Here is a 57671-nt window from a genome sequence, read left to right on the forward strand (position 1 = left end):
ATACCCGCGACTGCGCCATCTGTTTATCAAAGGCCTGCACGTTAGGCACAGCCTGTTCCGCTTGAGGGCTTTTATCGGCGTTTTCCGCTGACTGAACCAGAACGGGGATGGCCGAAAGCACAACAATCGATAACAAGGCAGTCAAGATTGCTTTCTTCATATTACTTCTCCTCAATTTTTAGCAACACAACACAGAGTATAGTGCAAAAATAAACGGCCCTCATATTCGGGTCTAACGCGAACCGCTATTCCGGCACAAGGTGCAGAACATCCCCAGGAATTACCTCCCTATGTTGATTTTATTACAGCTTTAATAAGGGGCTAACACTCGATATGGCCGTTTTAGCCTTTTGAATAATTAAAAGTATTATGGTAAAAAACGAAACAGGGCTGCTACCGTGACGCCAATGCCAACAGCAGACCTGCATGCTAAGATTACGCTTTCTTTACTTTTCAAAAAACATTTTTTGGACTAATTAACCTGAATTCGGGATAAAAATTAAAAGAAGTTAAACTAAATACCTGCTCCACGATCTGATCATTTAACTGGAAAAATCAGATACAAAGAAGGGGGTATACATGATTAATTTAACGAATACGTTTTATGATGCGGATGATTTTTGCAACGTTTTTATCCCTAGGAGAGACATTCGTTTAATCATCAACAATGAGATAAAAAAAGACGAGTTTCGCACATCAGAAATAATGACAGTTATCATTAGCTTTTATCAATCTCATCAGAGAGATTTCAAGCATAGTTAGATTGCGTGGAACCAATAGATCAAAAAAACACTCCTGAAAATCAGATGATTTATGCTCTAAACTGCTGCATAATGTTGAGTATACTTCTGGAACAGAGCTGATTTTTAATATACATTTTTCCCAACAAAACCTTTGAAAATTGTTAACAAAATTATTTTAAAATCGAACCAAAGTGACCAAGTTTTTATGTACTGCAAATCAAATTCAACACGTTTTTCCATTTTTTCAAGTGTGTCAGTTTCTCCTCGCCATCCATTTATTTGTGCCCACCCTGTGATCCCCGGTTTTACTTTATGCCTAAGCATATAAAACTGCACTTTACGGCGATATTCTTCATTATGTGCGACGGCGTGTGGTCTAGGCCCAACAAGAGACATATCTCCACGCAACACATTAAAAAACTGAGGGAATTCATCTAAAGATGAGCAGCGCAAAAAAGCACCTAAAGGAGTTATGCGCGGATCATTTTTGGTAGCTTGTACGACTTTTTTGTTATTTTCCATTACGTACATGGTTCTAAATTTCCAAACAAGTATTTCCTCCCCCCTTAATCCATAACGGCGCTGTTTAAATAAAACAGGACCTGGAGAGGTTCCCTTAATAGCCAAAGATATCAATAACAATGGTATGGCAATGATACAAAGAATAATAAGGCTGCCGACAATATCTTCTATACGCTTAAGCCACTTTTTAGGCCCAAGGTAGGGAGACTCGTAAACACTCAATGTATCAACAGCCCCCACATGCTCAACACGGGAATGAATCAAATTAGACACAAAAAAGTTAGGCAAATAGTGCACATCAACGGTTGTATCACCTAACAATAATAAGATATCTCCAATACGTTTTTCTGCTTGTAAAGGAAGCGCAAGAAACAAAATATCTATATGACCATCTCGCGCCTGCTTAATGGCATCTGCAACCCGCCCATTCACATCCAGATTAAAACCCTTCTTTACCCGAGCTAGGGAGCGGTCATCATAAACGCCAACTAATTCATAACCTAACTCATTATTTTGTTGGATTTCTTTAAACAAATTAACAGCAGAATCGGTCGCTCCGACAATCACTACTTTCTTAACAAAGTGCCCTGATTTCAGACATGCTTTTATACATTGACGTTGCAATACCCGCCAAAATAAACTAAAGAAAAGATTAAGCATAAACCATAAAACGATAGTGACACGTGAAAAACCTTCTGATTCTTTCAGTAAAAAAGCTAACGTAACTGCCACTAAAAAAGCGATAGAGATACAGATCCCTACTCTTAAAAACATCGCTGAAAAACGGTCTGTGCGTCTTGAGCGATAAAGTTCAAATGATTCAGCTAGATACAAAAAAAACACGGAAATAATTAACACTGCAACAAGATATTCTCGACTCAAAGAAACGCCATGTAAATAAGCAGCTACAGGAAGGCTTAAAAATAAAATTGATAAGTCAATCAATCGGTAGATAAATGAATATGAGTTTGACTTAGAGGTAAGAAATTTCTGTGATGTCACAACTTAATCCCTTTGTTGGTTAACCGATATACACGGCCATTGTTACAAAGCTTGAGCTATATTCAAGATAGTACAGTTGTATAAAATAGCCATCATGAATAAAAACAGGGTTCAACACAAAAGGGGTGATTATGGAATTGAAAAGACATGTATTGACGGCCTTAAAGGCTTCCCTAAAAGCACTTACAGAAATTTTAAATATATATAACAATCAATTACAGCTCAAGAGACATTAACCTCGTTTTCCGTAATAGCACCACATTCATTTCTTTTTACTCCCAAACTACTCACTTAAATGACAATATGTTATAAAAAAACAAGAAGACGAGGTGGGGAAAATAAAGCAACCAACACAGTTCTAGAACATAGAAAATCTGAATTAGGGATAATAATTAAAATAAGTTGAACCAAATTCCTGTTCCAAGATCTGATCTTTTAACTAGCAAAAGCTGATAAAAAAGGTTCGAAAAAAACATGATAAAGGTAGTGATAAGCAGGCAGGATAAAGCGATGCTCAGCAAGCGTTGTCGTATCGAAAAAATCAATGATCAAGTAAAAAAAGTTCATCTGTAGAGCACACGAGATACCACAGTATTACTGGCTTTGTTGCAAAGATGCTTGGTGGTTTAATTACCTATTGCCTGCAAAAAAAATCCATCAATCAATTTAACACCCAATGAAAAAAAGGTGCTAATTGGTTAAAAGATCATAATGGCTTAACTCGATCTTAGTTTGATTAGTTAGGCAACTGTTCCCAGCACTTAAAAGACGATGAATATATTAAATTGGATAGAAAAAACAACTAATAACAAAACAGCGTTATTACAACATCTGATTTGTCATTAGTTGCTCGTTATTCAATGAAAGTAGCTTTTAACTCCTACTGCATGGTTAACCCGGCAAACGCTATTTGACTATAGCTTCCAATATTGCCAACAGGTTTTATCTCAACATGCGCATCCCCTGAAAATTCAAAATCAACGCGAATATAATACCATGCACGCCCACGACTTAATTCTATTGGGTACGTTTCACCATTAAGGTTAATTTGGAGTTGTGATGAACCATCTGTCCAGGCTCCCGCTCTTAAAAACAATGAGCCAGAAACTAATTGCTCACTACTATTTTTCAAATCAATAGAGATCACATTATCCTCATTCCACCGCATTCCAGTATAACCCGTTGCCACCACCGCGCCATTATCAATAAATGAATAGGTGCTATCTCGGTACTTCACCTTTCCTTGATAATCAATCCCAATCACCTCACCATTACTCAAGTTCTCATTACCGGAAATAAGATCAGAGGTCATATATTTAACATTGCTTACATCAATATTTTCGCTATCAGAGAGGCTGATACCTGTTAATGAAGCAATGCTAGGGACGCTGATATCTGTTAATGGAGCAGAGCTAGGGATACTGGTTTCATTCAAAACAACACCCGCAACTTGTAAACCACTATAGCTGCCAAAATCACCAGTAGGTCTGATTTTTACCGCCACTGAATCCTCAAAGGCAATATCAATTTTCAGATAATGCCAAGTATACCCACTGGGTATAGAAATAAACTCACTCGTATCACCAGCTGTTATTAAAAATGTGGCAGGCTCAGAAGTCCATACACCAACTGACATATAGAGTGAAGCAACCTGAGAATCACCATTACCATTGAGTGAAAAACTCACACTATTTGATTCGTTATAACGCATTGAAACATAACCACTATCAATGTCACCACCTTGATCTTGAAACGTAAATAAAGCAGAATCTGAATAAGATAAGCTACCCTCTCCAATAGTATATTGAACATTTCCAACGTCATCTTTGCTAAAATCACCGTTATAAGTTGCATCACTCTTAAAACTATACAGCTCTCGTCCCGCTAGCTCGATAACATCCGGTTTTGTAATAAACTGTCCGATAATCATTGCACTGCCCGTCATATCTGGCAAAGTGGTATCCGCTACAATATCTGTCTCAGGAGTATCAATACAATATTCTTGGGTATAGGCAGTTCCTGCCTGATTAAACGACCCGACTCTGTAACAATAAGCAGTTCCTGCAACAAGATTAGAATCTGTATAAGAGGTCACATTTGAATTTAATCTAGCCATCACCACAAAATCGCCACCTTCATTTCGTTCAACAACAAAACCATCCTCGTTATCAGAATTATCTTGCCAGGCAATATTAGCCACGACACCACCTCCCGCACCAGTATCGATGTCAATAATCACATCTAATTTATATTCTTGCCATAATTTATTGCCAACAAAAATAGTTAATAAAATAGCAACAGCTATCAATGTACTTCTTGCAATACTTCGCTGCGTTTTATTGAACATAGCCAATTCCCCTTTTTAATAACGCCGTTAACAACGAAAGTCAGAACATGCTAAGATTATAGTAATAAAATAGATTAACCGCACAAAAAAAACCAAAAACATATCAACAAAATAGCTGGATAAATTAATCCAGACGAGATATTAGTTCTATTTTATTGATATACAGAATAATTGGCTCTTTTAGTTGGTACATATAAAAATCAACACCTGCTATGTTGCTTATATTTATCTCTATTCCTGTCAGCGAATGTTTTATTTCGGCTAATGCCACGTTGTAGTCATTCCATCCAGAGTCGATTCTTAACCATTTCCCAAACCGATCATTCTGGTCAGGTATTGATTGATTATGAATTTTATCTGTGAAGATAAGCCCAACCTTAAGAGGACTGAGTTAGGATTAAAAAATCAATCTGTTTATAACCTTGCCAATCGCCGGCAAAAAAACGTAAGACGACACGGCAGTCCATTTTCGCGGCCAAGGTTAATCTCATGATTTTTTTATCTGCAACCCCTGATTAGGGTGATTCACTTGAGTTGACCATTGCTAATGGCAGATCTGCTTTCCAACGTGTTAATTCTGAGTGACTATCAAATTTAGCAATAGTCGAAAAGTCCATGCGCAGGTCATATGCATCTTTAACAGCCTGTATTACTGGAACGTAAGGTATAAAAGTAGGGTTATATAGAAACAACGAGAAGCAATTAAAAGATTGTTTTTTTGTTGAAATTGCCAAAAAAAGTAGGCAGAAAACGCACCAAACAAGCCATAATAGAGGTCACTAAGCTGGCGCGTGCGAGAGGAGAACGGCGGCAGAAGCTCTATTCCACCGCCAGTAATAAGAGTAATTAGGAATAAAAAAAGTTAAAAACCGTTGTCGTTTACCAGTACTGTTATTTATATCGCTACTGAATGAAATTAATCCCCCCCCAAAAAAATAAAAAACAGATAATCTGCCCGAGAGGCCATAGTGTATCCATCAACCTTCCTAAAATGAAATGAAAGCAGGCACTCAAGAAAAAAGCAAAAGCATCAATATGAAAGTAACCCATAAAGCGAGTTTTTTTAACATTATTGACTACCATTCAAAGTGAAGTGAACAAAAATGCAAATATAGGCCTTACCCCATATAAGGATAGCGAGTCCGTCAACTCCGTCATAATTAAAGAATAAATATACTTCGCTAGGTATACCTATTTATGAAACTGACCTACAATAAATTTCATATCTTTTGACTGATAATTGTATATTGATATTTCAGGATGAATAAAACGCAAACATAAATCTGCTCACAATAGAGTGATTAAATTGAATAATCAACAGGGATTTGCTGGATAACTGAAGCAAAACAGAGTGAAATAAATAAAAAAAATACTCCTAAAATTGTTTTTAAAATTAGGCATTTATCAAGATTTCCACTTCCTATCTCGCCATAAAATAACAATTTTATACATGCATGGCATTATTAATGACACGGTATCTACCCCGTGGCAACCATTACGCATGCAGCATACTAAGCAGGCTTTAGCTGTTACGCTTAAAGTCTTATCTGAAAAGTACACATTTATTTCATTAACTACAGCCGTAGAAATCTTAAAGAAACAGCGCCCTCCTGTTAACAATGCTCTGGTGATAACCTTAGATGACGGCTATTTAAACAGCCTGACATCAGACGCACCATTATTCGCACATTTAAACATTTCACCGACAATATTTGTTTCCACTGAGCATCGCGAAGCTAACCAGCCATTTTGCTTTGATCGCTTGGATTATGCATTACAACAAATTACCACAGGAAATGTTCAAACCTTTGTAGGCCATGAAATATTCATTTTTAATTGCCAAGCAAGAAAGAAATTGCAACAAAGTTATGCCATTTTTGGTCAAAAAATTAAAGCACACTTTAAATCTGATATCGCAATGCGAGATTACCTTTGCAGTCTCTGTCAAGAAATAGAGCAACAAACAGGTAAAGCGTTAAGTGCCATCATTAATAACGATCCTTGCGCTGCATTAGCAGATTGGCAACAACTCAATTACGCTAAAAAAAATTTAAATTTTGAAATAGGTAGCCATACACTTAACCACGCACGATTAGGCTTAGTTGATAAGCATACGGCATCGATAGAATTAGCTGAATCAGAAACCAAACTGAATATTCATTGTGTAAGTTTTTGTTATCCTGACAATAGCTACAATGCTCACTCGGTCAAAACTGCCGCGCTGCACTACAATCGCGCCTTAACAACTAATAATGGCTTGAATAAACTTAATTGTAATTTAATGACTTTGAAACGTTTTCATTTACCAACTAACGACAACCCACTTAAAATACTGTTCGCAATATCGGCTTTGCGCAACGGCTTTAATATCAGCCAACAGAAGAGAAAAACACTTTATGAAAATATGTATCGTTGCAAATAATGCTTATGGCGCATTAACTGGTGAAGAATCAGGTCATATAGGTGGTGTTGAAAGACAAACTGCATTATTAAGTGAGTGGCTTGCCGCTAATGGACATGAAGTAATAGTGATCACTTGGAATGAAGGTGGCTCGCCTGTTGAGATTGTAAATGGTATTAAAATAATCAAGTTATGTAAAGTAACCGATGGCCTACCTATGATACGCTTTTTTACACCACGCTGGACTTCCCTAATATCAGCACTAAAAGAAGCTGATGCCGAAGTGTATTATCACAACTGCGCAGAATATGTGACAGGGCAAATTGCGATGTGGTGCAAATCACATCACACGCCTTTGATATATAGCGTTGCCAGCGATGCAGATTGTGACATTGACTTACCAAATTTAAAATCTAAAAGAGAAAAGTACTTATTTCGCCACGGGCTAACCCATGCAAACTTGGTCATCACCCAAACACAAAAACAAAAGCAACTTTTACAACAGAATTACTCAATAGATGCCCAAGTTATTAACATGCCAGCGACGCCCCCCAAACCGCTAGAAAATTTTAAACGAGCAGCCTTGTTTAACAAACAAAAAGTGATATGGGTTGGCCGATTACATAAAGTAAAAAGAGTAGAATGGCTAATTGACATTGCCAAAAAATCACCCGAAGTATCATTTGAAATAATAGGCCCAGAGGGCGATAAAGCCGATTATATGACAGATATCCTGCAGCGCCTAAAAAACAGTAAAAACATCACTTATTTAGGCAAAGTCAGTAGAGCCGATATGCCTGCTATTTACCAAAACAGCTCCATTTTATGCTGCACTTCAATCTACGAAGGGTTTCCAAATACTTACCTCGAGGCATGGAGTTACGGTGTTCCCGTTATTACAACCATTGACCCTGACGATATCATTAAAACACACAACATGGGCTATCACGTCACAAGCAAAGAGCATTTCCAAAGCCATATTAAGCTATTACTTAACGACCCTATTCACTGGGAAAAAACGTCGTTAAACTGTCAAAATTATTGTTTACAAAATCATGAGCAAGGCAGGGTGATGAAGCAATTTGAGCGTGCATTTTTATCGGTCGGTTTCAATCGTATTGGCAAACATTTTGATCAGCAAAGTGAAAGTTGGTCTGATTACTACCAAAACAGCGCTATTAGCATTGCACATCTCGATTTACAACAGCGACTCGTCTACTGCCAAAAAATGTTAGCCAATATAGCAAAACAAGAAAAAACAATGCATTTACTTGATTTAGGCTGTGGTCCAGGAGATAGTTTTCCAGCTATAAAATCAACGGGAGACTGGCTAATAGAGGGGGTAGATATTTCTATAGAGATGATAAAAATAGCACAGATACAACACCCTGATATCAATCTAAAAATAGCCAACGCGTCCTCTCTGCCTTTTGAAAAAAACAGATTCCAAACAGTCATATCACTGGGTGTCTTAGAGTATATCGAAGGCTATCCATTAGTCATCTCTGAAGTAAAACGTATACTGCAACCACAAGGACATTTTGTTGTTTCTATCCCCAATAAACAGTCAGTTTTTAGAATATTAAGAAAACTAGAAAACCTATTTGTAAAGCCATTTAAGAAAATACCCCTGTTGAAAAAAAAACAAAGAAATATTCCCTCCATTCATCATCAACAATGGTCACAAAAAACCTTTAGTGATAATTTAACCTCTCAAGGTTTTTCTATTGAAAGTATTGAATACTGTACCTATGCGTTTCTCAGCCCAAAATTAGAAAGTTCGACTTTTAATCTCCACCTATCAAAATGGTTACATAACAACTTACGCAGAAATGCCAAGCTTAAACATTTTCTAGCGAATACCATTATTATCCATGCAAGAGTAAATAAATAATGAAAACCAAAATATTAATCGTGATTAGTAATATGGAATTTGGTGGTGCGCAACGTCAAATAGTAGAGTTAGTCAACAATATAGACCAAACTCAGTTTGAGATACATGTTTGCTCCCTTTCTGAATATGTACCACTTACAGAGCAGTTTAATGAGGGAATTCCTCTACATATTATTCATAAAAAAGCCAAATTTGATTTCTCAGTTGTTTTTAAATTAGCAAGCTTAATACGAAAAAATAAATTTAACGTCATTCACAGTTATTTATTTGATGCAGAAATAGCGGCCCGATTAGCCGCAAAACTATCATGCACAGATATTAAAGTGATAGGCTCTGAGCGTAATGCAAATTACACGCTAAAGCCCATTCAAAGACGGGCATACAAACTCACCAAACATTTAGTCAATGCTATTATTGCTAACTCCCAAAGTGGGGCTGATTTTAATGCTAGCCAAACGGGCCAACCTGCCAGTAAATACCATGTAGTCTATAACGGTGTAGATACCAGCAGATTTAGACCTCAAGATAAGAAAACTATCCGTGCCGAATTAGGCATTGACCAAAACTGTAAGCTTATCGGCATGTTTGCCAGCTTTAAACAGCAAAAAAATCACCCATTTTTAATCGAAGCTCTTCAAAAAGTAAAAGCGCAAGGACATGAATTCAAGTTACTTTTAGTTGGGGATACTCTTCATGGTGGACTGCACGGTTCTGATGATTATACAGTTAAAGTAAAAAAACAAATTGAAGCATCAAATTTTTCCGATGATGTTATTTATTTAGGCAACCGCGATGATATCGAGCATATTTACCCTGCCTGTGACTTTACCGTTTTGCCCTCATTATTTGAAGGGACCCCGAACGTAGTGCTCGAATCAATGGCATGTGGCGTCCCCGTTATTGCAACTGATGTTTCGGATAATAAAAAGATAATAACGAATATTCTGAATGGTTACATTATTAGTCTCAACAATACCGAACAATTAAGTAGCAGAATCATTACGTTATATGAGAATAAAGAAAATCTTACTCTGATGGCCATAAATGCAAGAGAACAAGTAGAAAAATATTTTTCATCACAAAATTTAGCTGCAAATATGCAATTAATTTACTGTAATAAAGCACTTTAACAAGCAAATATGATCAAAGAGAGCAAAAACATGAAGAGGAAGCCCCAAATTCAGTGTCAGGGTAATTTGTTAAATATCCCGTGCGCTATCTAAACGCACTTCAAAAAAATGACTAACTAAAATAAATTAGCTGATTAAACCGTTAGCCTTACACATTCACATCACTATAAACACTTCGGGGCTTGATATCAAAAACACACGTACTTTTTTACACAATCTGCTTATTGGATATCCACTACATATAATATTTCACATATTGTCTAGAGGAGAAACATTCGCTTTACATGAAATACAAGTAAAAGATATAAAACTGGGACAAAATCCTGCGAGCTTATTTTACCCCCCAAAAACATTTATTTTTAAACGAGGAGGAGACTGGGACTCTGACACTAGAGAAATTGAAAAGCATCCACTATACATCAGTTACATGCAACGCATAATAAATAATATGGAATGGAAAGATACTCCGTATTATAAAAAAGCGCTGTCACTCACAGCGGATGGAGGCACATTTAGAGGCGGTGACTATAACAGAGATGAAATTCACATTTTCTTTGATAAATGTGATGATTTAATCGAAGAGATAAAAAAAAATGGTTATAAAAGCAATAGACGATTATTCTCAGAAGGGAAAATAAAAAAAATATGCCTTCTTTCTCAAGAGGTTAGCGTCAACATCTCTCGCGACAAAAAAATCATATTAAACGATGGTTGGAATCGCTTTATTATTGCCAAATTATTGGGTATCGAAACGATCCCAGTAAGAATTTTAATTACACATAAATCAAATATTTAGATTCACGATATTCAAACATACTACTACAGGCTTTCATATTAATGAACGATCAACAGTTGCTTTAAATAAAGCCTCATTATTTTCGATTATACGGTACTAACCTCAACAGCTATTTAACATTTTTTCTTGCAAAGACAGAATGATAACAAAGCGCAATCTACACCTTGAAAATTATTTCCCAAGGTGTTTAATTGAACGCTTACTCGTAATCCATCTGTATGTTTGAAGGAGCAAAAGGAACGGAAAAATATTGTTGACCACTCCCAAATTCAAATGCTCCTATATCAATTTTATCGCCTTGGAATCGAGCCTCCCCAGATAAGTCTTTCTTTGCATCCACTTCGTATAAAGTCGCTATTTTTTCAAATACGAAAGTAGTAGCTCCTTTGTCGATAGCTGGTGAATTATTTTGTAGTTTAAAATCTAAATTTTGATAAGCAATAAATAATGGATTGGTGTTACTGCATAGGGCACAAGCACCATAAGAGTCTTGGTACTCTTTTAGTCCAACTACTTGATTACTGCTTCGTCTTATTCGTTCACCATCGGGATGATATAAAATATTATTATCTATAGTACTAAAATCTAAGACTTTATAATCGCCAGTAATATCCGAACCGTCTGGTCGAGTTCTATATGCAATAATATTATTGCGCACAATATACCCACTACCAGTTGCTAGCTGTATTCCATTATCAAAATCATAAATAGTATTATTTACCGCACCACTATTCTTTGTACTTCTAAAATGTATCGCTGTACCCACAGAATAAAAGCTGGTCGGATCCCAAGAAGCATAATTAAGTGCATGTACATTATATATTTGATTACCAATAATCCATGCGTTATCAGCACCAGTGACTACAACCCCTAAGACTGCATCATGGATCGTATTATTAAGCACCCATACATTAGTTGGATTATTATGAATTACAATCACTTCTCCGTCAGAAGATGTGGACTGCCCGTACCCATACATAATATTACTCGATACGACAATGTTATCTGCTCCCTTTATATCAACTGCATTTTCACCATCATCATGAAAATTGTTTGCACCAATGTACACATGACTAGGTCTTCTGAGATCAGATGGATCAGCATACCCGGCCTCTCCGACTTGGATAGAATCGCCGCCGTTATTATGGATATGATTATTCAAAACCCACGTATAATCAGCATAGTGACCAATGTGAATTCCATGATAATCATTTTCAGCCGCATCAATGCTTATATCACCAAAACCATGAATATGGTTATTATAAATAATTATATTATTTACTCCGTTACCAGCAACCGATAATACCTGTGTATTTCCATCCGCTAGACCAGGACCTGAAAACTCATTATTTCTGACCACTATATGGTCTGAACAGGCACCATCAAGACAACGTAAGCTTAATGTTTTTCTTGAGGTGTCAAAAAATAAATTTTCTATATAGGCATAACTTCCCGTTATTATGGTTTCTCCTCGAATCAAAGCTTTATTTAAGCTGTCGCCTTTAATCCAAACAGGAGCTAGTTCAGTACCCAAACTATTAATCGAAATTCTTCCACCTCCGGTATATGGACCATTATGTATTTCTACATAAGCACCGGCCTGCAAATCACCTTCTGGAATTGTAGCTCGGGGAAGGTCAGGGGAACCAAATGGGTTATTACTGTCAGTCGCGTTCGCATGTGACACATCGACATAATAATAATTATCAACTACCTGATTTGGCCAGGCATCTGGTCGATTAGGTGCCTGACGCTCAATAGGATCCCCCCCCCCCCAATCAGGCATTGGTATACCGACAGAAGGTTCATATGCTAGAAGCATACTTGAGAAAAAAACAGTAATTGAAATAAGGGAAATTGCCAACTTTGTAAGTAATTTCATTTGCTAGGCTCCAAGTAAACAAACAACAAATTCATATTAAACAATATAGAATAGTAAAAATAAATTGCCATGGATCATATCGCGATAGTAGATAATATATGGGTGACCGCGTTAATGTAATGAACAAATCAATTTTGACCCGGTTTTGTAATCATTCCAATATAACTCATCAACTCTATTTGAGCTTCGTCAAGATTGAAGTAACCTATTTTCAGTATAGATGCTGTTTTTAAATTTTTAAAGAAATGATCTATTAACGCATTATCCCAGCAGTTTCTTCCTGCGACTCATACTCTGCTTTATTCTGAATCACCATAATAGTTAACGATATATTCGACTTGTACAATGAGAGCAATAACATCGTAACCAGCTATTTTAACGGGAAAATATATTTAAGATTGAAATGCGGATTCAATTTCTTGTGCTTTATAATCTACAAATAACACGAGCAATCGTATCGTGTTTAGGAATACTGGCATCAAAAGGGCTATATTGGCAAAGACAATCAAGCTTAAATGCCCCAAAAGTAGGTATCCTCCTAACCTTCAAAGTCTGATATCAAAGCACTTATTGCAAGAAAAAGAATATCTAATAGGTTGTTTTTTACAGCTTTCAATCCTAAAATCATAGTGTTTTACAAAAGCAGCGCTCATGACAAGTATCTAAAATAAAATCATGTACTGATATAATCCTCGTTTTTGAAAAAGTTTAATTTATATCTAAATTTATAATACGCTTACCACAATGCTTAGACTGATAGCGATTATTACAGTTTGATAAGATCGTAGAGAAGATGTCTACAGGAAATGTTTATAAAACGGCCACGATTCCTCACCTTACTATTAATAACCTCAGAATTTTGATTATAAAGTGTTTTTTAGGTGCAAATGTCAGCTAATCACCTAAACAACAATTAAAGTGAATAGAGCTATAAGGGAATATACACAATGGCCAAAAGCTTGAATAAGCAAATCATCTTCACTCCAACATTTAACCTGTTTGTTAATTAATTTTAAATTAAAAAAGGGTGAAATATGGAAAACCAAAAAAGCACAAATTTTATTACGGTTTTTACTCCAACTTATAACCGAGCAGAATATTTGACAAGGGTGTATGAAAGTTTAGAAAAACAAACGTATAAGAATTTTGAATGGTTAATTATTGATGATGGCTCATCTGATAACACAGAAAATATAGTTAAAAATTTGGCAGCTGAGGCAACATTTGATATTCGCTACATATATCAAGAAAATCAGGGTAAACATGTTGCTATAAATAAGGCAGTCGAAAATGCAAGAGGTAGTTTTTTAGCAACCCTAGATTCAGATGATTGGTATATTGATACAGCCCTCGATACCTTAATAACATATTGGGAGAAATTGCCTACCTCATTCCAAGAAGAATTTGTTGGGGTTGTCGGTCTTTTTGCTTATACATCTGGGAAAATTGTTGGCTGTAATTTCCCTAAAGATGTCTTTGACTCCAACAACATTGATATCTGGGCTAAATATAAAATGAACGGTGATAAAATTGGGTTTAATCGAATAGATGTTATGAAACAGTACCCTTTCCCGGTGAATCTAGGTCAATTTGTGACGGAATCACTTGTTTGGCATCGTATAGGAGCTAAATATAAGACTCGATTCGTCAATGATATTATTGGCATTAAAGAATATCAAGAAGGAGGCCTGACAGACAAAGGCCTAGTTAATCAAGTTCGCAGTTCGAAAGCATCTTTAACATACCATAGCGAGTTAATAAGCTATGGTAAAAAATTACCTTTTAAAATTTTTATCAAAAGTTGGGCAAATTACATAAGGCATAGCTTTCATGAGAAAATCCCTTTTATTGATCAGGCTATACGTTCTCCGTCACCGCTTATATGGGTTATGCATTTACCTGTAGGCTTTTTGTTATATGTTCGAGATCTCTGGTATCTGCATATTGCTCGCTAGAAACACTTTCCTTGTGTTGGCAGGTTCGCCAACACTAAAATACAACACAGTCAACAAACGCGCTATTTACCACAGCTACAGAATACCTTCATGCCTTGGCTCTCAAAGTCATGAAGGTGAATAGGGAATGGTAAAAAGGTAGCTTAACAAACTTAAATAGGGTGTCCAAATTCAGTTGACCAAGTTATTAGCCCCCCCTGAGCAGGTTACATTCATCGACCTTGGACAATTGAAAATAGCCAGTACTGGGTACTTGATTTCAGATAAGATGAATGCAAAATGTATGCAGAGGATGAACCTCGAAACTTAGCACAATCAGATGTTCTTTATTGAATCTAATAAAAAAGCCATTCAAAGATAGTATGGCAGAGCGACCTAGTCTGATGATCTTTCTAAAAACATAATCCAACTCTGAATGTTCCACTTAATATACTATGTTAGTAGAATGAAGATAGCTTAGCTTTTATTGAGTAATGAACCTTATTACCAATCCTCAACAAAAACACCGAATAAATTGAAGATATCATCAAGAACAATAAACACAATGCAATGGTTATTAATTCATTGTTAATTTCATGAGCCATACTTTCCCAAGGTTTTCTTAAAAAACCATTGACCAAAAATAATGGCATTGAGATTGTGCCAAAAAACATACAAATCTTGTAACTCAAACCTCCCTCTTTAATTTTTTTTGTTAAAAAACTGAAAATACACAGCAGAAGAACACAAAAAAAGAAATGGCTCAATAAGAAGGCATATTCATTAAAATTACCAATGACAAATGCAACAATTGAAACAATAAACAACCAATTTGATAGTTTCACTGGTTTATCTTGAGCTAAATAAATACCTAAACATAATACCGGCATGTGCCCAATAGGGGTAAAAAACACACTAACATCACTATATAAGTAACCTTTAGTAAGTAAAGATATGATTAAACAGCTTAAGCTAATATAGATTAAAAATACATTTCCAAATCGTTTGAACATAGCCAATATGAATGGAAACACTAAGTAAAATTGGAAAATAAACGATAAAAACCACCATGGTCCCACTAACGAAAAACCAGTTCCTGGGTAAAAATTATACAGCAAAGAGAACTTGAAAAAAAATGATTTAGAAATAGGAATAAACCATTCAGCAAACCCCATTCCATTATAAATAACATTAATGCTAAACATAAAACCAAAGTATGACACTATCGCGAGCAAAAACATCGGGTAAATTTTTTCTAAGCGATCGAATATAAATTTTACATATAAAAAATCACTTTCATTTTTAGCGTATTTCTTCATCAAGCCATAAGCACTTAAAAAGATAAATACTTGAACACCAAAATGCCCAAAATAGCTAAATAGTGCACGAATAATACCAGCAGGTTCAGTTAACAAAATATCAAACAAGTTGTAAACATTTTCCGGCATAAATTTCATTTCATTTTCTTTAGGGGTAGGAAAACGATGCATAAAATTATGAATAGCTATCATTAATATAGCTAAACCTTTAAAAATATTAGTTTCTACTTTAGTGATGCCATTCCAAATCATATTTTTATTCTTTGTTTATTGTGCCTAATTTAACTTTCACTTTATTCTTACATTAATTAATGCAATCTACAGTCGAAAACGATAAACATAAGTAATATTTCATTCAGGCTAAGTTGCAACTCCACAAGAAAATAATGATGTAATCTTAACGTGCAAAAATCGAGATTAAAAAGTGACAATTTTTAAAATATGAAGTATTCCGTCAATTATTTTTCTACAAAATCATAAAATTTACATTTTTCCATCATTTCTTTACTGCTAAAAGTAATAGTTTCATTCGATGATGTCATCGAGTAATCATTACAAGTTCCTTCCCTATATTCATCGTTAATAACCGAAAGAGAATTATCAAGTATATCTGATTTAATACCAACCCAATTAGCAAGAGTGTGAATGAAATTGCGTGCATAATACGTTCTTTGAATTTTTACTGATTTTTTTATAGATTGACTATCCCAAAAAATAAGTGGCACCTCGAATGCACCTCTGCTTACAAGGTCATCAAGCCCATAAAAAAAATAAGGCGTACGATTTAATCGCGTTAACCCATGGTCAGAAATATATATCAGCTTTGAGTTTGTTTTTTCAAGTCGAAGCATGATTTCATTTAATATGAAATCAGTGTATCGAATGCTGTCGTCGTAGCAGTTTTTAATATTTCCCAACTCTTCTAATTCAGGCACTTTGAAGAATTGGGTAGGACTTCTTTTACAGAAATTAGGATGGGAACCAATTAAGTGAATTACGATGAACTCCCCATCAGGATTTGATTTTTCAGAAATTATTTTTTCAAGAGGTTTCAATACTACATTATCAAAACCCGATTCAGTAAAATCCCCTTTATTAAGAAAATATTGGTCATTGGAGGGTTTAGCTAACAAAGTCACGCGTGTATCATAGAATCCAATGTAACCTTGATTTGAAATCCAATGAGTAGTCAAGCCCATTGAGTTCATTAAATCAATGGCATTATAACTATAATCAACAGTGCTTTTATCATTCAGTGTTAACATCCTGGAAATAGATGCACTTGTTTGAGGTGCAGGCGCGTAAACGCCATCAATAATAGTCATCCCTCTTCTTTTTGCTAGTAATGGAGATGTTTCTTTTGGATAGCCATATATTGAATGATTACTTTTTCTTGCTCCTTCACCGAAGACTAGAACGTAGAAATCTTTTTTTCTACCATATCTAGAAATATTTTCCCACTGGCGACTCTTGGGCATATCTCTAAACTTCTCTAACTCTTTAAAATATTTGTGAAAATTATAAAGATCTGCGGTAATAAAGCCTTTTTTTACAGCTGTTCTTGTTGCATCGAGCCAAGTATGTGCACTTCGTTCTTCATATCTATTTATCACTTCTGCACAAAACAAAAGAGGAAAGAGGGCGATTAACACAAGTAATCTATTATTGCAGGCCACAGAGAGGAAATGGAAAATTATTGTACATACCAATGTAAAAACAGCCATCAATATACCAGGTATTATATTTACAGTTTCATAAAATTCTTTAGTCTCATTTATGTTTGTTTCCAAAATAACAGACACTGCCGCCAATCTTGGAAATCCTCCGTACGAAACACTATAGGTCACTACATAAAGTATGTAAGATGTGATAAATAAGCAAGTAACATAAAAAATGAATTTATGGATTCGACTAGAAATAAACAATATTGATAATATGAGTAGTTGGTTGTAAATGGTGTAAAATAAGAATCTTTCTTCATGCCCTGCAAAACCGGTTAACACTAAACTGTGTAAGAAAAAAATACAAAACAAACTTACTATGGGGTACTTTGAAAGCATAGCGAATATTGAGTGATGTAGTTTCATGAAAAATTCCTCTCTGGTTTAACTGATACATGTAATCGTAACTAAAAGTAAAACCAAAGGGATACCATAACAATTTGATTCTAGTAGTATAGTTTGCATTTTTTTGATAATGCAACGGTACAACTTAACTAAAAATTTTATTAAAAGATTACTAAATACAACTAATAACGAGATTTACAACACAAAATTAACACCAAATAATTATCAAAATCATAGGTAAAAATCATTCCTCAGAAAGTTTCATTAACTCACTTTCCTTTCTTTGCTCTGTTTTCATACGTTCAACATGTACCCGTAACATTAAACCTATAGCTACCCACATTCCGACAGCCCCCTCCCGAGGATAGAAGTTTTGACTACCAATACCTGCAATTAAAAAAGCAGAAACCAGCGCAAGAGATATTCCCCCTGTTACAACATAAATACTATATTTTCCATCTCTAAATAAACCCCAAGAATATTTGATAATTAAGAAATAAAAAATAAAAACAGGAATTCCACCTACAAAACCATTATCTTGCAACCATTGTAAATAAGAGTTGTGGGGATGAGTAAACCCTTCACTTCCACCACTCTCTGTAAATATTTTCTGTGTTAAACCTATGTTTTTCATTGCTTCACGTCCATAACCAAAGAATGGTGCTTTAATTATCGACTCCCATACGAGTGGCCACGCAATAACACGACCAGAAGTCACAGAATCGAGATCAATCTCATTTGATGCGAATTCAATGTCTTGGTTTTTTATTTCTTGTCTTCCAATTGAGTCTTCAGGTGATATTCCCTGAGTAAAACGATCTACTGCTGAGGGGGCAAATGTAAATATACCCATAAGTAAAAATGGAATTAATAATAAATACTTTCGCCATTTAAAAACACAAAAAACAAAGCCTAATATAGCCCATGTTGCATAGCCAGTTCGGCCTCCTGTTAATGCCATTGCAAGAAAAGTAAACATACATGCTGGTACAATGAAAAACCAATAAAGCTTAGTACTTACAAGCTCTTTTAAACAAAAGATAGCCCAAAAAGCACCACTCATCATCATTGATAAGTTAACACGGTGAAAGCCTACATTTCCAGACAAGACTTTAAGTGCTTTATGTTGTAATTCATCTCCACCCATGGTTAACGCACCTAATTTCATAGCTTTTATAACCTGCAATGCCAAGAGTACGAACATTAAAGCTAGCATTACAATTGCATAATTATATTGCTTACGATTACGGCAACCATCAAAAATAATCATTGCAGGAATCACCCATTTAAAACAATTTATAAGATACTCATTAATTGCACTTATCTCTGAAGTGGCTGAACCACCAAAGGTTTGAATTAACTCGTCCACACCGCTATGGTCGAATAGATAACGGATAACACTGGTTAAAATAATGAAACCATATAAAAACAACAATAAATTGAGGTGCTTTGGCATATCCCAAGTTAACTTTTCTTTTTTCCGATTAACTAACCATGAGCAAAAAACGTTAACAAACAAAAAATTCCAATGATTCAACCCTGGCACGTCCGCAATAGATTTAGGCATATCGGGGTGTTCAAAAACAGCCATCAGCAAAACCAGCCAGCAAGCTGCACGAAACCAATCTTTCCAAGCATAGACAGATAGATAGGCGATTAACAATGTTAGTATAGTAAGACGAATCAATGTGAGCTCTTTGATTTTTTTAAATTAAAGGAATAATTAATACTCTGCCACTGCTCCGTTACTGAAGGCACTGTAAATGCGTTTGTTGCACTTAATGCATTCGCTGTAAACGTGGAATACTGCAGAGGTGCAGCAAACATTGCGACAAAAGCGCGGGCAAATTCCTCTTGAGTGAGTTCTTCGATTAAATAACCATTAATATCATTTTTTAGAATATCCCCTAAATCGCCTACATCTGAAGTTATTGCAGGCAACCCTGACATCATCGCCTGAATTAATGCTTGCGATAGCCCTTCTGAGTCTGAGGTTAAAACAAAGCAACGCGATTGCTTTATCCAGAAATCTACATTGCTTTGCCACCCGGTAAAGACAACCTGCTCTGATAATCCTAACTCTTGAGCTAACTTTTCTAATTGTAGTTTATTTGGTCCATCACCAATGATTACGGCACTAATATCTGGCTTAGATACTTTAGCTAACTTAATTGCATGTAAAAAACGATCAACACGTTTCACTTCAGATAAACGACCAATCAATATTAAATCATATTTTTTTTCAACATTAACATCTGGACAAAAAATATCGTTATCAAATCCGCCAGGTACTATCTCACATGGCGCAGTGATGCCTTTTGCTTTAAAATATTCAACAGCAGATGTACCCATAGTCACCACCACACTCATAACGTCAACCGATTTTAATAGCAGCTTTTCAATAAATAAGTCTGTTTGGCCAATACGATTAAAAATGCGACTTTCCGTTTTAATACCACCACCTTGGACTTCTCTAGGCCCACCGCCACAAATATATACGGATTTAGCGCCAATCAAACGCGCCAGCAAAACCACGATAAGACCATTAACCAACAGATGAAAACCAACAAGTACATCTGGTCTTTCTTTTACGACTAACCATGAAAAAAACAGTAACCGCGCACCGACTTGCCCTGCTATTTTTTGCAACCACCACGGAGCATAAGCCCCTTGAACATTATTCATTGCCGGCACTGGCGTAGCGGAAACCATGATAAGCTTAGCGCAATTATTTGCATTCGCCATTGGTTTTAAGTGAGTGATTAACCAATGATCGGAATAAAATGTACCAGTGACCAAAACTCTTACCTGTGCAGGCACTTTCTTTTGAGGCATTACTTTAGATAGTGTCAACAAGCAGTAATAAATAGTTAATACGCTTCGCAGTATCCAGCGGTAAATGTGCTGAACTGGTGTAGCGGTGTTATTTTTATTTTTCATAGGTTTATCACAATTGGTCAGGATAATTTAACGGTAACCAAGCAATTGACACACTGCTACGGTTTGTTTGATCAGGTTGATTAATTTGTAGGTTTAGGTACTTTTCACCATTAACATACAAACTGGTTTTCTCTGGTTTGTCTACATACCAAGTAAGCCCATGAAGATCTTCACCACAGTAAGCAGTTGTGAAATGAATCTGTGTTTCACCTCCTTGCAATTTCACCACAAAACCAAGTTCCTCTACGGTGCGGTTATACCCTAACAAACGGCGCGTTGTGGTTACTAAAATTTGCTTTTTTTGTTGATAGCTGGCTAATAATTCAAACGCTTGCCTGGTTTGCTCTGAAAAAGGTTCCCGCTCTGAAAATACTTTACCAAGATGACTATAAAATATACTGCAACCTTGATTTTTCACTAATGTATTTAATACTGCAGGGGTTAACACATTATGGATACCTCGGGCAGAATCGAAAATTGATACACCACCCCAGGAGGGGTTGCAACGCATAAACTCTAAAACAGGTGAGCCATCTGTCAGCATCGTTTTTCTTAATACTTTATTCGCGCTATGCATAGCATATTTTTGATTACCTAACCGCGCTAGCCATCCTTTAATAAATTCCAACAGTATAGTTTTGCTCGATGCTTTAAACTGTTTTCGGTTAAAAATACTAGCATAACTACGTTTGGCATTCTGAGCCACACAACTGCTTACACGCCCTTTCCATATAAAAGGCAATCCACCTGACTGTACCGTTAAATCAGTATGATAAGCTGCTGCACCAATTTCTGCACCTTGGCCCTGCATAATATCATTATCTAAATTAGTGGCAGCTTGGCCGTGATCGACCCACACCTCTATTTTTCTTTCGCCTTGGCGTATCACAGACCAATATTTTTCAATTTTTTCTCGGCTAATGACAAAATCACCAAAGGAATGCAAGCAATCGATATGTCCAGATTGAATTAATTTATGTATCTTTTCACGACCGTCATTATCGGTATTGGTATAGGAGAAGTTATGTGCAGGCATATCAAAAAAGATCGTATTGCCAACTTCTAGGCCAACACCTTTTCCAAGCAAGGTCTCTTTCGTGGTATTTAAATAGCGTGCTGTTTCAAAATAAATATCTTTATTCGGCGTTTCATCTAAATCGCTACAGATAGTAAGCATAGCTTGATAGGGGTAAGGGTATTTTCTTATTTTAACTCGCATAACGTCTCGTTAAATCCGTAGTGGACTAATCGCATATAAAACATCATTACTTTTTTCTTGTATCGGAATACTAAAACGCCTCAGTTTCATCATGTCATCTCCTGGGGAGTTCAGCCCTTTCTTCGTTGTCACAGCCAACTCATAGCCAGCATCTGCAACCATCTTTGAGACAACATCATCAACATTACCGTTGGGGTAACAAAAATATTTACATGCTTTATCTAAGTGTAACTCGATTTTTTCTTTTGAAGCCACCAACTGCTCGCGAGCTGTAATATGATCTGTTAATGCAATCCTAATGTGATCAACTGTATGGCTCCCTACATCAAATTTATCACTATTTGATACCTCAATTAACTCCGACCAACTTGCAAGCCGAGTCCAATCATCTACCTTTATAATGTCAGTCAGTGCCTTACTTGTTTCAGTTTCGATCTGACTTGAAATACGATCTAAAGCATCGCGCATTTCTATGTCAGTTAAATAAAAGGCTTTGCATTTAGATCTAAATTTTGCATACGATTGTTTCAGTTTTGCTCGACTGGAGGTGTTGAAAGTAAATTTTTCAGAGCCGAATAATATGAAGAAACGATCTTCAGTTAATTGCTGCAAAGCATAATCTAGGCGATCAAACCAAAATGGGCTACATTGATCGATATTTTTTGTCGATATAAAAATGGTGGGTTTAATATCATACTTATTAAACACCTCTCCAGCATAGGTTAGATTATTCCAGTAACCATCATCCAGGGTAAAAACCAAACCATTTTTAACACTGGGTAAAACACCACTCAATATATTTTTAGCATGTCCCAATGAAATAAAGGTGTAATGCTCTGATAGTATCCGGATCGTCCGTTCCAAAACTTCAGGTTTTAGCTGTTCTCTTAGTGGCTGCCACAAAACATTTTCATGATCAAACATTACCCCATGCATTGAAACAATTGTAATTTTATGCTGAAATAGTCGCCGTACTAGTCTACCTAAGCCCAGTAGAAAAAGTTTTTTAAATAAATAGTTATAACCTTTTTTAAAAAATGCCATTATTAATTCTCTTTTTAAATATTTTCCCTAATATTTTATTTCTTTGTGACCTAGTCAGTATCACAAGACTATAGCTAACAATGAGAGAGAGCACAGCCAACAGCAAAAAAAACAAGCTGAATCCAAAATTATATTGATCATAGCTGTGACGAGCTAAGAGAATTAACCCTGTAAATGGAGTCACTGCAATGATTGGTTTCAATATTGCAAAAGCTACATACTGAAAAAGAGGTAATTCTAATTTTTTACATGTGTAAATAGGCATCATCACACCGTAACTTAGATTCATTGGTACTGTTAGACCTATAGCTGCCGAAATAAGAGTTAACTCATTACTTAACGAATAAATATAGAAACATGAAAAAGCCATCACTATAACCAAAAAAAGATAAATCGATATCTTACCGTGTTTATTCATCCCCATCAGAATCCGCAATGAGCAATCTTGAGAAACAGGCAATAAAACTCCCAAGGCTAATATTGATACCAACATTTGATTGACATAATCAGGCCCCATCCACAATAAAAGAATCAGATCTCCTGATATCAACAATGTAATAACAAGAGGCAGCGTAAAAGCAAAGCTTAGCTTGGTTGTTATTAAATAGAATTGTTTTAATTCTCCTCGTTGACTCGGATCTAACATCGCTCCCACGGAAGGGGTCAATATCATAGTAAACTTAGATATAAACACACGAATATGCCGTGTTAAGGCCAACGGTCGTGCAAAAATTGCTAATGCAGCAGGTCCCATAGCTCCTACGATCATAAGATTGATTGACTGCAACAAAAAGATTGGAGGTAATGTAGCAAACTTGCATTTGACCCCATAACCCAGAAGTTCTTTAGCCGTGCTAAAAGATGCAGACTTCAGATTTAATTTCAATGGTTGACATAATTTATATGTCACAACTGCACGTATGACATCTGACAATGCATTACTGACAAAATAAGCGAAAGCCATACCTACAAGACCATACCCTGAGAGCAACATGGTTAACATCAAAGATAAAGTGACAAAGCTTTCAGCTGCAGTTATTCCATTATGTAAATCCCATCTATGAAATCCAGTTAAGATACCTCGGGATGCAGAAAATAAGTTATTAAAAGCAAGGCTCAGCCCTAGAAACAACATGACATATTGAGTCAATTCAACATGCTCCCCTAATCTCTCAGCAAACAGTGTCGAGAAGCTCGTTATTACCGCTAACGTACCAAGCACAATCAATATGCACACAAAAAATTGAATGCATATAACCGTATTAAAAATATTGTTCAACTTATGTTGATTATTTTCAGCACGAGCCTTAGATATAAACCTATTTGAATCTGATCCGACACCTAAACCAACCAACACTAGATAATTTACAAATGTCCAGCAAAAATCCCATATCCCCAACTGTACAGAACCAATAAATTGATCAACTAATCTTGGCATAATAAAGCCTGAAACCACTAAGACTAAGTGGCTTGACCAGCTTATTAAAGTATTCCATAAAATCCTGCTTTTACCGGTAAAATCCTCTGGTATCGACTTTGATTTTTCCGTTTCCATTAAAACACTACCCGTTATAGCCTAAATATCTATTGTAATGACCCGCTATAGAATTAAATGTTGCTAACTCTTGCTCTGAAAGTTCACTTTTCCACCTGTCATCTAACTTAATTATTTCACTATTATCCAAACGCATACCATTACCGACCACATGGTGCTCAACCGTTTTAAAAAAAAAACATTTTTTTGTAGGATCAACACCAATAAATTCAAAAATACTATCTAATGTTTGCTCGGTATTGTTACAAATATCTTCGTAGTGAACCTGCATCCACTTTTCTTTGAGCATAGTGGCTAATATGGCTTGGGTTTCTTGGTTGGAGCGCCCCCATTCTCGAGCGCCAATTTCAATACTCCTTCCTTGCTCCATTGATTTACCTGCCCCACCACCACGAAGCTTAGGATCTTTGGCATCTGCATATTCAGAAGGGTTTTTATAGGCTAACGATACGCCACGACCATCTCTCACTACCCAGATCACTTTGATATCGAGATCTTTATTTTTTAGTAAATATTTAAGGCGAATACCAATTTTAGAAGAATCAACAACAGCCTTAACACCTGCTTGTTCTGCGATTGCACTGACGTAATCTGCATTACGTTTTTGTAATATCGGCAATTGCTTGCGCCAGGTGGGTGAAAGTGACAGTAAACAATCTCGAAGAAATTCAACAAATGGTGCCCGCACTAACGGCTTAAGCAGCTTTAATATATAGGGAGTTGCACCAGTACGCATATCCATACCTGCTGCAGATATAGAAAAATCCTGCCCTCTTTGGGCCATTTTTTCACTAAGCCCTTGCCAGAAGCTACATTTTCCAACTAGCGTTTTACATGAACATAAATAACTCTCTTTATCACCTAAATTAACCGCTTTTAATTCCCCAACACTGCATAAATCAGGGTGGGCACCCAATAACATCGCAGTCATGGTTGAGCCTGAATGGCTAGCGGCGGCTAAATAAATTAACTGTTGTTTTTTATTACTCATAATTTAACGGCTTAATTTTATTGACTAGAGAGGTTTGCTAGGCAGAAAAATTTCTTTGACCAACATGCCTAAGAATAAAGTATTGGTGACCAGATAGCGTTTCCATAAGCGCCCAGGCTCTTGTACCACCCGATACAGCCATTCCATGCCATATTTTTGCCACGATAGTGGCGCACGCTGTACTTTTCCTGCTAATACATCGAATGAACCGCCGACGCCATGCACAACAGGTACACGCATCGTTTTGTTCCAGCGCGCCATAAATTGCTCTTTTTTGGGGGAAGTGATGGCAACAAATAAAACATCAGCATCGGAATCAGTAATTTGTTGGGCGACAGCAGCTTCTTCCCTGTCACTAAAATAACCGTGTTGAGTGCCTGCAATGACGACACCAGGATATTGCTTACGAATTTCCGCCTCGGTTCTAGCCGATATTTCAGGAGTAGCACCAAGACAAAATACACGGTAGCCTTCTTTGTTGCCGCGGCTCAATATTCCATGCATTAAATCAATTCCGGTAATACGTTCAGGTAAGGTTTTTCTTAAAATTTTACTTGCCATGACAACAGAACTGCCGTCAGCAAGGATCATATTTGAACTACGGACATCTTTGCCAAGCTTGGGATTGCGCTTCATATTGACAATTTTGGCCGCATTTAACATACCGATATGTAAGGATTTTTTGTTTTTTATCGCGCTATCAATATGATCGAGGGCTTGCGATGAGGTGAGTATGTGAACTTTAATACCAAATAAACAGACATCCCTTTGCGTTACTTCCAATGTAGAAAGCGAGGAGAAATCCCTAATATTTTGTGACGCTGACATAAGCTACCTCACATAATCTAAAATGTTGTTAAATAAGAAACTAAACCATAAGAACATAATTAGAATAGACCAAATTATAATTTCTGCCCCTGAGACTTATCACTTATAAACAGCCCTTTACATTGGCATCAAATAGTTGTCATAAAAATAGCTGCAACTATACTTGCCACAGATGTCTAAGCAATAAATAAAAAACATCACTCTTTAATGTCATATTCATTTAAGTTATTCATTTAAGAGACTAATAAAGCTAATGCATTTTAATCTCCCATTCTGTTTGTCAGCTTTTTTAGAAGATATGTTTTTCACCTTATTTTTTAATTATTGAATGCACAAAAGAATAAATAGTTACATCCATTGAGTGCTGGTAGAACGGCTTTTTGGCAGTTTAAGAATGAATGGTTATTAAATATTGTTCATTTAACGCATTAAACGATAACGATGGATGTTGAATCATATATCCGTTATTACAAACATCAGCGACTTCGTACAACACTTAGTGATTTAATCGCAGGTGTCCGCTTGGACAGAACCAGAATATATATTAGGGATATGAAATGTGGTTACAAAATAGAAGAAACTTAACACTCTTTTTTCTTTTTAATTTTTCTCTTGTTATAGCGGCTAATTCATCTGTTGTTTTTGATCTGCTTGATGAGTGGTTAAGTGCAGGCCCTTATAATCATGGTTTATTAGGTTTTGGCCTTGCTTTATATGTTTTTTGGATAAAAAAAGAGGAGTTTGCTTTCTCCCGCAGCCGTTTTCTAAATCTGCTGCCCTTATGTGCGGCTAGCCTGCTACTGCTGGTAGCAAACCTTGCTAGTATCGCGCAATTACAGATACTCGGCTTATTTCTTGTCATAGTGGCTTTATTACTTTCCCTTTATGGTCTTAAAATCATTACCACTTTATTCCTTCCTCTCTTGATGATCTTTTTGCTCCTGCCTGTCTGGGATGTATTACAAATACCTTTGCGGGACATCTCAACCTGGGTAAGTTTTAACACTGTAGACTTACTTGGTTTTGAAATAATGAGAGAGGGATATTATCTGCTGACACCGGGGGGCACTTTTATAGTTGAAGAGTCATGTTCTGGGCTAGGTTTTTTTCTGGCTTCAGCCTTGTATGCTGTTTTTGTTGCACAAATCAATCATCTTTCGCGTAAATCAGCGGCCTTATTTTTCATTTTAGCGGTGCTTGTTGCTATCATCGCCAATTGGATTCGTATCACAGTGATTATTATTGTCGGTAGCCAAACCGCAATGCAGCACTTTATCGTGCAAGACCATTTAACCTTCGGCTGGTTCGTTTTTGCTGCTTGTTTTATGCCGCTTATATTTATCGGCAATATCTATTTTGGAGAGCAAGTAGCCGCTAAAAGCAACCATCAAAGCGCACCAAAGAAACAGCAAAATTCAAATATTACTTATCTATTCTCAGTAGTTACAATTGTGATCTGTTTTTCTGCAGGCACATTCATTATTTCTTCTCGCTATGATCCAGAATATAAATTTATATTACCAAGCATTCCTAATTATACAAAAGTAGGCGCGAGCAGTGCGACCAGTCATAACTGGAAAATAGTGTCAAAAGGCGCAACAAGTGAGGAATATACCCATTTTTTACAGGAAAAAGAATTAATCCAAGTTTATTTAGCTAATTACGTTAGGCAATACCAAGGTGCTGAAATGATTTTTATTGAAAACAGTCTATTTGATAAAAGCCGCTGGTTTAAAGACGAACAACAGATAATTAAATTAGCTCCCGCATCGATGCTAAAGCAGATAAATTTATTAACCCTCCACAGGAATAGCCAGCGCTCCCGCTTAATCGCATATTGGTATTTAATAGATGGGCGTTATATCACCGATAAAAAACTGGCTAAATGGTATGAAGTTCAAGCGACACTAAAAGGCCAGCCCGGTGCCACGCTAATCGCCATCGAATTTGCGTACAATAATGAGGATAAGGAACAGGCCGTAAAAACAGTAACAGACTTTGTGACTGCATTTAGTGCACAACCTATTAATATTCAAAAATCTATATAAGAAGCCCTATGCAATCTTTATTCTGGTATGTGAAACGTATTAAAACCATGTCAACACAAGAAATCAGTTGGCGTGTCAGATCATTATCTGCCGCGCTGTTAGAGCATACCCGTGTAAAGATGAACATTATTGCATCGCCTACATTTCAAGCAGGCTATCAAGAGCTAGCACCATTTTCTCCGCCATTCCGAGTTTTTGTGGGTGATATTAAAAAATTTAATTGTCAATGGCGCCCGGCATTGCTAACTAAAGCAGATCAAATTTTACAACACAAGCTCAGTTATTTTGATTTGCATGCTCTGGATTTAGAAACACCTATTAACTGGCATAAAGATCATGCGACAGGACAACAAACCAGCCTCGCTGCTATCATCTCGGTCAATTATCGTGACATTAAGAAAAATGGCGACTGCAAGTTAGTTTGGGAGCCTAATCGTCATCATCAGTTTGTTGTTTTAGCACGCGCTTATCAGGTTACGGGTGACTTAAAATATGCACAAGGTGTCATCTCACAAATGACCAGCTGGCTGAATGCCAACCCATACGGTTATGGCATGAACTGGAAAAATCCGCTTGAACTGGGGATAAGAATAATTAATTGGGTGTGGGCAATTGATTTAATTCTCGATTCAGGATTATTTTCCGGTGAATTTAAAAACCGATTATTACATAGCGTCTATCTGCATTGTCGAGATGTGAGTGGTAAATTTTCACAAGGCTCATCTGCGAATAATCATTTAGTCGGAGAAGCGGCAGGTGTTTATATTGCTGCCAGCTATTTTTCAATGTTAAAAGATGCACCAACATGGCGGCAAAAAAGTAAGGCCGTTTTAGAAAATGAAATACAAGCACAAACTTTTTCTGATGGCGGCTCCAAAGAGCACGGTTTTAGCTATCAATTTTTTGTTTTCCAGCTTTATCTGTTTTCATCACAAATTGCGAACTGGCAAAATGATGATTTTTCTCCTGAATACCAACATACGTTAAATAAACTCGCTGAATTTATCGCTATCATTGCACAAGGAGGAGAGGACTACCCTATGCTGGGTGACCAAGATGATGGCTATGCATTGGATCTTGGTAATCATGTTCATGATATCAATGCTCTTTGCGATTTGGCTTCTCATCTTTACGATAATGAAATATTTCGCATCAACGCTCAAGAAGCAAGTGAAGCCGCATTTTGGTTATTCAATCAACGGGGCATAGATAAAAATCTTGCCCCTTCGTTACAATCTACGCCTTTAACACCACATAAATTTACTGAATCTGGCTATTATTTACTGCAAGCCGGTAGTCTAAAGACGAATGATCAGGTGAGCGTTTTATTTGATTGTGCTGAACTTGGCTATACGTCCATTGCCGCTCATGGTCATGCTGATGCATTAAGTATCGTTATGCGTCTTAATGGCAAAGATTTGTTAGCCGATAGCGGCACCTATGATTATTACAGTTTTCCTCATTGGCGAGATCACTTTAGAAAGACACAAGCGCACAATACCATCGAGGTGGATGGCTTAGACCAATCGGTTATGACCGGTCCATTTATGTGGGAAAAACATGCGCAAGCACAATGTACCCTTTGGGATCCAAATAATACAGGAGGTATAGTCACTGGCATGCATAATGGCTATTTACGACTGGCGTCACCCGTCACTCATCAGCGTAGTTTAAATCTAAATACACAACAAAAAGAGCTGCAAATAACAGATCAAATTCAATCACAAGGCGACCATGATATTGCGCTTTATTTCCATCTATCGGAATATTGTTCAAGTATAAAAATTAACGGTCAAATTTGCAGTCTCATCTTAGGCAATTTCAACGTGATTATTACTTTACCTGATAACTTAAATTTAGAAGCAGTACGGGGTGAGTGCCACCAAGATCCCAATCATGCATCACTTGGCTGGATTAGCCGCGGCTACCATCGGCGAACAGCAATTACGACTTTAATCGCCAGCGGAAATACAGTTGCCAGCCAACAATTCACAACATCTATCCAGTGGTTCTAATTGGAGATTAAATTGGTTTGAGATAGCGTCCGGTCGGCCAAATTTCTCGAATACTAAAGGGAATGTTTTTCATTTTTGGGTGCCAGATGAAAATGTTAGAACCCAGCTTTTTATCTGCAAGCCAGCGCCTCTTATGATCAGTATAAACACCCAAAAAATCATAACAGCTTAGCCCTTCTTTCTGACAATTAGTGAATGAATAATAACGTAACACTTGTCCAACACCTGCTATAAAATCAGGATTAAAACCCTCTTGAATGGCTAAAAATTCGTTGTTATAAACATAACCAAGCTGCATCGCTTGAATTTCACCGTGACTTTCAAGTCTAAGCAACCTCAACCAGCCTTTTTTTAAAGCCAGTGGCGCGAAAAGTCGGTAAAAATCGGCTAATTCAGGACGTCGTTCAAATGTACCTAATCCAGCATTTAACCAATGTTTATTATGTAAGCTAAAGAGTTGCTCAAGAAGTTCACTGATATCATCATCACTTTTGCAAGTAAGCATTTGCCAGGATCCAAGCTTATCCAAGCGACGATGAGGCCTGCGAATATCAGCACGTAAACTTTTGGATAACTCGGGTAATATATCAGTAGAATACTTGCTTAAAGGGATCTGAGCAAACTCTACGGTACGTTGATTGCAGTTAAGCGCCTCAACGCTTGATAATGATTGCAGTAACGTATGTCCTCCCTCAGTCCAGGCCGCTACATTAGTGAACCAGATAAAATCCCAGCATGGTTTAACCTCAGGGCTAAGCAGATGTTCCCAGAGCCTACTTTTAAGCGCGATACTGTCTTCTTTTTTAACAATAAAATTTGAGTATTCCGATCCAGAACCTTTATCGCCAACAAATCGTAATGCCTGGTACGTAAGTAAGTGAGCTAAGCGGTACTCTTGTATATAAAAAGGGGCAATAGCTAGAATGCCCTGGCTATCCTGGATCACTATAATAAAAGGTGTTATCAACCCACCTTGTGTTATTCGCCAACAATCCATCCATTCCCAAGTCAGAAACAGATTATCAGCATCAGATTGCACAAGGAGGTTTTGCCAATCTTTTTTTAACGTTGCAAAATCATTCCAATTTTTAATCACCCTGATTTCAAATGATTCTGCACTGCTTATTAACATATTAACCCTTCTATAGTCGAAGATTTAGATTGGACAGATAAAAAATAAAATACCTTTGAGATCAATTCAATAAGAAGTATCTGTTCTAAAAATAAAATTAGCAGAGTGAAGATCAAGCAAATAAATACCAGTAAAATAACAAATAACAAATAACAAATAACAAATAACATTAAGAAATACCTAAGCAATCATAATGAAATTTTCACTTGTTATCAATTTAAGACAAACGACACATCGCTTAAATTACAAACAGGAATCCAATGGAAAATTTAAAAAATTTATCCATTAAAGTTAGCTCTTTTACTCTATTATTATTTTGTTTGTTATTTTTAACGGCATGTAATAGTGGAGCTTCCTATGACACCTTAACATTAGCACCAAACAGTGCTGACAGTACTGAATTTAGTATTAATTTTCCTTCAGATATAACAGTCAAGGCAGGTAAAACTGTTGAATTAACCCCTGAAATTAATGAAAAAAGTATCGCTATAGTCACTTGCCAATGAAAGCAAACATCCGGCTATGTGGTAACGCTAGCAACCAATAATGAGCTATCTGCAGAGTTCACGGCACCAGTAAACGATAATTTAACATTTGAAGTTATCGCGACAGATAGCGATGGCAATCAAGATTCAGACACAATAAATATAACTGTATTACCAGCTAATGTAGCTCACCGCGCCATACTAAGCTGGAGTCCCCCACTTTATAATTAAAATGGTTCCGAATTAACGGATTTAGCGGGCTACAGAATTTATTATGGGCAAACAGCAACTCAACTAAATATGAAAAAATGAGTCAGCAACCCCAAGTTGACATCATACAAAATAGCTAATCTGTCCTCTGGCATGAGTTATTCTTTCTGCATAACAGCCGTTAACAATGCTGGAGATGAAAGTCAGAAAAGCGCGACAGTAAAACTTATTTTGTAGCGCCCCTAATAATAAGAATGATAGTTAAAAAACTAGCGTTCTTAGAGGACACACAGTGAGTCTCAGCCTGTGAGTAGGTTCTTTTTGTTGCTTTCAGGCTGCTCTTAATACTTTGCATATTTCAAATGTCATTTCAATAACCACTCTGAGTGGTTATCCTTTTACTAAAAAAGGTCGCCCCAATAAGTCTGTTTTATTAGAAGGGAAAATTACTTAAAAAATATCTACTTTCATCTTTCAAGTAGCACCTTCACTACATAATCTGGCGGTGTATTACACAGCCTAACCTTATATACCCAAACCACTTGAGAATACGGATTCAGAGTTTCATTCGAATGCGAGAACAAGGCGTACTATATTTTAAATATTTAATTTTCTCGATTCCCATCATCTTTTCCTGATTACAAATATAGTCAATAGCTCTATTTTCATTAGACCAACTATCGATACAAAATAGCCTCTAATCCAACAATTTTAGAGGAATACTCATACAAAGATGAACCCTCTTTCATTAAATGCCCTTCTGCTATTACGACTTTTTTTCGAAAATTCATGAAACGTCTCACCTGAGTGTTTTCGAAGAGCCCAATAAAAAAGGGTATTAGACATTCTCTTAACAACCAATATTTGATGCGTATATCAAGGTATATAGACCATCGCGTATTATCAATACCATCACTGCATTATCATTTTCTTTAAATTGCTTAATAGTATGAGCAGAAGCGTCAGGCATAACCTAATGACCACGCTCACAGGCCGTAGTTTTAATTTTTAATAATATAAGACTTACACGTCTAAATTTTTTTTTTGAACTAACATATCTTATGTGGTTTTAAATTAAGTTAGACAATGTGTTACCTCTTTAAGGTTATTTTTCCCCATCGTTAGATTTACAGCTCATACGGAAATATGGTTATGTCTATTAAAATATTAACTGTCTTTGGTACTCGACCAGAAGCAATCAAAATGGCTCCACTTGTAGATGCGCTAAAAAAACAGCCGGGTATTGACGCTAAAGTTTGCGTTACAGCACAACATAGAGAGATGCTTGATCAGGTACTTGAGCTGTTTGCAATCACCCCCGACTATGATCTAAATATAATGAAGCCTGGGCAGTCTTTATCCGATGTAACCACTAATATTTTATTAGGGCTTGAACCCATTTTAAAAGAATTTAAGCCCCACCTTATCTTGGTGCACGGTGATACCTCAACGACATTATCGACCAGTTTAGCCGCCTTTTATCAGCAGATTCCAATTGGCCATGTTGAAGCAGGTTTACGTACTGGCGATCTGAACTCTCCTTGGCCGGAAGAAGGGAATCGCCGACTTACCAGCGCCATTACTCATCTTCATTTTGCGCCAACCGAAAGTGCGAAAGCAAATTTACTCCGAGAGTGGATCTCAGCCGATAACATTGAAGTAACCGGTAATACCGTTATTGATGCCTTAATGCAGGTGATCCATAAATTAAAAAATAACACACAACTTTCAAGCACATTAGCTGACATGTTCCCCCAATTAGATGCCAATAAAAAACTCATCTTAGTAACGGGTCATCGCAGAGAAAGTTTTGGTGGTGGATTTGAGCGAATTTGTGGGGCGCTGGCAGAAATTGCAAGCAGACATTCAAATGTCCAGATAATCTACCCTGTTCATCTAAACCCCAATGTCCGTGAACCGGTTAATCGGATTTTATGCAATCTTGACAATATCCATTTAATAGAGCCGCAAGATTACCTTCCTTTTGTCTATTTAATGGATAAAGCGCACCTTATTTTAACCGATTCCGGGGGCATTCAAGAAGAAGCACCAAGTTTAGGTAAACCCGTACTGGTGATGCGTGATGTCACCGAGCGGCCTGAAGCGATTTCCGCAGGAACGGTTCAACTGGTTGGTACGGACAAAAATAATATTATCAATGCCGTTGAAAAATTACTGCAGGATGAAATAACTTATAACCGTATGAGTCGTGCACATAATCCCTATGGGGATGGTCAGTCTTGTCAGAAAATAATCAATAGAATCATGCATTATTTTGTTACACAAAAGACGGAAGCAGTCACTGCGGCTTCAGAGTCTATTGCAGTTAATCTTAATGGATAAATAAAAGATACAGGGAGTTGTCATGAATTTTGAAAAAGTATCCGTCGTTGGGCTTGGCTATATAGGTCTGCCTACAGCTGCAATTATTGCTTCGCGAGGCATGACTGTGATTGGTGTTGAAGTTAACCAAAACGCGGTAAACCTCATTAATGCGGGGAAAATTCATATCGTCGAGCCAGATCTCGATATTGTCGTTCGCAGTGTTGTTTCCACTGGAAATTTACGCGCAGTGACTATTGCAGAGCCTGCTGATGTATTTATGATTGCCGTACCGACGCCTTTTATCCATAGCGATGATAATAGCCACCAACCCGATCTCAGTTATATTGAGTCTGCAGCTAACACTATAGCGCCAGTACTTGAAAAAGGTAACTTGGTTATTCTTGAATCAACATCCCCAGTGGGAACCACTGAAAAACTGGCCACTTGGTTAGCGAAAGCACGCCCTGATCTCTCATTTCCTCAAGATAAAGGCAATGCCGCAGACATCAATATCGCACATTGCCCTGAACGCGTATTGCCGGGTTATGTTCTACAGGAATTGGTGTCTAATGATCGCGTCATCGGCGGCATGAGTAAAACCTGTAGCGAGAAAGCAGTTGCACTTTACCGCACATTTGTGCGCGGTGAATGTATCATCACCAATACACGCACAGCAGAGATGGCAAAACTGACTGAAAATTCATTCCGTGACGTCAATATTGCATTTGCAAATGAATTGTCTATTATTTGCGATAAATTAAAAATAAATGCATGGGAATTAATCAAACTGGCCAATCGCCACCCCCGCGTTAATATTTTAAATCCAGGACCGGGCGTCGGTGGTCACTGTATCGCCGTTGATCCCTGGTTTATTGTCGACAGCTGCCCCGAAGAAGCAAATCTGATTAAACAAGCGCGCTTAACCAATGATCGCAAACCACATTATGTCATCGAGCAAATAACGCATGCCGCAGATGAGTTTAAGCGTCCTGTTATTGCATGCTTAGGACTCGCTTTTAAAGCTGATATTGACGATCTGCGAGAAAGTCCAGCATTACAGATAGTTAAGCAACTAGCCGATAAAAAGGTCGGTCAGATAATGGCAGTAGAGCCCAATATCAAATCATTACCAGAGCATTTACTTAAAGAAAACGTACAATTTTCAAGCTTAGAAAACGCCCTCGAAGTTGCCAATATCGTCGTCATATTAGTCGATCATCAGGAATTTAAAATAACAGATAAAACGCTTTTAGCAACCAAAGTGGTCATCGATACACGCGGCATATTCTAGCCTTATACCACTCTATTTAAAAAGTAGCTTGCCCGTTTTAATGCATCCACAGTATTGATACAAGGAAAAAAAAGTGCTTATAACGAATTATTACCCAACGCTAACTATATTTGATTATTTTACCGCGAGCGTTGAAATCACATTAGCCTTGACGGCCCTGGTTAAGGTAAAAAATTTAAAAATAAAGCTGAGTTTTTTCCTCTTCGCGATTTTAACTGCAATCTGGCATATAACCCTCGCTGACAACCCATTTGACAGGTTTCCATCAAGTGACCAATTTCAACTTATTGAGATACTGCGCTATATAGGCTGGCCTTTAATCCTAATAAATCTGTTAATGTACTCACAAAAAAAAAGACTCCCCGCACATTGGCTTGCTTCAATGTATATCACTATTGTCGTGATTTTAGCCATCTTAATACAGAGTTTAAACAACCCATTAACGTCATTTATGCAGATGACATTATGGCTCTATATAAAAATAATTCTCTGTTTAGCCGGTATAGTTATCGCGGAACAACTGCTCAGGCATGACCGTGCTAGCCGCGTTAGTAAGCTAGTGGCACTTGTTGCAATAACTCAACTTGCCTATGACATGCTCGTTTTTTTAAATATATTGCTTTTTGTCAGTGAAAACAACAGCTTGTGGTATGCCAGAGGCGTAATTAACAGCGCGACCTCATTAATATTAGCACTTGCAATTATAATCTATCCTTTTCAACAACAACAAGAGAGTAAGTTTCAATTATCCCGGTCAATTATCATATTCAATACAAGCTTTATATTAGCTGGAGTATTCCTTGTCTTTATGGCGCTTCTTGGCTTAGTCGTTAACCTTTTCAATGTTGAATGGGCAGAGGTTTCAAAAATACTTTTGTATGTTATGTCAATATTTTCCATAGTAGCACTGTCATTTCTTGAAAAATTCCGTCTACACACCACTGTTTGGATAAGCAAGAATTTCTTTATTAATAAATATGATTATCAAAAACAATGGATCGAGCTAGATTCCCAACTTTCACAGAAAAGAGACGATAACAATAGCTATGAAATAGCACTCGCAACGATGACTTCGTTATTTAACTGTAGTAGTGGTGGGATTTGGCTTAAAGGGCAACAGTTTTATTCTCCAGTTGCATTAAAAAACCTTGAACTCCCATCATCACGGGCAATTGAAGCAAATAACAGCCACTTTATACAACTGATGACTAAAGATGAATGGGTCTTTCAAACCCCCAAAAATACAGGCATTCATGATAAAAAAAATAATAAGTACTTACCTAAATGGTTTATAAATACGAATGATGCATGGACAATTATTCCACTCAATACTCATCAAGGATTAATTGGTTTTGCGGTACTTTGTAAAAAATCAGCTAACACCACCTTAACTTGGGAAGACTTGGACATATTGAAACTGACGGGTCGCCAAATAGGCAGCTATATTAGTAGCTATCAGGCATCGGAAAAGTTAATTCAAAATCAACAGTTCGACCTATTTAATAAAATTACCGCTTTTGCAATCCACGATATAAAAAATCTTATAGCACAACAAGGTTTAATGCTTAATAACGCAGAAAAGTTCAAGCATCAACCTGAATTTGTTGATGATGTAATATTAACAATCAGTAACTCCGTTGAAAAAATGAATCAATTATTAGTGAAATTGCAGGGAGATCCACATGGCAAGCTTGAATCTATCAATATAGAAAAACTGCTAGAAAATGCGATAGAAATGAATTCTTCCAGTCTCCCAACACCAATATTATCCGTAGTAAAAGGGGATCATGCGCTGGTGATGGCTGACAAAGATAAATTGCAAATGGCACTTTATCATTTAATTAAAAATGCACAGGATGCAACCGATGATAGTGGCACAATTACAGTGAAATTAACCACTGAAAATGATGATTTATGGTTAGAAGTAAAGGACACAGGCAGCGGTATGGATGAGTCTTTTATTAAGGATGAATTATTTAAACCCTTTTCCAGCACCAAACAAGATCAAGGAATGGGAATCGGCGCATATCAGATAAGAGAGCTCATTCATTCTTTACAAGGAGAGATCTTTATTGAAAGTACAGTAAAAAAAGGCACTAAATTTTCAATTTACTTACCTTTGAATGGCACTAAAAAAGAAATCAACTACGCTTAAAATCATTAACTTAGGGATAAACGTTCGTGAATGGACTTTAGAGGACAAAATGATAAAAACTTTACTACTGACTTTGGCAATTTACATGCTGGCAGGTTGTTCTTCGACAGAACTACTTCACCATATTGATTCTAAAGAGAGCATAACGACACCTGAATACAAAATAGGGGCAGGCGACCAGTTATCTATTAATGTTTGGAAAAACCCAGAATTATCATTAAGCGTCACCGTTCGCCCCGATGGAAAAATATCAGTTCCATTGGTCGGCGATGCCCAAGCGGTTGGTCTTTCTGCAGTGGCGCTAGCGGCTGAGCTGAGCAATGACCTCACAAAGTTTATCCGCAGTCCGGAAGTCACCGTTATTGTAACCTCAGCGATGAGTGCCGAATTCCTCTCTCGAGTACGGATCACAGGCGCGGTGCAAACACCTCTATCTATCCCCTATAGAGAAGGAATGACAGTACTGGATTTACTTCTACAGGCTGGCAGTTTAACCCCTTTTGCTAAGGGTGATAGTGCCATTTTATACCGAAAAACAGATAGTGGTATTAAACGTTATTCAATACATATGAACGGCATTATAAAAAAAGGTGATATATCGACTAATTACGAGTTAAGCCCATCAGATATCATAATTGTCCCAGAGAGTATATTTTAACATGGAAATTAATGAAATATTTAAATACATAGCAGCGGCATGGCAAGAAGTATGTCTGAGAAAATTCAAGGCAGCGTTACTTGTTACCCTGATTAGTTTTTCTATTTTAGCAATAGGAATATATAAGCCCTCAGTATTTCGTAGTGAGACCACTATTTTTGCTGATACTCAAAATATAATCAAACCACTACTCGGTAAGCAAACCTCAATTACCAGCGTAAAACAAAGCAAAACGGCACAAGTTCGTGATGTTATATTCTCTCCTCGGCAATTAAATAAAGTGATTGATGCTGTATATGGAAAAAAGGCCTTTCCGACACCGCAGCTTTTAGCAGACAAGTGGGCCTCTTTACGGAAAAGCATCGACGTTGAGGGTCTGTCTGGCAACTATCTGAAAATATCTTATCAGGATGCGACCCCCGATATAACATTTCGCCTACTTAATGAAGTCGTATCATTATTTGTGGAGGATAGTGCAAATACCAAAAAAAATGAGAGCCGTAGTGCATATAATTTTATCGAGCAACAAGTTGTAAGTTATAAAGACCAGTTACTGTTAGCTGAAAAAAAATTAAAAATATTTAAATCCAGCCATTTAGATGGAACAGAATCAGAGGTGGAATCTCGAATATCACAGTTACGTAATGAAATTGAGGATATGAAGATTTTTCAAATGGAAAGCTTAACACGAATTTCCTCACTCAAAAATCAATTGAGATCACAAGATAAGTTTTCATCCAATGATTATGAGGCAGCTATTTATCACAACCGACTTAAAGAGTTACGACAATATCTTGATAATCTGTTACTCAGCTACAAAGACGATTACCCTGAAGTCGCTGAAGTCAGATATCAGATTAGTGACATGGAAAAAAACATCACAAACTTATCCTTTAAAGAAAAAGACAAGTCTCAAATAGGGGCTGAATTTAACCCATTGTACCAAGAAATCAGTAGTAAATTATCGACGGCACAAGTTTCACATAATACCATCGGAAATAGACTTAATGCCTTCAAAGTACTGCTCGAAGAAGCCTATGAGCGACGTAAACGTGTTGCCAACAACCAGGCGGAGCTTTCTGAATTAAACAGGGATTACAGTGTCATCAAAGGGCTTTATGAAGATATGCTTGCCAATAAAGAGAAAGCTAGATTATCAATGGTACTTGACATTGAGGGGCAAGGGGTTAATTACAAAGTTCAGGAACCGGCAAGCTATCCAACACTACCATCGGGTCCCCGCTTCCTACATTTTTTTATTGCGGGCCCTTTTCTAGGTTTCTTAGTCCTAGTTTCACTATTTTTAGTTAAAATACTGCTAGATAATAAAATCCGTTTTGCATCTCAACTTGCACAATTTACGAGTGTTCCACTTCTTATCAGTATTGATCATAAGCTTAACAGCCCTGAAAGAAACAAAAAAAGGTTAGCAAATATAACCTTTATTTTTGGTTTTCTCTTTGTTGCAAGTGTTTATGTCGGCATTGCCATTAGTCATCGCTATGACTACCCGATATCTGAACTATTTACGCCACTGTATTATCTATTAATGGAGCAGATAAGATGACAGTAATGCCTTTAGAAAAACAGGTCGCAGAGAGAAATAATCAACCACAGAACACCTCTGATGATAGTCGAAAACAAATTCGTAAAATGAGTGATGACCGGTTATTAACGTCCGATGAACTTGATACATTAAAAATAATTTATCCCGGTTGCCGGGATGAAAAATCGCTCAATGATTATCGTGAATTACGCACTAAACTATTAAAAAAGGCTAATAACAAAAATTTTGTTTGCATGCTTTCGAGTACTAACAGAGGCTCGGGTACAACACATGTTGCTGTTAATTTAGCCGCTAGTATTGCCTTGGATCATAGAAAAACGGCATTAATTATTGATTGTAATAGTTACACGCCTTATTTGGATAACTACCTTAAAGAAAAACCAAAATTTGGCTTATCTAATTTTCTTGAGGAAGATACTCAGGAAATAGAGGATATTATCTATCCGTCGGGTATCCGTCGAATAAGAATTATTCCTGCTGGATCTAAAACTGAACATGCCGCGGAAAATTTTTCATCGGAGAAGATGGAAAATTTCATAGAGATGGCCAAAAAACGCTATCCAGATCGTTTTATTATTCTCGATACCCCTCCTATTGGATATTATGCTGAAAGCCAGATTTTAGCGTCAATTTGCGATATGGCTATTTTAGTCGTGCGCTATGGGCAGACAAGTGAATCACAAATTCAGACCGGCATTGAGTTAATCAGTAACGATAAACTTGCAGGCATCATTATTAACAAAAAATGAGATACTTATGAATATAAACAAAATATCTACTCAATCATGTCCAGGTATCTTTTTTTTTGCTTTGTTATTTCAAGCTCATGCCGCGGTATCAGCAACTGATGAGCAAAGCTCATTTGTGGAAATTGGAGCTGGTTATACGGTGAGTGACAACATTTATAAATCAGCCGATAGCAAAAAGACAGGCAGCTCAGCGACGGCTGATATGTCACTGGGCTACAAACAAACATTTACAACTACTGATATTGCACTTAATTATTACACCGAATATACGCAAGAAAATGAAAAGGCATTACAAAACGATAATTATTGGACGGGTAATGCATTAATTTCACAGCAAGTTTTCAATAAAAACCTACTTTTTAACCTTGAGCATACACGCCGGCGTTATCTTATCGATCCAAGCCAAGCTGATGATAATAATCAGAATGAAAATGATTTTTTGAAAGCTGGCTTGCAGTGGTCTATTCCTTATTCAAATAGAACTACCTTTATGCTTGGTGCAGATCACACAGAAACTTGGTTTGCGGGAAATAGTGCAACGAGTGACAGCAATAGCAATCAAGGACTGCTTAGCTGGCAATATGCTCTCAGTGAGAAGGCCCAAGTTGAGGTAAGCTATTCTGGCAGCGAAAAAAAGTTTGATAATTTTAATGAGAGATACAGACAAAAAAAACTAGACACAAAATTAACACGGAGTTATCTATTAGGAACCTACTCGCTGAATATAGGGGAAACATGGGTTGACAGTCGAAGTGAGCAAAATAATGGAGAACATTATGGATTCACTATTAATGCACAAATTAGAAAGCATTTATTTACTTTCAACTCATCTAAAACACTTACCGATTCATCTCGAGAGTTCGAAACAGCTGAGCCCATAGCCTTTGTGGAAAATACATTGTTTTGGTATACATATTTATCATTAGAACATCAATATATAATGCTGAATGATAACTTGGTAAGTAACCTACGTTTTGACTTCCAGCGTAGTGAACAATTGACCGCCATAGACGAGCTTGATGTTGAAGATAAATATGGCGCTTTCGGCGAACTGACATGGTCATTAACCGAAAGTTTAAGCTCTAGTTTATCGGTCAGTTATTACAGAACAAATCTAACCAGCAGTGCAATAAAAAAAGTGACTGAAGCAGAAGTCTCCGCAAAATATAATTTAACTCCATCACTGTATATAAAGCTTAGCGCCGCTTTTGAAAAACAAGACGATATGCAGAACACCTCTGGTTATAAAGAGCAATACTATACAAGCAGAATTGCATATAGATACTAACGAATTAATTTTTAAGGAATTATTTTGTCAATAAACGAGACCAAAACATTATTAATTGTTGAAGATGACATAGGACTGCAAACGCAGCTTAAATGGCACTTTTCTGATTACAGTGTTGTTGTCGCAGCAAGCTTGAAGAATGCAATTGCTGCTATTCGTTTACATGAACCACAAGTAATAGTGCAAGATTTAGGCTTACCCCCTGATCCTGATGGTGTGACAGAAGGTTTTTCTTTACTGCAGCAAGCCCTATCTATCAATCCACATATGAAGTTAATTGTGATGACTGGCAATGATTGTAATGAACATGCCTTAAAAGCGGTCAGCCTTGGTGCATATGATTTTTACAGTAAACCGGTAAATCCTGATACCTTGGCGCTTATCGTACAACGTGCATTTCATATGCACCAACTTGAAACCAAAAATAGAATTTTTAATTTCTCTACAAGCAGTCATCTTGAAGGGCTAATTACCGCAGATGAACGCATGTTAAAGGTTTGTAAACTAATCGAAAAAGTTGCCCCCACTAGCGCAGCTTGCTTACTTTTAGGTGAAAGTGGTACCGGTAAGGAGGTATTAGCAAAATCACTGCATGCATTAAGCGCACGTAATGAACATCCCTTTGTTGCCATTAACTGCGCAGCGCTACCTGAAAATTTATTTGAAAGTGAACTGTTTGGCTATGAAAAAGGTGCATATACAGGGGCTATAAAAAGTACACTGGGTAAATTAGAACTGGCAAATGGTGGAACAATATTTCTTGATGAAATAGGTGAAATGCCGATATTATTACAAGCCAAGTTACTGCGCTTCCTGCAAGAAAAAGTAATTGAACGTATTGGCGGTCGAAAGTTAATCCACCTGGACACCCGGATTATTTGCGCTACTAATAGAAATTTAGAAGAGATGATGGCTAGTGGTGAATTCCGCGAAGATCTCTATTACCGAATAGCAGAGATACAAATAGATATCCCTCCATTAAGAGAGCGAGGCTCCGATAAAGTCCTATTAGCACGCTATCTGCTTCAAAAGTACTCTCAAAAAGAAAACCTAAAAGTCACCGGCTTTACTGAACATGCCATTAATGCAATAGAAGCGTATTCATGGCCCGGTAATATCCGTGAACTTAGCAATAAAATAACACGTGCCGCAATTATGTGTGAACAAAAAAATATAACAGCAGAAGATATCGGATTAAAATCACCTGACAGCAGCCCACTTAGCTTAAAAATGATTAGAGAAAGTGCTGAAATAAACGCATTAAAAACAACACTTAATGCAACTGATAATAATATTTCAGCTGCAGCAAAATTACTTGGCATAACTAGACCCACACTCTATGACTTAATGAAAAAGCATCATTTAAATACAAATCCCCCCCTGTAATACTGGCTGTATATTAAAGCCGATTTGAATAGGTAAGATAAATATGAAATTAAAAGTGTTTAACCTTCAAATAAACAAAGCATTAACAATATCAATGCTTGCAGCAACTGTCTTTCTTTCTGCTTGCGGAGAATCAAAAGAGATACAGAAGAGCACAAACAAAGATGCCTACCTTGCACAGGGACAATCATATCTTGACGCATACCAATTTAAAGCTGCATATCGCGCTGCCAATGATGCGATTAAAATAGATCCAGACAGTATTGATGGTTATTTGATTATAGCAAAGATCAACCAGGAATCAGGACAACCATTAGAAAGTGTTAAATTGCTTGAATCTTTTCCAGGTATTAAAAATATTGAATATTATTTTGCACTGCTAGATGCTTATCAACAATCTGGAAAAACAGTCTCAGCTCAAAGCCTAATCGAGCAGCAGACAGAAATTTTACAAAGCAAACCTCAACGTTTGCAGTTTGTAAAAGCACAACAGTTACTTTTTAGTAATAATTTACAACAGGCAAAGATAGCCTTTACAGAATCATTAAAAAATCCAGATTATAAAATTGATAGCATGCTTGCACTTGCAAAAATTGAAGCTCTCTCAGACAATCATAGCTCAGCCTTGACTACTCTTGATGAAATTATTAAATTAGAACCAAACAACACCGAAGCACTCTTCCTTAAAAGTATGATTTACATTAAAAGCGAGGATCTTGCTAATGCCGAGAAGTCACTATCGGAAACTTTAGCCGTTCTCCCAACTAGCGACATTTTTACCTCTCAACGTATCCAGATTATTCAAAGCTTGGCGAATGTTCTAACCCAACAAGGCCGTAGTTCAGAAGCTCTGATATACACACGTATTCTATCTGAGGAATTTCCCGGAGCAGAGTCCGTTTCAATGCAGTATACACGAGCACTTGAACTATTTGAAAATCAACAGTTTGCAACAGCTAAAGAGTTATTATTAGAAATATTAGATAATAATCCCGGACACCAAAAATCAGCCACTTTATTAGCCTTGATTTTCTACAATGAAGGAAATCCTGAAAGTGCAGAAAAATACTTAGCCGATTTTATCGATCCGGAAATATCCCCAATTAAACTCACTGAGTTGTATATGGCCACTCAATTGCAGCAAAACAAAGCAGAGGAAGTCTTAAACTTACTCAAAAACATACCAGAAAAAAGCAGAAATGTTGATACTTGGGTGCTTTATGCAAATGCGGCAATACAACAGAAAGAGTTTGCAACAGCCAAAATGGCGATTGATAAAGCTAAATTATTAGCACCGCAATCAATTCGTCTCGCATTAACAGAAAGTTTTTATTATAACAGTTTACCTGAGCCGCAAGCAGAAAAAGCATTAGCCTTAATTTATGTTGTTTTGTCTTCTCATCCCGAAAATAATACATTACAGATGTTATATCTTCGTCAACTGCTTACTTTTAAAAAATTCACGGAAGCGGATAAGTATGTTACTAATTTAAAAAGCATGTATAGCGACAATACCGATACGCAATTAATTGTGGCAAACTACTATATTTATCAAAACAAATCAGTCGAAGCTAGAAAAATAATAGAAAAGATTCTGGCATTGGAAAACAACCATCTCCAAGCACTTTATAGTCTGGTCAAAATCAACCAAATCGAAAAAAATTGGCTAGCAACATTGGATAATTACAAACAAATCATCAGCTATTATCCGACGGAAATTACGCCTTATACCGGTATTGTTAACAGCTTGATAGAGCAGCAAAAAGATCCGTTAAAGGCGGCCAACTATCTACCCAAAAATCATGAAGCCAGCCTGTTAGCATTAACGCTGGCAAATTTAACCCTGCAACAGAATAAGCTTGACTTGGCAACGGGTTATGCGGAGGAAGCAGGGAATGAACTGCCGCAAAAATATCAAACAAGTCTTAATAAATTAACCGTACGACTTAATTTATTAAAGGCGAGTAAAGCTTTCGCAGAAAATGACTATTCGAAAGCCAAAGAAATACTGATCACAACACTTAAGCAAGAACCCGAAAATATTACGTTGTTAAGCTTGCTAACTGATATTGAAATCCGCTTAGCGCAATATATTGAAGCGGAAAAAACCACAGATAACATTGCCAAAATTTCACCAAAGAGCTCTTTAGCAACAAGATTGCATGCAGGCATATTCGTAGCACAAGAAAAGCCGCAACAAGCCATTAATTTATTAACGGCTTACTGGCAAAAAACAAAAGATGAACAACTTGCAGAGCAACTGTATCTATTGTTGGGAAATAATAATTCAGAAAAAGCGGCGGTTTTTCTTAGTGAATGGCAGCAAGCATTTCCCAAAAGCCTAGCGGCAATACGCTATCAAGCGATTAATTTGCAAAATAATGGCAACAAAGAGCAAGCTCTACAGGTCTATGATGCACAACTAAAACAAGCACCGAATGATGTTGTCAGCTTAAACAACGCCGCCTGGTTGTATTTTGAACAAGGCAACCCTATTGCCATCAGCTTAGCGGAGAAGGCATATAAATTAATGCCTGACAATGCTGCCATTTTAGATACTTACGGCTGGATTTTATATAAAAATGGAGAACGACAGCAGGGCAAACAGTTAATTGAAAAAGCCATACGATTATCTCCAGATGAGCCAGAGATTAAATCTCACTTATTGGAAATAAATAACCAATAAATGAAAACTTATGACAACTGGCCTTTTACGGTCAGTTGTCGATTTTACACTCTCGATTATATAATGCACAAAAAACTGCAACAAAGGCATATTATTTATAACAATACCTCTCCCACAATTCTCTCTGCTAATAGACAATACGACTTACTTATTTTTAACAATTATAAATCAACAAGTTAAATGTTAAACCTTGAATCTCTGAAGTCATTAATTGAAAGCATTAATAATGACATGTCGGAAAGATTTACACTCTTTTATTGTGAGAAATAGTCTGTTTTTTATAAAAAAATTAAAAAAATTAAAAAACAATAGCTTGCAATTTACTGAAAGAATAAAACCTTAATCAAAAATATAAAGCTGAAGAGCTTACTTAAACATGCCGACTTGGTTCATTAAAAACAATGATTAATGCATAAACTATCAAATAATACTGTCGGATAATTTTACACATTGAATACCAGAGCCCTTTGCTAAACAGCAACAAAAACATAATCACTTGATATTAAACTTCTTTTTTAACTTGGCACGTTGAATGCACTATTTAGCATGTGGAATCATCCATACTATTAAGGAGAATGAAAATGAAAAAATCTATATCGTTATTAGCTACTTCTATGGCTCTTTTACTCGCAACCGGCACAGCCTCTGCAAGGCTTATTGATGGAAGAATTGATTTCGTTGGTGCCGCTATGATCGTCACCAACAGTACTGAAGTCATTTCATTTGATTTTGATGGTACAACATTGGTTAGTAATTTTGATGGGTTAGTAACAGGTGATTTTGATGGGTTAGAGAGTACAGCAGCTCCATTTACAGACTTCAATGTTAGTGATACGGCACCAATCCCTTTATGGACGGCTGGTACATTTACTTTTAATATTACCAGTTTCACTAAAAACCAAGTTACAGGAGGTTATTTAGGTGATGCAGTAATTGGAGGTACCGGTATTATTAGTAGTACTGATATGAATTTAGACGATACTGCAGGCATATGGAAACTCACAGCACAGGGCAATAAAAATCTGGTATCTTTCTCATCAACAACGGTTCCTGCCCCCGCTGGTGCAGCGTTGTTAGGTTTGGGCTTACTCGGTTTTGGTTTCGCTCGTCGTAACAAAAAAGCATCATAAAACCTATCAAGTCAAATCATAGGTTACCCGTAAGCCCAAGATTAATAATTATAATCTTGGGCTTTTTTATATCTAAAAAACCTTCTATCCAAAGCTGGTCTACACTTATCCCGTCATATCGAATGCGCTACCATTATCTCTTTACATATTTAATCGGAATAAATTAATGGAAAATAACCAGATTCAGTTGCTGCTTAGCTTAGATTACGAAATTTTTTTCGGTGAAAATTGTGGTAGCGTTGAAAAGTGTATTATTGATCCGACCCAACAATTATTAATGCTACTCAATAAATACGACTATAAGGTTAGTTTATTTGTTGATGCGGGCTTTCTGGTTAAACTAAAAGAGTATGCCGCTAATTTCCCTGTTTTAGAGCGACAATACGCTGCCATTAAAAAGCAATTACAAGCACTCTCATCACAGGGCCATGATATACAACTGCATATTCACCCGCACTGGGAGGATAGCTTCTATGACGGCAATGCCTGGGTTATCAATACTCAGCGTTACCGCCTGCATGATTTTAGCCCGCAGGAAATTGATGAAATAGTAGCAAGTTATAAACAAGAGCTCGAATCATGCAGTGAACAAACAATATTCGCTTTTCGAGCTGGCGGCTGGTGTTTGCAACCCTTTGATAAAATCAAACAGGCACTGCAGGATAATAACATTTGGTTAGACAGCACCGTTTTTGCACAGGGACACTCCGATGATCCCACACGCTGGTTTAAGTTTAATCAGATACCTACTAAAGCACATTGGCACTTTGATGATGATCCTCTAACGGCATTACAAGATGGCTACTTTACGGAGATCCCTATCAGCGCAATTAAAACATCACCTTTGTTCTTTTGGAAGCTCGCACTGCGCAAAAAACTTTCCAGTCATCTATTCACCCCTTTTGGCGACGGGCAAGCGATGCTGGCCAGTCGAAGCTATTATATTGAACGTTTAACTAAAACAACCTATGGGCCAGTTATGCTTGATAGTTCAAAAGCCGGGCAGCTGGAAAAAGCATTTAAAGAGCATCTAAAACTTGCAGATAAAAACAGCATTTTTAATGTAATGGGGCATCCAAAAAGTTTATCCCCCTACTCACTGATAAAATTAGAAGATTTTATAAAAAAACATACAGAGTTAACCTCCATCACCTATCAAGATCTTAAACACCTTAAAAATGCATAAAGATAAGTGATTTTTCTAGTCACTTTAGATTTAGCTGATAATAGATCATCACTAGATGGATGTTCGAGAAAATAACATTCTGAACTTAACGTCATGCGAAATATTGGTTTCTGGTAAATTCTTTGTGCTGCTAAAGACTCTTTTTCCCAACAATCAACGGGATTCTCAACTTATCTGTCTGGCCGATTTACTCAATCTTATTTGGCCTAATACTAGGATCTGTTGACCTTTTGTGTGTATTTTTACAGCAATTTGTGGGTGATTTATACAAGGCAGAGCCTGCAACCTGTCGTGATTCTACATAAGTAGACGATAACGTATACGATCGTATCCACAAATGCTGCCCTTCGGGTTCATCTAAAAGCGTCCTGCGCTGCGTTGATCAAAGTTTACATAGAATAACTATGCTGCCCTCCTCATGCCTTGCTCAGAACACTTTCAGATTGAACAAAATTTGCACTCCAAAGGTCAACAGACCCTAGGTTTTATCGTAATAAAGCTATCTGTTACCCGATCGCACCGATACCATTCTTGACGTGCGCAACTACGGCAGCTGAATGTTACTTATTAAAGTTTATTGAATTGAAATGAACCTGTCCCCTCATGGAATGATGCATTAGCATCATTCCATGAGGATAAGTACAGGCTTGTGAAATCAGAAATATGAGTCCATATAAATCACCACTAACACCATCAATTTTATTGTTTAGCTAAGCCCACCCGCGCCTTTCACCGATTGTTCGCTATTTTCGACAAGAATCGCCGTCGCGGTTTGTTTCAAAGTACTCCACTGCGCATCCTCGATAAAAATACCGTTTTTCCAGGCACTATTCTGAGCTTGAGCAAACGTATTAGGATCAACATGCATACTGTAACCTTCAGACAGACGAGCCACATCGAAGTCACGAACAGAAAGTTCGATGCTCATATCGTGCAATCGTTGATCAGAATCATTAACCTCATCAGACAAAAACAATTCCGGTGTTATACGGCCACAGTTAAGCACATACAAAGTACGGTTAGGGGCGCTGCCATTATCCCATTTTGCCGTACAGGCGATGCCCTTAGCGGCCAATTTAACTAACTCACTATAAGCCAACCAACGGTTGTGGCAATTATTGATTTCAATCTTGAGAGACTTGAAACCGACCATTTTTTCAATTGCGTAATCCATGACAACGGGCAGGTAGCAAGCCAAGCTGCAGTTATGCAAATCAACTTCAATCGTATTTTCGCCGGTGACTTTAATGTCGGCAGGACAATCATTTTCTAACCCCATAAAGGCGCTGGCATTGTTGAAATGACGGACACCGTGCAAGCCCACTATTTGTAAATCTGCAACCATATTTGCGATGATATCGGCTTCACCACAGGAACGGCGCATACCAAGAAATGCTTTGTTTACAGCCGCTACTAACTCATTGTGAGAAACGATCATAACCCTTTACTCCCGAGCGGCTGCTCATTATTCAATAATTCATTGTGGTTAGGTAATAATGGAAAAAGCCAATCGTCTTTCGCTGTTTGAGCGTGAATTTCATCCAATAATGGTGCGCCCTGGAAGAATGTCACCCGCACCCAGCGATCCGAGCGCGGATCAAAGGTTGTCGCACCAAACATGGATAACTTACAGCGTAATAAATGCATTGGAAGCGACGCTTTATGCAACACGTTCATTTGAATATCGCCCATCGCTTTGTGACCCATAGTCCATACCCGCCGCGCTATGGTGCGATATTGCGGATATTGAACAAGGAATTCAACCAAGGATAATTCTGGCGCCTGTCCAAGTAGCGCATGGTATAAGCGATTAGCTTGACGACCTATATCTAAAAGTGATTCTCTGTCATCACCCGGCTCTTCTCCACGTACACCAAGTCTTGGTTCTTCTTTGTCTTGAGAGCGATACCAGAACCAGTACTGGTTTTCAGCCAGACTGAAATCGGTATTGATCGCCCAACGATAGTTTTTTTCCAGAGTCAGCAATAGATCCTGAATTTTTTTACCACTCGGCAGAGAGAGCGTTTCATCACAATTCATCTGTTCTTGATAAACATCCACCAATTCAGGATAAAGTTCCATCAAACACGCAGCCAGGATTTCCTGGGTTTCGAGACTCAGGTGTTGTGAGTGCACGAACAGATCTCTCCAACACTGACTTTGTTCCACTAAAGTTACTAAATTTTCGTGCAGATTTTTTAGCTCACCGACCGCAATGGCATTGAGTTTTTGTTGCGTTTCGTTGATAGTCATGACCTGTTCAAGGTGACGAATGGCTTTTTGCAGCAAAACTTGCAGCGGCGCTAATTTATCCACCTCAGTGGCACCGTCTAATACCGCGGCCAAGGCCGTTTCGCGAGTGGTCATCCATTGGTCAACGACGCACGGGTGATTGATAAGATAGGGTGCCATGCCCAGACCCGTTGCATTGCCGACGCCTAAATAGCGTTGCAGTTCACTGTGCAATTCCGTTGCTTGTTCACCGCCTCGCTGTATTGCCAGATAGTTTACCCAATCCAGGCTGAATGCTCTTAGCAGGTATACCGCACACATTTGCGCGCTGAACGACTGCTCGAAATCTGGATTTTTCTCTAGCAATTTGAAATCTGCTATACCAAATTTTCCATTGCCGTAAACCGCGGTTGTACGCAGTATATAACCGACATCAGCAAGATCTTTCGGGTTTGGTTGAACACCTTTCGCAAGGTGACTGACAATATGTTCAAACACGCGAACACTTTTGTTTGCTCTCGCCAATACTAAGACATTATTCGGATTACGCCCTGCTTCCTGCAAGGGAACATTAGATCTGAGCTTTTCAAGCAAACTCACATCAACATAGCCATACACAAGGGCAAAGGTGACATCCCATTTTTCAGCAATAACGCGATCATTGCGCTCATTGTCGGCTATTTGGTCACAAAAAACGACTAAGTGATAAACGTGATGAGGTGTCGCTAATTTGTAAATTACATGGCCAAAACCTTGCGGACAAAGTTGCCATTCCTGCTTGCTGACTTTCCATTGCTGTTGTGCCATTTTACGAATTAACGTTCGGACAAAGCTGATTCTAGTCTGGTGCATAGCTCCCAGCCTTTCCGGCGCCATGACAACATCTGCATTTCGCAGTGTTGCTTCAGTGCGGGTAGCACGATCTGCATCCATATTCCTCACCACCATTTTAGTTATTAAAGTATTTGATCTTCCAGTTAGGGCGAGCGAACTCGCCCTCTGAGCATCTCCTCGACTGATGTATCAACACCAATTCGATTTAATTCGTTTTATAGCCCTTGATCTTTCGCCATCTGGATCGCGATTTGCGGCGCGTTCCAGAGTGACGGCAGTAAGATGATAGAAACGGGTACAGCGGTGATAACAATAAATGATTGCAACGCAGAGATCCCGCCAGAACCAAGGGAAATCAGTATCAAAGCAGTTACCCCCATCATAACCCCCCAAAATATTCGAATCATTGCATTTGGTTCAGTTTCACCACTAATAACCACACTGATGGTGTAAGTCATAGAGTCACCTGTTGTCACGATGAAGATAGTGGTCAGGATCAGAAACAAGATTGAAACGAGCATGGGCAGTGGCAGCTGCTGAGTCACGGCCAGCAGTGCCCCTGGTAAGTTGAAACCTTCAAAGGCGCTACTTACACTGCCCGGATCCGCAATTTCAAATGCTAAACCAGATCCCCCGACTATGGTAAACCAGAAGCAGGTCACAAGGGGTGCTATCAAACTGATGGTTGATACCAATTGGCGAATGCTGCGGCCACGAGAGATACGGGCAATAAAGATAGCCATCATTGGACCGTAACCAAGAAACCAACCCCAGAAGAATACCGTCCACCAGCTCAACCAACCTTCATCTCCACGATAAGTCGCCATTGGAATGAAGTTATCCAACATGCTGCCTACGCCTTGAATATAACCGTTAAAGATAAAATTCGTTGGCCCAAAGATCAGAATATAAACCATCAATACCATCGCTAAAATCACGTTATAACGGCTTAGCATCTGCATGCCGCGGTTCAAACCACTCAGTGCCGATAAGGTATACAGTACAATTGCAAAAAGGATGATGATTAATTGAGTAGTAAAGCCATCTGGGATATCAAAAAGAGCATTTAATGCGTAGCTAACTTGTAAGCCTAAGAAGCCGATTGGGCCGATTGTGCCCGCGGCGACAGCAACGATACAACATGCATCAATTAACGCACCAGTATGACCTTTAAGCACCCGCTCGCCAAAGACTGGGTAGAGTAAAATGCGCGGCTTTAGGGGCAGTCCTTTGTCATAATGTAAATGCATTACTACAATTGCTGTTAAGCTGCCAACGATTGACCAAGCCAAAAATCCCCAGTGCATAAATGATTGTGATAGCGCATTCACCGCGCCTTGCTGGGCATTCAGCTGAGGGCCATAAAGCGGAGGAGGACTCACAAAATGCGCGATTGGCTCCGCTGCTGCCCAAAATACACCACCACCCGCAAGTAATGTACAGAAGATAATAGCCATCCAACGAAACGCATCCATTTCAGGTTTGGCGATACCACCAAGAATAACTTTTCCTGTTCGTCCTGCAGCCAGCGCAATACCGATAATAAAAGTCAGCAATAGAAGTAATTGCCAATAAGGACCAAACACTTTTACTGCCCAAGAGAAGCCAGTATTCACCAGGCTCGACAGCAGCTCAGCATCGTACAGTGCGAGAAGAACGAACAGGGCGATAAATCCGCCGCTGTACCAAAAAGCAGGATTACCCAAGCCAAGTTTATCAGCAACACTTGTGCTGTTACTTGTACCTGAATGTTGTACAGTATTCATTCCTGCCGCTTCAAAGCTAGAAGCTTTCACTTTATTAATTAAATCAGACATATTCTGACTCCAGTGGTTCTTTGCAGCTGCCATATAGATGATGACTACAAGAGGGTTATTTAACAGCTGTCTATTACTTTCATATCGGGCAAGCTGTTCCGTGTTTGAACTACTACGTTACGAAATAGGCTCTAATCCCTGTTTTAGAAAGTTAAACCAGTTCTCACCCAGTATTTTCCCCGTCTCAGATTCACTGAATCCGTGACGCATTAATCCGTTGTAAATATTCTCCATGCCAGAGCTTCCGCAAAACCAGGGAAGCGCGTCCGGCCATGAAGAATTACTTGCTGAACCTTCTCCGTAATCCATTGATTTTGACCAGCGTCCATTACGCATCCACTGCAACACTTCTTGGGGTTGATTCAGGCACAAATCACTGCCAATACCCAAGTGTTCAACGCCGACCATATCGGCCGTTGTTGCCACCATTTTACAGAAATCTTCTAACGTACATTGACTGCCATTTGGCAAGTGAAATGGATATAAGCTAAAACCAATTAAACCACCACGCGCCGTCAGCGCTTTAATCACATCATTAGATTTATTACGCAGTGCATCGTGTGCAAATATTGGATTCGCGTGGCTGATACAGATTGGCCGCGTAGACAAATCAATCGCCTCAAGTGTTGAACGTTCAGCACTGTGCGACATATCAATAATCATGCCCACGCGATTCATCTCTGCTATCGCCTGCTTACCAAAACGCGTGATCCCGGTATCGTACTGTTCATAGCAGCCCGTCGCCAGCAAACTTTGGTTGTTGTAAGTGAGCTGCATGATCAGCAGACCCTGTTTACGCATCACTTCAATCAAACCAATTTCATCGTCGATGGGAGAACAGTTTTGAGCACCAAAGTAAATCCCAACTTTACCTAAAGACTTCGCTTTTTCTACATCTGCCATCGACAGAACAGGCATAATCAAGTCTGAATTTTGCTCGAATCGGAGGTTCCACTGTGCAAAACGAGTCAGTGTTTCACGTGCGTTTTCGTGATAAACCATGGTCGCATGGACAGCGGTAATACCACTGGCTTGAAGCGTTTTAAAATACTCCCTATCCCAATTGCAGTACTGCAATCCATCAATCACAATGCGTTTTTGGTACATAACTACTCCTTAATAAAATTCGTCGTGTTACTGAAAATCTGCTGACAGAAAACGTTTAATAAGGACGTTGGTAAGCTGTTTTCACTATGGTGTAGAATTCTTTTGCGTATTGGCCTTGTTCGCGAGGACCAAAGCTTGATTCTTTACGGCCACCAAATGGGACGTGATAATCAGTGCCCGCCGTTCCCAAGTTGACCATTACGCAGCCGCTTTGAGCTTGCTGCTTGAACATTGCGCTACTACGCAGACTTTGCGTAATAATACCGCTGGTCAGGCCAAAGCGAGTGTCATTCGTCGTAGCAATGGCTTCTTCCAGATTTGCCACACGAATAACGCTAGTCAGCGGAGCAAACACTTCTTCTTGATTGACTTCCCAGCTGTTTTTTGTATTGACAAATAAGGTTGGCGACATGTAGTAACCCTCGTGTTCCAGGTTCAAACGTTCCCCGCCAAAGGCTAGCTCTGCACCGCTTTGACGCGCTTTATCAATCCAAGAAAAGTTCGATTCCAGTTGTTTACTATCAACCACAGGTCCCATGAACACGCCTTCTTTTAGCGCGTGACCAACGCTAAGAGAACCCATGCGATTGATCAGCGCGTCCACGAAAGCATCGTGAATGCCATCCATTACCACTAAACGCGATGAAGCCGTACACTTTTGACCAGAACTCGAGAATGAACCTGCTATAGCCGCTTCAACTGCAGTTTCAATATCCGCATCGTCGGCGATAACCAATGCGTTTTTACTGCCCATCTCAAGCTGGCAACGCACGAAGTTTGGCGCAGTCGCGGTAGCCACTTTACGGCCTGTATCGACAGAGCCGGTAAAGCTCACGCCATTAATCTCTTTCGAGTTGATCAGCGTGTCACCCACCACGGAGCCGCTACCTAAAAGCAGATTAAAGGTCCCGGCGGGAATGCCCTGGCGGTGAATAATTTCAGTTAGCGCAACCGCACTGGCCGGTGTCAGGTTGGCCGGTTTCCAGATAACGCTGTTACCAAAGGCAAGCGCGGGTGCAATTTTCCAAGCAGCCGTGGCAGTCGGGAAGTTCCAGGGTGAAATAATCGCGATGACCCCTACCGCTTCACGAGTCACTTCCACTGAAACGCCGGGTCGCACTGAAGCTGCAGTATCGCCAATTTGACGAAGCACTTCTGCTGCAAAATATTGGAAGAATTGACCGGCACGATAAATCTCGCCCCGGCCTTCTGCAAAGGGTTTACCTTCTTCACGCGAAAGCAGCCGGCCTAATTCATCACAGCGCGCAATCAGTTCATCACCTATCGCTTGTAATACTGTTTGCTTACGCTCAAGGGGTGTTTTTTCCCATTCTGGTTGTGCGTATTTAGCCGCTGAAATAGCTTGCTGAACTTGCGTCTCACTTGCCTGAGCGAAATCCCCCAGACTTTCTGAAATGTCTGATGGGTTGATATTAGCGACGGTGCTAATGCCCGATTGCCATTGACCCGCAATATAAAGTGATTTTTCTGTTGGAACATTCTGTGCTTGAGTCATTATTTTGTCCTTGTAGTGGGCTAGCTGCCTTTAAGTCTTCCAGCCCGTTAAGTAAATAAGAGAACGATTGGAACTGTTTTAATTTTATTAATTTATTAGCTCTTCAGGCGAGACCGCAGCGTAAACCACAAATTCCACCAGCATTTCTTCGCGAGCTAGCCCTGCAACCACTACAGCTGCACGGTTTGGGTAAGGGACCTTGAAATATTCCGCATAAACGCTGTTCACGGTTTTCAGGTATTCACGGTCAGTCACGTAAATCATTACTTGAAGCACTGAGTCCAACGATTCACCGGCACATTCCAAGGTATGAACAAGGTTGCTGAAGATTTTTCGAGTTTGAGCTTCTATTCCACCCGCGACTACCGCACCCGTATCATCGATGGGAATTTGCGCAGTATAGAGAGTACCGTTATTGACAATCGCCCATTCAAGTGGTGCTTTTGAGGCGAAAAGAGACGTTTTAACCGGGTATTTTTTATTGTTAGTATGCATGTTTTAATCCAACTATTTAACAGCTACTTAACAGCTGTGCAACAAGATGGCTGTAGATTACTCTTTGACTAGTGATAAATGAAACGGTAAAATTCTTTCATTTGATAAGTAAAAGTTATCAGGCTATTGAGATCAGGGTAAATAATGGGCTCACAAGGAATCGCATCCATGAATATTAAACTCCAACAATTAAATCATTTTGTGATGGTGGTCGAAGAAGGCGGCTTTCGAGCCGCTTCAAATCGAGCAAACCGCTCTCAAGCAGCACTTTCTACGTCAATAAAAGAGCTTGAAAAAATACTCGGCCAACCCCTTTTCGAATCAGGAAACAAATTGACACTCACCCCCTTTGGCAAAATATGCTTACCAAAAATAATGCAGTTTCTGAATGCTTATAGTGCATTAGATAATGACTTGCGCGCGGCAGCTGCCGGACAACAGGGAAGGGTCAGGATAGCCAGTGTCCCTTCCGTAGCAGCCAAACTTATTCCCAGTGTACTAGCCGCATTTTGTGAAAAGTATCCCAAGGTGGAAGTGAGCTTAGTTGACGATAATGCAGCGGGGGTCGAAGCGCGACTGCTGGCAGGTGAAGTGGATTTAGCGCTCGGAAATAGCTCTAACATCGAAGACGATACGCTAGACTTTACGCCACTGCTCACGGATCCTATTGGGGTAGTGTGTTTACGGGATAACCCGATCGCTGCGCATTCAGAAGGGATCAAATGGCAAGCATTGTTAAAACAACC

At 38.1% G+C, this 57671-nt stretch carries 40 protein-coding genes and 3 pseudogenes (1 of these 43 running past the window's edge); 24 read left to right on the forward strand and 19 right to left on the reverse strand.

Features of this window, described 5'->3' with window-relative positions; translation table 11 throughout:
- Window positions 1–866: 866 nt before the first annotated feature.
- Complete coding sequence (locus tag CXF72_RS18645) at window positions 867–2267, reverse strand: undecaprenyl-phosphate glucose phosphotransferase (RefSeq protein ID WP_101041291.1); 1401 nt, start codon at window positions 2265–2267, stop codon at window positions 867–869.
- 468 nt (window positions 2268–2735) lie between these two features.
- Between CXF72_RS18645 and CXF72_RS20355 the strand changes: the two are divergent.
- A pseudogene (locus CXF72_RS20355) lies at window positions 2736–2969 on the forward strand (transposase); the annotation flags it as partial.
- 178 nt (window positions 2970–3147) lie between these two features.
- On the opposite strand, the gene CXF72_RS18650 reads toward CXF72_RS20355, so the two are convergent.
- A complete protein-coding gene (locus CXF72_RS18650) occupies window positions 3148–4614 on the reverse strand; it encodes a fibronectin type III domain-containing protein (protein WP_101041292.1) in 1467 nt (488 codons plus the stop codon).
- 1450 nt (window positions 4615–6064) lie between these two features.
- Between CXF72_RS18650 and CXF72_RS18655 the strand changes: the two genes are divergently transcribed.
- The 4 genes from CXF72_RS18655 (at window position 6065) to CXF72_RS18670 (ending at window position 10835) form a co-directional block, all read left to right on the forward strand.
- Window positions 6065–7036: a polysaccharide deacetylase family protein gene (locus CXF72_RS18655; RefSeq protein ID WP_101041293.1), complete on the forward strand. Its 972-nt coding sequence runs from the start codon at window positions 6065–6067 to the stop codon at window positions 7034–7036.
- The gene (locus tag CXF72_RS18660; RefSeq protein ID WP_101041294.1) at window positions 7011–8909 is read left to right on the forward strand and encodes a glycosyltransferase; all 1899 of its coding nucleotides are present in this window, start codon (window positions 7011–7013) and stop codon (window positions 8907–8909) included. The genes CXF72_RS18655 and CXF72_RS18660 overlap by 26 nt, the downstream gene beginning before the upstream one ends.
- The gene (locus CXF72_RS18665) at window positions 8909–10039 is read left to right on the forward strand and encodes a glycosyltransferase (protein WP_101041295.1); all 1131 of its coding nucleotides are present in this window, start codon (window positions 8909–8911) and stop codon (window positions 10037–10039) included. The genes CXF72_RS18660 and CXF72_RS18665 overlap by 1 nt, the downstream gene beginning before the upstream one ends.
- A gap of 256 nt (window positions 10040–10295) precedes the next feature.
- Window positions 10296–10835 carry a hypothetical protein gene (locus tag CXF72_RS18670; RefSeq protein WP_101041296.1) on the forward strand — a complete coding sequence of 180 codons (540 nt, stop codon included), beginning with the start codon at window positions 10296–10298 and terminating at the stop codon, window positions 10833–10835.
- A 199-nt stretch (window positions 10836–11034) separates the two neighbouring features.
- Here CXF72_RS18670 and CXF72_RS18675 read toward each other — a convergent pair whose 3' ends face one another.
- The gene (locus CXF72_RS18675; protein WP_101041297.1) at window positions 11035–12717 is read right to left on the reverse strand and encodes a choice-of-anchor Q domain-containing protein; all 1683 of its coding nucleotides are present in this window, start codon (window positions 12715–12717) and stop codon (window positions 11035–11037) included.
- A gap of 1034 nt (window positions 12718–13751) precedes the next feature.
- On the opposite strand from CXF72_RS18675, the gene CXF72_RS18680 reads away from it, so the two are divergent.
- Window positions 13752–14672, forward strand: coding sequence for a glycosyltransferase family 2 protein (locus CXF72_RS18680; protein ID WP_101041298.1), 921 nt, complete (start codon window positions 13752–13754; stop codon window positions 14670–14672).
- 437 nt (window positions 14673–15109) lie between these two features.
- Here the strand turns inward: CXF72_RS18680 and CXF72_RS18685 are convergent, their stop codons facing one another.
- The 9 genes from CXF72_RS18685 to CXF72_RS18725 all read right to left on the reverse strand — a co-directional run bounded on the left by CXF72_RS18685 (window position 15110) and on the right by CXF72_RS18725 (window position 26613).
- Window positions 15110–16222: an acyltransferase family protein gene (locus CXF72_RS18685; RefSeq protein WP_101041299.1), complete on the reverse strand. Its 1113-nt coding sequence runs from the start codon at window positions 16220–16222 to the stop codon at window positions 15110–15112.
- Between the two features lie 206 nt (window positions 16223–16428).
- Window positions 16429–17772 (reverse strand): phosphoethanolamine transferase, encoded by a 1344-nt coding sequence (locus CXF72_RS18690; RefSeq protein ID WP_232785031.1) that lies wholly within the window; start codon window positions 17770–17772, stop codon window positions 16429–16431.
- 508 nt (window positions 17773–18280) lie between these two features.
- The gene (locus CXF72_RS18695; RefSeq protein ID WP_101041301.1) at window positions 18281–19723 is read right to left on the reverse strand and encodes an O-antigen ligase family protein; all 1443 of its coding nucleotides are present in this window, start codon (window positions 19721–19723) and stop codon (window positions 18281–18283) included.
- Window positions 19720–20976, reverse strand: coding sequence for a glycosyltransferase family 4 protein (locus CXF72_RS18700; RefSeq protein WP_101041302.1), 1257 nt, complete (start codon window positions 20974–20976; stop codon window positions 19720–19722). The genes CXF72_RS18695 and CXF72_RS18700 overlap by 4 nt, the downstream gene beginning before the upstream one ends.
- A gap of 7 nt (window positions 20977–20983) precedes the next feature.
- Window positions 20984–22195, reverse strand: coding sequence for a hypothetical protein (locus CXF72_RS18705; RefSeq protein WP_101041303.1), 1212 nt, complete (start codon window positions 22193–22195; stop codon window positions 20984–20986).
- Window positions 22196–22204: 9 nt separating this feature from the next.
- The gene (locus CXF72_RS18710; RefSeq protein WP_101041304.1) at window positions 22205–23239 is read right to left on the reverse strand and encodes a polysaccharide deacetylase family protein; all 1035 of its coding nucleotides are present in this window, start codon (window positions 23237–23239) and stop codon (window positions 22205–22207) included.
- Entirely contained in the window at window positions 23226–24794 is a 1569-nt protein-coding gene (locus tag CXF72_RS18715) for a lipopolysaccharide biosynthesis protein (protein ID WP_101041305.1), read from the reverse strand. Before CXF72_RS18715 ends, CXF72_RS18710 begins: the two co-directional genes overlap by 14 nt.
- A 7-nt stretch (window positions 24795–24801) precedes the next feature.
- The gene (locus tag CXF72_RS18720) at window positions 24802–25785 is read right to left on the reverse strand and encodes a sulfotransferase (protein ID WP_101041306.1); all 984 of its coding nucleotides are present in this window, start codon (window positions 25783–25785) and stop codon (window positions 24802–24804) included.
- A 24-nt stretch (window positions 25786–25809) separates the two neighbouring features.
- On the reverse strand, window positions 25810–26613 hold the full coding sequence (locus CXF72_RS18725; RefSeq protein ID WP_101041307.1) for a WecB/TagA/CpsF family glycosyltransferase: 804 nt from the start codon (window positions 26611–26613) through the stop codon (window positions 25810–25812).
- A gap of 364 nt (window positions 26614–26977) precedes the next feature.
- Between CXF72_RS18725 and CXF72_RS20360 the strand changes: the two are divergent.
- From CXF72_RS20360 to CXF72_RS18735, 3 genes and pseudogenes are all read left to right on the forward strand, one after another.
- Window positions 26978–27198 (forward strand): annotated as a pseudogene (locus CXF72_RS20360) (hypothetical protein); the annotation flags it as partial.
- On the forward strand, window positions 27171–28661 hold the full coding sequence (locus CXF72_RS18730) for an exosortase C-terminal domain/associated protein EpsI (RefSeq protein WP_101041308.1): 1491 nt from the start codon (window positions 27171–27173) through the stop codon (window positions 28659–28661). The pseudogene CXF72_RS20360 and the gene CXF72_RS18730, both read left to right, overlap by 28 nt.
- Before the next feature lie 8 nt (window positions 28662–28669).
- Window positions 28670–30676 carry an alginate lyase family protein gene (locus tag CXF72_RS18735; RefSeq protein ID WP_101041309.1) on the forward strand — a complete coding sequence of 669 codons (2007 nt, stop codon included), beginning with the start codon at window positions 28670–28672 and terminating at the stop codon, window positions 30674–30676.
- A gap of 7 nt (window positions 30677–30683) precedes the next feature.
- Here CXF72_RS18735 and CXF72_RS18740 read toward each other — a convergent pair whose 3' ends face one another.
- A complete protein-coding gene (locus tag CXF72_RS18740) occupies window positions 30684–31808 on the reverse strand; it encodes a GNAT family N-acetyltransferase (protein ID WP_101041310.1) in 1125 nt (374 codons plus the stop codon).
- A gap of 260 nt (window positions 31809–32068) precedes the next feature.
- Between CXF72_RS18740 and CXF72_RS18745 the strand changes: the two genes are divergently transcribed.
- From CXF72_RS18745 to CXF72_RS18800, 14 genes and pseudogenes are all read left to right on the forward strand, one after another.
- On the forward strand, window positions 32069–32314 hold the full coding sequence (locus CXF72_RS18745; RefSeq protein ID WP_101041311.1) for a hypothetical protein: 246 nt from the start codon (window positions 32069–32071) through the stop codon (window positions 32312–32314).
- 15 nt (window positions 32315–32329) lie between these two features.
- Window positions 32330–32524 (forward strand): annotated as a pseudogene (locus CXF72_RS20365) (PKD domain-containing protein); the annotation flags it as partial.
- Between the two features lie 96 nt (window positions 32525–32620).
- Window positions 32621–32740: a fibronectin type III domain-containing protein gene (locus CXF72_RS20370; protein WP_442966053.1), complete on the forward strand. Its 120-nt coding sequence runs from the start codon at window positions 32621–32623 to the stop codon at window positions 32738–32740.
- Window positions 32741–33655: 915 nt separating this feature from the next.
- Entirely contained in the window at window positions 33656–34846 is a 1191-nt protein-coding gene (wecB, locus tag CXF72_RS18750; protein WP_198552673.1) for a non-hydrolyzing UDP-N-acetylglucosamine 2-epimerase, read from the forward strand.
- Between the two features lie 22 nt (window positions 34847–34868).
- Window positions 34869–36119, forward strand: coding sequence for a UDP-N-acetyl-D-mannosamine dehydrogenase (wecC, locus tag CXF72_RS18755; RefSeq protein WP_101041313.1), 1251 nt, complete (start codon window positions 34869–34871; stop codon window positions 36117–36119).
- 73 nt (window positions 36120–36192) lie between these two features.
- The gene (prsK, locus tag CXF72_RS18760) at window positions 36193–38274 is read left to right on the forward strand and encodes an XrtA/PEP-CTERM system histidine kinase PrsK (protein WP_232785030.1); all 2082 of its coding nucleotides are present in this window, start codon (window positions 36193–36195) and stop codon (window positions 38272–38274) included.
- 49 nt (window positions 38275–38323) lie between these two features.
- Window positions 38324–38932: an XrtA/PEP-CTERM system exopolysaccharide export protein gene (locus CXF72_RS18765; RefSeq protein ID WP_101041338.1), complete on the forward strand. Its 609-nt coding sequence runs from the start codon at window positions 38324–38326 to the stop codon at window positions 38930–38932.
- 1 nt (window position 38933) lies between these two features.
- Window positions 38934–40499 (forward strand): XrtA system polysaccharide chain length determinant, encoded by a 1566-nt coding sequence (locus tag CXF72_RS18770; protein ID WP_101041314.1) that lies wholly within the window; start codon window positions 38934–38936, stop codon window positions 40497–40499.
- Window positions 40496–41248 carry an AAA family ATPase gene (locus CXF72_RS18775; RefSeq protein ID WP_101041315.1) on the forward strand — a complete coding sequence of 251 codons (753 nt, stop codon included), beginning with the start codon at window positions 40496–40498 and terminating at the stop codon, window positions 41246–41248. Before CXF72_RS18770 ends, CXF72_RS18775 begins: the two co-directional genes overlap by 4 nt.
- Window positions 41249–41255: 7 nt before the next feature.
- A complete protein-coding gene (locus CXF72_RS18780; RefSeq protein WP_101041316.1) occupies window positions 41256–42536 on the forward strand; it encodes a hypothetical protein in 1281 nt (426 codons plus the stop codon).
- 24 nt (window positions 42537–42560) lie between these two features.
- Entirely contained in the window at window positions 42561–43922 is a 1362-nt protein-coding gene (prsR, locus tag CXF72_RS18785; RefSeq protein ID WP_101041317.1) for a PEP-CTERM-box response regulator transcription factor, read from the forward strand.
- Between the two features lie 43 nt (window positions 43923–43965).
- Window positions 43966–46608, forward strand: a complete 2643-nt coding sequence (locus tag CXF72_RS18790; protein WP_101041318.1) for a tetratricopeptide repeat protein — start codon at window positions 43966–43968, stop codon at window positions 46606–46608.
- Window positions 46609–47189: 581 nt separating this feature from the next.
- Window positions 47190–47738, forward strand: a complete 549-nt coding sequence (locus CXF72_RS18795; RefSeq protein ID WP_101041319.1) for a PEP-CTERM sorting domain-containing protein — start codon at window positions 47190–47192, stop codon at window positions 47736–47738.
- Window positions 47739–47904: 166 nt separating this feature from the next.
- Entirely contained in the window at window positions 47905–48924 is a 1020-nt protein-coding gene (locus CXF72_RS18800) for a hypothetical protein (RefSeq protein ID WP_101041320.1), read from the forward strand.
- Window positions 48925–49630: 706 nt separating this feature from the next.
- Here CXF72_RS18800 and CXF72_RS18810 read toward each other — a convergent pair.
- The 6 genes from CXF72_RS18810 to CXF72_RS18835 all read right to left on the reverse strand — a co-directional run bounded on the left by CXF72_RS18810 (window position 49631) and on the right by CXF72_RS18835 (window position 56925).
- Window positions 49631–50362, reverse strand: coding sequence for a DUF3726 domain-containing protein (locus CXF72_RS18810; RefSeq protein WP_101041321.1), 732 nt, complete (start codon window positions 50360–50362; stop codon window positions 49631–49633).
- Window positions 50359–52089 (reverse strand): hypothetical protein, encoded by a 1731-nt coding sequence (locus CXF72_RS18815; protein WP_101041322.1) that lies wholly within the window; start codon window positions 52087–52089, stop codon window positions 50359–50361. Before CXF72_RS18815 ends, CXF72_RS18810 begins: the two co-directional genes overlap by 4 nt.
- Window positions 52090–52205: 116 nt before the next feature.
- On the reverse strand, window positions 52206–53807 hold the full coding sequence (locus CXF72_RS18820; RefSeq protein ID WP_101041323.1) for a BCCT family transporter: 1602 nt from the start codon (window positions 53805–53807) through the stop codon (window positions 52206–52208).
- Window positions 53808–53924: 117 nt separating this feature from the next.
- The gene (locus CXF72_RS18825) at window positions 53925–54914 is read right to left on the reverse strand and encodes a membrane dipeptidase (RefSeq protein WP_101041324.1); all 990 of its coding nucleotides are present in this window, start codon (window positions 54912–54914) and stop codon (window positions 53925–53927) included.
- A 55-nt stretch (window positions 54915–54969) separates the two neighbouring features.
- A complete protein-coding gene (locus tag CXF72_RS18830) occupies window positions 54970–56430 on the reverse strand; it encodes an aldehyde dehydrogenase family protein (protein ID WP_101041325.1) in 1461 nt (486 codons plus the stop codon).
- An 87-nt stretch (window positions 56431–56517) separates the two neighbouring features.
- Window positions 56518–56925 carry a RidA family protein gene (locus CXF72_RS18835; protein WP_101041326.1) on the reverse strand — a complete coding sequence of 136 codons (408 nt, stop codon included), beginning with the start codon at window positions 56923–56925 and terminating at the stop codon, window positions 56518–56520.
- Window positions 56926–57093: 168 nt separating this feature from the next.
- On the opposite strand from CXF72_RS18835, the gene CXF72_RS18840 reads away from it, so the two are divergent.
- Window positions 57094–57671: the 5' portion of a LysR family transcriptional regulator gene (locus CXF72_RS18840; RefSeq protein WP_101041327.1), read on the forward strand. 313 nt of this gene lie beyond the right edge of the window; only the first 578 of its 891 coding nucleotides appear in the window; the start codon lies at window positions 57094–57096; the stop codon falls past the right edge of the window.

It is taken from the genome of Psychromonas sp. MB-3u-54 (assembly GCF_002836415.1).
GTDB lineage: Bacteria > Pseudomonadota > Gammaproteobacteria > Enterobacterales > Psychromonadaceae > Psychromonas.

Coding starts and splice junctions, on each gene's coding strand:
- CXF72_RS18730 (WP_101041308.1), top strand. CDS start 27,171: ATGTGGTTACAAAATAGAAGAAACTTAACACTCTTTTTTCTTTTTAAT.
- CXF72_RS18655 (WP_101041293.1), top strand. CDS start 6,065: ATGCATGGCATTATTAATGACACGGTATCTACCCCGTGGCAACCATTA.
- CXF72_RS18830 (WP_101041325.1), bottom strand. CDS start 56,430: ATGACTCAAGCACAGAATGTTCCAACAGAAAAATCACTTTATATTGCG.
- CXF72_RS18780 (WP_101041316.1), top strand. CDS start 41,256: ATGAATATAAACAAAATATCTACTCAATCATGTCCAGGTATCTTTTTT.
- CXF72_RS18705 (WP_101041303.1), bottom strand. CDS start 22,195: ATGCGAGTTAAAATAAGAAAATACCCTTACCCCTATCAAGCTATGCTT.
- wecB (WP_198552673.1), top strand. CDS start 33,656: ATGTCTATTAAAATATTAACTGTCTTTGGTACTCGACCAGAAGCAATC.
- CXF72_RS18735 (WP_101041309.1), top strand. CDS start 28,670: ATGCAATCTTTATTCTGGTATGTGAAACGTATTAAAACCATGTCAACA.
- CXF72_RS18745 (WP_101041311.1), top strand. CDS start 32,069: ATGGAAAATTTAAAAAATTTATCCATTAAAGTTAGCTCTTTTACTCTA.
- CXF72_RS18820 (WP_101041323.1), bottom strand. CDS start 53,807: ATGTCTGATTTAATTAATAAAGTGAAAGCTTCTAGCTTTGAAGCGGCA.
- CXF72_RS18825 (WP_101041324.1), bottom strand. CDS start 54,914: ATGTACCAAAAACGCATTGTGATTGATGGATTGCAGTACTGCAATTGG.
- CXF72_RS18650 (WP_101041292.1), bottom strand. CDS start 4,614: ATGTTCAATAAAACGCAGCGAAGTATTGCAAGAAGTACATTGATAGCT.
- CXF72_RS18740 (WP_101041310.1), bottom strand. CDS start 31,808: ATGTTAATAAGCAGTGCAGAATCATTTGAAATCAGGGTGATTAAAAAT.
- CXF72_RS18665 (WP_101041295.1), top strand. CDS start 8,909: ATGAAAACCAAAATATTAATCGTGATTAGTAATATGGAATTTGGTGGT.
- CXF72_RS18810 (WP_101041321.1), bottom strand. CDS start 50,362: ATGATCGTTTCTCACAATGAGTTAGTAGCGGCTGTAAACAAAGCATTT.
- wecC (WP_101041313.1), top strand. CDS start 34,869: ATGAATTTTGAAAAAGTATCCGTCGTTGGGCTTGGCTATATAGGTCTG.
- CXF72_RS18660 (WP_101041294.1), top strand. CDS start 7,011: ATGAAAATATGTATCGTTGCAAATAATGCTTATGGCGCATTAACTGGT.
- CXF72_RS18680 (WP_101041298.1), top strand. CDS start 13,752: ATGGAAAACCAAAAAAGCACAAATTTTATTACGGTTTTTACTCCAACT.
- CXF72_RS18800 (WP_101041320.1), top strand. CDS start 47,905: ATGGAAAATAACCAGATTCAGTTGCTGCTTAGCTTAGATTACGAAATT.
- CXF72_RS18720 (WP_101041306.1), bottom strand. CDS start 25,785: ATGAGTAATAAAAAACAACAGTTAATTTATTTAGCCGCCGCTAGCCAT.
- CXF72_RS18710 (WP_101041304.1), bottom strand. CDS start 23,239: ATGGCATTTTTTAAAAAAGGTTATAACTATTTATTTAAAAAACTTTTT.
- CXF72_RS18770 (WP_101041314.1), top strand. CDS start 38,934: ATGGAAATTAATGAAATATTTAAATACATAGCAGCGGCATGGCAAGAA.
- CXF72_RS18700 (WP_101041302.1), bottom strand. CDS start 20,976: ATGAAAAATAAAAATAACACCGCTACACCAGTTCAGCACATTTACCGC.
- CXF72_RS18765 (WP_101041338.1), top strand. CDS start 38,324: ATGATAAAAACTTTACTACTGACTTTGGCAATTTACATGCTGGCAGGT.
- CXF72_RS18795 (WP_101041319.1), top strand. CDS start 47,190: ATGAAAAAATCTATATCGTTATTAGCTACTTCTATGGCTCTTTTACTC.
- CXF72_RS18685 (WP_101041299.1), bottom strand. CDS start 16,222: ATGATTTGGAATGGCATCACTAAAGTAGAAACTAATATTTTTAAAGGT.
- CXF72_RS18835 (WP_101041326.1), bottom strand. CDS start 56,925: ATGCATACTAACAATAAAAAATACCCGGTTAAAACGTCTCTTTTCGCC.
- CXF72_RS18725 (WP_101041307.1), bottom strand. CDS start 26,613: ATGTCAGCGTCACAAAATATTAGGGATTTCTCCTCGCTTTCTACATTG.
- CXF72_RS18775 (WP_101041315.1), top strand. CDS start 40,496: ATGACAGTAATGCCTTTAGAAAAACAGGTCGCAGAGAGAAATAATCAA.
- CXF72_RS18715 (WP_101041305.1), bottom strand. CDS start 24,794: ATGGAAACGGAAAAATCAAAGTCGATACCAGAGGATTTTACCGGTAAA.
- CXF72_RS18675 (WP_101041297.1), bottom strand. CDS start 12,717: ATGAAATTACTTACAAAGTTGGCAATTTCCCTTATTTCAATTACTGTT.
- CXF72_RS18815 (WP_101041322.1), bottom strand. CDS start 52,089: ATGGATGCAGATCGTGCTACCCGCACTGAAGCAACACTGCGAAATGCA.
- CXF72_RS18790 (WP_101041318.1), top strand. CDS start 43,966: ATGAAATTAAAAGTGTTTAACCTTCAAATAAACAAAGCATTAACAATA.